This is a genomic window from Mesorhizobium sp. BR1-1-3, from assembly GCF_020165455.1.
Lineage (GTDB): Bacteria > Pseudomonadota > Alphaproteobacteria > Rhizobiales > Rhizobiaceae > Mesorhizobium > Mesorhizobium ciceri.
The window spans coordinates 1-56,134 of sequence record NZ_JAIUIC010000014.1 but is presented as its reverse complement, the minus strand read 5'-3'; the positions used below and the strand labels follow the sequence as shown (position 1 = coordinate 56,134).

Annotated in this window: 57 protein-coding genes, 1 tRNA gene and 1 pseudogene (1 of these 59 cut by a window edge); 38 read left to right on the top strand and 21 right to left on the bottom strand. The window is 62.6% G+C overall.

Going from position 1 to position 56,134, the window contains the following annotated elements; translation table 11 throughout:
• The 4 genes from LB559_RS26465 to LB559_RS26450 form a co-directional block, all read left to right on the top strand.
• Positions 1-846: the final stretch of a valine--tRNA ligase gene (locus LB559_RS26465; RefSeq protein ID WP_224675332.1), read on the top strand. Its footprint begins 1,938 nt before the window's first position; only the last 846 of its 2,784 coding nucleotides appear in the window; its start codon lies off the left edge, out of view; it ends in the stop codon at positions 844-846.
• Positions 847-1,204: 358 nt separating this feature from the next.
• Positions 1,205-2,467, top strand: a complete 1,263-nt coding sequence (locus LB559_RS26460) for an OmpP1/FadL family transporter (RefSeq protein WP_024503841.1) — start codon at positions 1,205-1,207, stop codon at positions 2,465-2,467.
• A gap of 306 nt (positions 2,468-2,773) precedes the next feature.
• Entirely contained in the window at positions 2,774-4,498 is a 1,725-nt protein-coding gene (gene ilvD / locus LB559_RS26455) for a dihydroxy-acid dehydratase (protein WP_024503842.1), read from the top strand.
• Positions 4,485-5,324, top strand: coding sequence for a tetratricopeptide repeat protein (locus LB559_RS26450; protein ID WP_013531284.1), 840 nt, complete (start codon positions 4,485-4,487; stop codon positions 5,322-5,324). The genes ilvD and LB559_RS26450 overlap by 14 nt, the downstream gene beginning before the upstream one ends.
• A gap of 50 nt (positions 5,325-5,374) precedes the next feature.
• On the opposite strand, the gene LB559_RS26445 is transcribed toward LB559_RS26450, so the two are convergent.
• The 4 genes from LB559_RS26445 to erpA form a co-directional block, all read right to left on the bottom strand.
• Positions 5,375-5,674 (bottom strand): hypothetical protein, encoded by a 300-nt coding sequence (locus tag LB559_RS26445; RefSeq protein ID WP_024503843.1) that lies wholly within the window; start codon positions 5,672-5,674, stop codon positions 5,375-5,377.
• Between the two features lie 89 nt (positions 5,675-5,763).
• Positions 5,764-6,558 carry an exodeoxyribonuclease III gene (xth, locus tag LB559_RS26440; protein WP_013531286.1) on the bottom strand — a complete coding sequence of 265 codons (795 nt, stop codon included), beginning with the start codon at positions 6,556-6,558 and terminating at the stop codon, positions 5,764-5,766.
• 17 nt (positions 6,559-6,575) lie between these two features.
• Complete coding sequence (locus LB559_RS26435; RefSeq protein WP_013531287.1) at positions 6,576-6,971, bottom strand: VOC family protein; 396 nt, start codon at positions 6,969-6,971, stop codon at positions 6,576-6,578.
• A 1-nt stretch (position 6,972) separates the two neighbouring features.
• Positions 6,973-7,320, bottom strand: coding sequence for an iron-sulfur cluster insertion protein ErpA (erpA, locus tag LB559_RS26430; protein ID WP_013531288.1), 348 nt, complete (start codon positions 7,318-7,320; stop codon positions 6,973-6,975).
• Between the two features lie 90 nt (positions 7,321-7,410).
• On the opposite strand from erpA, the gene LB559_RS26425 reads away from it, so the two are divergent.
• From LB559_RS26425 to LB559_RS26365, 13 genes are all read left to right on the top strand, one after another.
• Complete coding sequence (locus tag LB559_RS26425) at positions 7,411-8,625, top strand: deoxyguanosinetriphosphate triphosphohydrolase (RefSeq protein ID WP_024503844.1); 1,215 nt, start codon at positions 7,411-7,413, stop codon at positions 8,623-8,625.
• A gap of 75 nt (positions 8,626-8,700) precedes the next feature.
• Positions 8,701-10,458, top strand: coding sequence for an arginine--tRNA ligase (argS, locus tag LB559_RS26420; RefSeq protein ID WP_064993663.1), 1,758 nt, complete (start codon positions 8,701-8,703; stop codon positions 10,456-10,458).
• A gap of 103 nt (positions 10,459-10,561) precedes the next feature.
• Complete coding sequence (locus LB559_RS26415; protein ID WP_224675331.1) at positions 10,562-13,888, top strand: SPOR domain-containing protein; 3,327 nt, start codon at positions 10,562-10,564, stop codon at positions 13,886-13,888.
• 133 nt (positions 13,889-14,021) lie between these two features.
• Positions 14,022-15,041, top strand: coding sequence for a beta-N-acetylhexosaminidase (gene nagZ / locus LB559_RS26410; RefSeq protein WP_224675330.1), 1,020 nt, complete (start codon positions 14,022-14,024; stop codon positions 15,039-15,041).
• Between the two features lie 61 nt (positions 15,042-15,102).
• Entirely contained in the window at positions 15,103-15,903 is an 801-nt protein-coding gene (locus LB559_RS26405) for a segregation and condensation protein A (protein ID WP_013531293.1), read from the top strand.
• Positions 15,900-16,667: an SMC-Scp complex subunit ScpB gene (gene scpB, locus LB559_RS26400; RefSeq protein ID WP_013531294.1), complete on the top strand. Its 768-nt coding sequence runs from the start codon at positions 15,900-15,902 to the stop codon at positions 16,665-16,667. The genes LB559_RS26405 and scpB overlap by 4 nt, the downstream gene beginning before the upstream one ends.
• Before the next feature lie 170 nt (positions 16,668-16,837).
• Positions 16,838-17,059: a twin-arginine translocase TatA/TatE family subunit gene (locus LB559_RS26395; RefSeq protein ID WP_013531295.1), complete on the top strand. Its 222-nt coding sequence runs from the start codon at positions 16,838-16,840 to the stop codon at positions 17,057-17,059.
• A 30-nt stretch (positions 17,060-17,089) separates the two neighbouring features.
• Entirely contained in the window at positions 17,090-17,887 is a 798-nt protein-coding gene (gene tatB, locus LB559_RS26390; RefSeq protein ID WP_224675329.1) for a Sec-independent protein translocase protein TatB, read from the top strand.
• Positions 17,884-18,750 carry a twin-arginine translocase subunit TatC gene (tatC, locus tag LB559_RS26385; protein WP_013531297.1) on the top strand — a complete coding sequence of 289 codons (867 nt, stop codon included), beginning with the start codon at positions 17,884-17,886 and terminating at the stop codon, positions 18,748-18,750. Before tatB ends, tatC begins: the two co-directional genes overlap by 4 nt.
• 345 nt (positions 18,751-19,095) lie before the next feature.
• Positions 19,096-20,400, top strand: a complete 1,305-nt coding sequence (serS, locus tag LB559_RS26380; RefSeq protein ID WP_224675328.1) for a serine--tRNA ligase — start codon at positions 19,096-19,098, stop codon at positions 20,398-20,400.
• Positions 20,400-21,158 carry a 5'/3'-nucleotidase SurE gene (gene surE / locus LB559_RS26375; protein ID WP_024503850.1) on the top strand — a complete coding sequence of 253 codons (759 nt, stop codon included), beginning with the start codon at positions 20,400-20,402 and terminating at the stop codon, positions 21,156-21,158. The genes serS and surE overlap by 1 nt, the downstream gene beginning before the upstream one ends.
• Complete coding sequence (locus LB559_RS26370; RefSeq protein ID WP_013531300.1) at positions 21,155-21,814, top strand: protein-L-isoaspartate(D-aspartate) O-methyltransferase; 660 nt, start codon at positions 21,155-21,157, stop codon at positions 21,812-21,814. The genes surE and LB559_RS26370 overlap by 4 nt, the downstream gene beginning before the upstream one ends.
• Positions 21,815-22,005: 191 nt before the next feature.
• Complete coding sequence (locus LB559_RS26365; RefSeq protein ID WP_224675327.1) at positions 22,006-23,508, top strand: peptidoglycan DD-metalloendopeptidase family protein; 1,503 nt, start codon at positions 22,006-22,008, stop codon at positions 23,506-23,508.
• Between the two features lie 132 nt (positions 23,509-23,640).
• Here LB559_RS26365 and LB559_RS26360 read toward each other — a convergent pair whose 3' ends face one another.
• Positions 23,641-24,531 (bottom strand): NAD-dependent epimerase/dehydratase family protein, encoded by an 891-nt coding sequence (locus LB559_RS26360; protein ID WP_027160426.1) that lies wholly within the window; start codon positions 24,529-24,531, stop codon positions 23,641-23,643.
• A 113-nt stretch (positions 24,532-24,644) separates the two neighbouring features.
• Between LB559_RS26360 and LB559_RS26355 the strand changes: the two genes are divergently transcribed.
• A complete protein-coding gene (locus tag LB559_RS26355) occupies positions 24,645-25,466 on the top strand; it encodes an AraC family transcriptional regulator (RefSeq protein ID WP_127368525.1) in 822 nt (273 codons plus the stop codon).
• A 39-nt stretch (positions 25,467-25,505) separates the two neighbouring features.
• Here the strand turns inward: LB559_RS26355 and LB559_RS26350 are convergent, their stop codons facing one another.
• Positions 25,506-26,381, bottom strand: coding sequence for an ATP-binding protein (locus tag LB559_RS26350; protein ID WP_024503854.1), 876 nt, complete (start codon positions 26,379-26,381; stop codon positions 25,506-25,508).
• A gap of 277 nt (positions 26,382-26,658) precedes the next feature.
• Between LB559_RS26350 and yajC the strand changes: the two genes are divergently transcribed.
• From yajC to LB559_RS26320, 6 genes are all read left to right on the top strand, one after another.
• Positions 26,659-26,997, top strand: coding sequence for a preprotein translocase subunit YajC (gene yajC, locus LB559_RS26345; RefSeq protein ID WP_013531305.1), 339 nt, complete (start codon positions 26,659-26,661; stop codon positions 26,995-26,997).
• Between the two features lie 51 nt (positions 26,998-27,048).
• Complete coding sequence (gene secDF / locus LB559_RS26340) at positions 27,049-29,598, top strand: protein translocase subunit SecDF (RefSeq protein WP_063172318.1); 2,550 nt, start codon at positions 27,049-27,051, stop codon at positions 29,596-29,598.
• Between the two features lie 25 nt (positions 29,599-29,623).
• A complete protein-coding gene (locus LB559_RS26335) occupies positions 29,624-30,016 on the top strand; it encodes an Mth938-like domain-containing protein (RefSeq protein ID WP_027160422.1) in 393 nt (130 codons plus the stop codon).
• A 1-nt stretch (position 30,017) separates the two neighbouring features.
• Entirely contained in the window at positions 30,018-30,860 is an 843-nt protein-coding gene (locus tag LB559_RS26330; RefSeq protein WP_224675326.1) for a phytoene/squalene synthase family protein, read from the top strand.
• 83 nt (positions 30,861-30,943) lie between these two features.
• Complete coding sequence (locus tag LB559_RS26325; RefSeq protein WP_024503856.1) at positions 30,944-31,372, top strand: hypothetical protein; 429 nt, start codon at positions 30,944-30,946, stop codon at positions 31,370-31,372.
• A complete protein-coding gene (locus tag LB559_RS26320) occupies positions 31,369-32,322 on the top strand; it encodes a sterol desaturase family protein (protein WP_224675325.1) in 954 nt (317 codons plus the stop codon). Before LB559_RS26325 ends, LB559_RS26320 begins: the two co-directional genes overlap by 4 nt.
• Positions 32,323-32,430: 108 nt before the next feature.
• On the opposite strand, the pseudogene LB559_RS33195 reads toward LB559_RS26320, so the two are convergent.
• The 5 genes and pseudogenes from LB559_RS33195 to LB559_RS26295 form a co-directional block, all read right to left on the bottom strand.
• Positions 32,431-32,550 (bottom strand): annotated as a pseudogene (locus tag LB559_RS33195) (hypothetical protein); the annotation flags it as partial.
• 205 nt (positions 32,551-32,755) lie between these two features.
• The gene (locus LB559_RS26310; protein ID WP_224675324.1) at positions 32,756-32,881 is read right to left on the bottom strand and encodes a type II toxin-antitoxin system ParD family antitoxin; all 126 of its coding nucleotides are present in this window, start codon (positions 32,879-32,881) and stop codon (positions 32,756-32,758) included.
• Positions 32,882-32,907: 26 nt separating this feature from the next.
• Positions 32,908-34,326, bottom strand: a complete 1,419-nt coding sequence (gene trmFO, locus LB559_RS26305; protein WP_224675323.1) for a methylenetetrahydrofolate--tRNA-(uracil(54)-C(5))-methyltransferase (FADH(2)-oxidizing) TrmFO — start codon at positions 34,324-34,326, stop codon at positions 32,908-32,910.
• A gap of 566 nt (positions 34,327-34,892) precedes the next feature.
• Positions 34,893-35,033, bottom strand: coding sequence for a DUF1127 domain-containing protein (locus LB559_RS26300; protein WP_013531314.1), 141 nt, complete (start codon positions 35,031-35,033; stop codon positions 34,893-34,895).
• A gap of 49 nt (positions 35,034-35,082) precedes the next feature.
• Positions 35,083-35,223, bottom strand: a complete 141-nt coding sequence (locus LB559_RS26295; RefSeq protein WP_013531315.1) for a DUF1127 domain-containing protein — start codon at positions 35,221-35,223, stop codon at positions 35,083-35,085.
• Between the two features lie 237 nt (positions 35,224-35,460).
• Between LB559_RS26295 and LB559_RS26290 the strand changes: the two genes are divergently transcribed.
• The 3 genes from LB559_RS26290 to LB559_RS26280 are packed head-to-tail and all read left to right on the top strand — an operon-like array spanning position 35,461 to position 38,635.
• Positions 35,461-36,579 carry a DUF2157 domain-containing protein gene (locus tag LB559_RS26290; protein WP_224675322.1) on the top strand — a complete coding sequence of 373 codons (1,119 nt, stop codon included), beginning with the start codon at positions 35,461-35,463 and terminating at the stop codon, positions 36,577-36,579.
• The gene (locus tag LB559_RS26285; protein ID WP_063168109.1) at positions 36,576-37,160 is read left to right on the top strand and encodes a GDYXXLXY domain-containing protein; all 585 of its coding nucleotides are present in this window, start codon (positions 36,576-36,578) and stop codon (positions 37,158-37,160) included. Before LB559_RS26290 ends, LB559_RS26285 begins: the two co-directional genes overlap by 4 nt.
• Before the next feature lie 26 nt (positions 37,161-37,186).
• Positions 37,187-38,635, top strand: a complete 1,449-nt coding sequence (locus LB559_RS26280) for an aromatic amino acid lyase (protein WP_027160416.1) — start codon at positions 37,187-37,189, stop codon at positions 38,633-38,635.
• Positions 38,636-38,758: 123 nt separating this feature from the next.
• Here LB559_RS26280 and LB559_RS26275 read toward each other — a convergent pair.
• From LB559_RS26275 to LB559_RS26265, 3 genes are all read right to left on the bottom strand, one after another.
• A tRNA-Leu gene (locus LB559_RS26275) sits at positions 38,759-38,844 on the bottom strand.
• A gap of 284 nt (positions 38,845-39,128) precedes the next feature.
• Complete coding sequence (locus LB559_RS26270; protein WP_013531320.1) at positions 39,129-39,794, bottom strand: outer membrane protein; 666 nt, start codon at positions 39,792-39,794, stop codon at positions 39,129-39,131.
• Positions 39,795-39,888: 94 nt separating this feature from the next.
• Entirely contained in the window at positions 39,889-40,740 is an 852-nt protein-coding gene (locus LB559_RS26265) for an alpha/beta fold hydrolase (protein WP_224675321.1), read from the bottom strand.
• Between the two features lie 147 nt (positions 40,741-40,887).
• Between LB559_RS26265 and ade the strand changes: the two genes are divergently transcribed.
• On the top strand, positions 40,888-42,696 hold the full coding sequence (ade, locus tag LB559_RS26260) for an adenine deaminase (protein ID WP_127369396.1): 1,809 nt from the start codon (positions 40,888-40,890) through the stop codon (positions 42,694-42,696).
• Positions 42,697-42,857: 161 nt separating this feature from the next.
• Here ade and LB559_RS26255 read toward each other — a convergent pair whose 3' ends face one another.
• Positions 42,858-44,021 carry an alpha/beta hydrolase gene (locus LB559_RS26255; RefSeq protein ID WP_024503865.1) on the bottom strand — a complete coding sequence of 388 codons (1,164 nt, stop codon included), beginning with the start codon at positions 44,019-44,021 and terminating at the stop codon, positions 42,858-42,860.
• Between the two features lie 137 nt (positions 44,022-44,158).
• Positions 44,159-45,232 carry an alpha/beta hydrolase gene (locus tag LB559_RS26250; RefSeq protein WP_013531324.1) on the bottom strand — a complete coding sequence of 358 codons (1,074 nt, stop codon included), beginning with the start codon at positions 45,230-45,232 and terminating at the stop codon, positions 44,159-44,161.
• 467 nt (positions 45,233-45,699) lie between these two features.
• Here LB559_RS26250 and ilvA point away from each other — a divergent pair, with 467 nt between their 5' ends.
• Together ilvA and LB559_RS26240 are read left to right on the top strand one after the other, a co-directional pair.
• Positions 45,700-46,956, top strand: coding sequence for a threonine ammonia-lyase IlvA (gene ilvA, locus LB559_RS26245; RefSeq protein ID WP_024503866.1), 1,257 nt, complete (start codon positions 45,700-45,702; stop codon positions 46,954-46,956).
• 8 nt (positions 46,957-46,964) lie between these two features.
• The gene (locus LB559_RS26240) at positions 46,965-47,525 is read left to right on the top strand and encodes a DUF1697 domain-containing protein (RefSeq protein ID WP_024503867.1); all 561 of its coding nucleotides are present in this window, start codon (positions 46,965-46,967) and stop codon (positions 47,523-47,525) included.
• Positions 47,526-47,533: 8 nt separating this feature from the next.
• On the opposite strand, the gene LB559_RS26235 is transcribed toward LB559_RS26240, so the two are convergent.
• Together LB559_RS26235 and gloA are read right to left on the bottom strand one after the other, a co-directional pair.
• Positions 47,534-47,824 (bottom strand): DUF2218 domain-containing protein, encoded by a 291-nt coding sequence (locus LB559_RS26235; RefSeq protein WP_127366976.1) that lies wholly within the window; start codon positions 47,822-47,824, stop codon positions 47,534-47,536.
• 147 nt (positions 47,825-47,971) lie between these two features.
• A complete protein-coding gene (gene gloA / locus LB559_RS26230; protein WP_013531328.1) occupies positions 47,972-48,412 on the bottom strand; it encodes a lactoylglutathione lyase in 441 nt (146 codons plus the stop codon).
• 217 nt (positions 48,413-48,629) lie between these two features.
• Here gloA and LB559_RS26225 point away from each other — a divergent pair, with 217 nt between their 5' ends.
• Genes LB559_RS26225 through LB559_RS26215 form a run of 3 tightly spaced genes read left to right on the top strand, consistent with a single transcriptional unit; the run spans position 48,630 to position 50,599 of the window.
• Positions 48,630-49,226, top strand: coding sequence for a cold-shock protein (locus LB559_RS26225; protein ID WP_063168103.1), 597 nt, complete (start codon positions 48,630-48,632; stop codon positions 49,224-49,226).
• Between the two features lie 24 nt (positions 49,227-49,250).
• Positions 49,251-49,811 carry a DUF192 domain-containing protein gene (locus tag LB559_RS26220; RefSeq protein ID WP_027160409.1) on the top strand — a complete coding sequence of 187 codons (561 nt, stop codon included), beginning with the start codon at positions 49,251-49,253 and terminating at the stop codon, positions 49,809-49,811.
• Positions 49,812-49,831: 20 nt separating this feature from the next.
• Entirely contained in the window at positions 49,832-50,599 is a 768-nt protein-coding gene (locus LB559_RS26215; RefSeq protein WP_164753911.1) for an alpha/beta fold hydrolase, read from the top strand.
• Between the two features lie 85 nt (positions 50,600-50,684).
• Here the strand turns inward: LB559_RS26215 and LB559_RS26210 are convergent, their stop codons facing one another.
• Entirely contained in the window at positions 50,685-51,287 is a 603-nt protein-coding gene (locus tag LB559_RS26210; protein WP_224675320.1) for a hypothetical protein, read from the bottom strand.
• A gap of 147 nt (positions 51,288-51,434) precedes the next feature.
• On the opposite strand from LB559_RS26210, the gene cysE reads away from it, so the two are divergent.
• A complete protein-coding gene (gene cysE, locus LB559_RS26205) occupies positions 51,435-52,283 on the top strand; it encodes a serine O-acetyltransferase (RefSeq protein ID WP_013531333.1) in 849 nt (282 codons plus the stop codon).
• Positions 52,284-52,594: 311 nt separating this feature from the next.
• Positions 52,595-52,798: a DUF3126 family protein gene (locus LB559_RS26200; protein WP_013531334.1), complete on the top strand. Its 204-nt coding sequence runs from the start codon at positions 52,595-52,597 to the stop codon at positions 52,796-52,798.
• Positions 52,799-52,861: 63 nt separating this feature from the next.
• Here LB559_RS26200 and LB559_RS26195 read toward each other — a convergent pair whose 3' ends face one another.
• Positions 52,862-53,587 carry a hypothetical protein gene (locus tag LB559_RS26195; protein WP_224675319.1) on the bottom strand — a complete coding sequence of 242 codons (726 nt, stop codon included), beginning with the start codon at positions 53,585-53,587 and terminating at the stop codon, positions 52,862-52,864.
• 125 nt (positions 53,588-53,712) lie between these two features.
• Between LB559_RS26195 and LB559_RS26190 the strand changes: the two genes are divergently transcribed.
• Both LB559_RS26190 and LB559_RS26185 read left to right on the top strand, forming a co-directional pair.
• Complete coding sequence (locus LB559_RS26190) at positions 53,713-54,054, top strand: DUF6949 family protein (RefSeq protein ID WP_224675318.1); 342 nt, start codon at positions 53,713-53,715, stop codon at positions 54,052-54,054.
• 19 nt (positions 54,055-54,073) lie between these two features.
• Complete coding sequence (locus LB559_RS26185; protein ID WP_027160406.1) at positions 54,074-54,601, top strand: gamma carbonic anhydrase family protein; 528 nt, start codon at positions 54,074-54,076, stop codon at positions 54,599-54,601.
• Positions 54,602-54,649: 48 nt separating this feature from the next.
• Here the strand turns inward: LB559_RS26185 and LB559_RS26180 are convergent, their stop codons facing one another.
• Positions 54,650-55,198, bottom strand: coding sequence for an ankyrin repeat domain-containing protein (locus LB559_RS26180; RefSeq protein ID WP_164920046.1), 549 nt, complete (start codon positions 55,196-55,198; stop codon positions 54,650-54,652).
• Positions 55,199-55,370: 172 nt separating this feature from the next.
• On the opposite strand from LB559_RS26180, the gene LB559_RS26175 reads away from it, so the two are divergent.
• The gene (locus tag LB559_RS26175) at positions 55,371-56,030 is read left to right on the top strand and encodes a DUF2726 domain-containing protein (RefSeq protein ID WP_224675317.1); all 660 of its coding nucleotides are present in this window, start codon (positions 55,371-55,373) and stop codon (positions 56,028-56,030) included.
• Positions 56,031-56,134 lie beyond the last annotated feature (104 nt).

Sequence of the window (56,134 nt, the reverse complement as noted above, 5' to 3'; positions counted from 1 at the left end):
GACGCCAAACTGGCGGTCAACCGCTGGATCCTCACCGAACTGACGCGGGCGGCGCGCGAGATCACGGACGGCATCACCTCATACCGCTTCAACGAGGCGGCGGGTGCCGCCTACCGCTTCGTCTGGAACCTGTTCTGCGACTGGTACCTGGAACTGCTGAAGCCGGTGTTCATGGGAACCGACGAGGCGGCCAAAGCCGAAAGCCGAGCCTGCGTCGCCTTCGTGCTCGACGAGATCTACAAGCTGCTGCATCCGATGATGCCGTTCATGACCGAGGAACTGTGGGCGCAGACCGCTGGCGAAGGCAAGCAACGCCCCTCGCTGCTGTGCCATGCCACGTGGCCGTCACCGGACTTCGAAGACGCCGAGGCTGCAGCCGACATCAATTGGCTGGTCGACCTCGTCTCCGGCATCCGCTCCGTGCGTTCGGAGATGAACGTGCCGCCGGCAGCCATCGCACCGCTCGTCGTGGTCGGCGCCAACGATGTGACACGCGAGCGCCTCGTTCGCGAGGATTCGGCGATCAAGCGGCTGGCGCGGGTCGGCGACATCTCGCTTGCCGATGTCGCGCCCAAGGGTTCGGCGCAGATCGTGCTCAACGAGGCGACGATCTGCCTGCCGCTTGGCAGCCTGATCGACCTCGCCGCCGAGGCTGCACGGTTGCAGAAGGAACTGGCCAAGGTGACCGAGGAGATCGCACGCCTGCACAAGAAACTGTCGAACGAGAGGTTCGTGGCCAGCGCGCCGGCCGAGATCGTCGATGCCGAGCGTGAAAAGCTCGCCGAATACCGCGATGCGCAGGACAAGCTGTCGGTCGCGTTGGCCAGGGTTCGCGACGCCGGTTGAGGATAGATTCGCGAGACTTTAGACCCCTCTAAAATGCTGGTTTTCCGCCTCGAAAATCAGCATTCCGTTGCGTTAATATTGACGTAAACGGAAGTTTTAGCCCCATTGTTGCCATAATGTAACAATGGAGCTCCCGGACCCCAAAAAAGGCCTGTTTTCGAGCCTTTTGGATGGTTCTCTCTGTTTTTTGAGAGCCGCTCAGCCTTCACAGACCATTTTTCGGCCTTGCCGCACCCGGTTGCATTTCCTCGAAAATGCGGCTGGCCAGTGTGTACATGTACGCCCGCGAATTCGTTGTTGCACCGTTAACCTGAATTGGTTCTAGCTTGGTGCACTCGAATTCGGGGGAGGACATTTCATGACTATTCTGCGACTGAAGGCGCTGCTGGGGGCGGGCTGCTTTTCGCTGGCTTTGATCGGGACGGCGATGAATCCGGCACATGCCGGCGGCCTGGAGCGTGGCGGCTACGATATCGATCTGCTGTTCGATCCTGCCCAAGTCACGGGTGAGGTCTCCGGCACCTATGTGATGCCGCAGCGCGACCTCAAGAACGTGAAGGACACCGACCCGTCCGACGGCCCCCTTAACCTCATGGGTTTCTCCAACAGTGCTCGCGATACCGAAAGCTATTGGGTGCCGAGCGTCGGCATCAAGGCGGGTATGGGCCCCGTCGATTGCCTCGTGGACTATGGCCAGCCGATTGGTGCGTCCAGCAACCCGGGTCGGAATTGGGCCGGCGCGAACAGCAATGTTGAAACCCAGGTGAAGAGCGAGGCTGTGGGTGGAACCTGCTCCTACAAAATGGATCTCGGCAAAGGACAGTTTCGTTTTATCGGCGGCGTGTTCCACGAGAATGTTTCTGGCTTCAAAGAACAATTGGTGGCTCCCATTCCCGGTGCGGGCATAGGGCGGCTTGACCTTGAGGGTGACGGCTGGGGATGGCGAGCCGGCGTTGCGTATGAGATTCCGGATATCGCCCTGCGCGCCAGCTTGGTCTATAATTCGGCGGTCAAGCTCAACAATTTGGACGGAACGCTGGATCTGTCTCAGGTTCCCGCGGCCCTCAATCCTTTAAATCCGTTTTTGGGCAAAGTGACGAATGTTAGTGGTTCCTCGCAGGTTCCGGATTCTGTAGAGCTCAAGCTTCAGTCGGGCATAGCTCCTGGCTGGCTGGCATTCGGATCCATCAAGTGGATGAATTGGAGCGAGCTACAGAGCATTCCGTTTTGTCCCACCGGCACGGCATCCTGCACGACGACCAGCCCATTGCGGCTTACCTCGCTCGATCTACTCTATCGCGATGGCTGGACAGTTTCCGGCGGCGTCGGCCACAAATTCAATGATCAGTGGAGCGGTGCGGCGGTTATCACGTGGGATCGCGGAACGTCGACCGGCCTGAGCGCCCAGACCGATACCTGGACCCTCAGCGGTGGCGTGGCCTACACGCCAACTCAGAACATCGAGGTTCGACTTGGGGGCGCGGTGGGAGTGCTGACCAGTGGATCGATCCATACGGCCGTAAACCCAGATGATGGCCTAACATATGACAATGGCTATACCGCGGACTTCGGCAACGACCTTGTCACGGCACTTTCAACATCATTGAAGGTCAAGTGGTAACGAATTGAAATTGCGCATGAAAGGCCGGGCACTGCCCGGCTTTTTTCGTTTGAGATCGCATTGCCCGCGATTGTCTCATCCAAGCTGCATTGCACGTAATCCAAACCGCTTGCGCCTCGTGCGATTGTGGCGTTTTGGCAACACTTTCTGAACAACCCCTGCGCTGGAAGCCGGGCTGAGGAAATTGCCTATTTCCCGCCATAAACCCGGCGCACCTCGATCTTGTCTCGGGACACGCGCCAAAAGGCTCGGCGAGGGGGCAGGCCGCTCCGCCCCATTTGCAGGGAAGATGGGGCAAGGAAGAGTATGGACGCCAAAGTCATCTCCAAGGCTAAGCTCCCTAGCCGCTATGTGACCGTCGGTCCGGCGCGTGCGCCGCATCGTTCCTATCTCTATGCCATGGGTTTGTCGGCGGCCGAGATTGCGCAGCCGCTGGTCGGGGTCGCCTCCTGCTGGAACGAGGCGGCGCCCTGCAACATTTCGCTGATGCGCCAGGCGCAGGTGGTCAAGAAGGGCGTCGCGGCCGCCAGCGGCACGCCGCGCGAATTCTGCACCATCACCGTCACCGATGGCATCGCCATGGGTCACCAGGGCATGAAGTCGTCGCTGGTGTCGCGCGAGGTCATCGCCGATTCGGTCGAGCTCACCATGCGCGGCCATTGCTACGACGCGCTGGTTGGGCTCGCCGGCTGCGACAAGTCGCTGCCCGGCATGATGATGGCCATGGTGCGGCTCAACGTGCCGTCGATCTTCATCTATGGCGGTTCGATCCTGCCCGGCAGCTATCGCGGCCGCCAGATCACCGTGCAGGATGTTTTCGAGGCGGTCGGCCAGCACTCAGTCGGCACGATCAGCGATGACGAACTGCTTGAGATCGAGCAGGTCGCGTGTCCCTCGGCCGGTTCCTGCGGCGCCCAGTTCACTGCCAACACCATGGCGACCGTCGCCGAGGCGATCGGCCTGGCGCTGCCCTATTCCTGCGGCGCGCCGGCGCCCTATGAAATGCGCGACCGGTTCAATTTCGCCTCGGGCGAAAAGATCATGGAGCTGATCGCCAGAAATATCCGGCCGCGCGACATCGTCACGCTGAAGGCGCTGGAGAATGCGGCGACCGTGGTCTCGGCCACCGGCGGTTCGACCAACGCGGCACTGCATCTGCCGGCGATCGCGCACGAGGCCGGCATCAAGTTCGATCTGTTCGACGTGGCCAAGATCTTCGAGAAGACGCCTTACATCGCCGACCTCAAGCCGGGCGGCAAATATGTCGCCAAGGACATGTTCGAGGCCGGCGGCATTCCGCTGCTGATGAAGACCCTGCTCGACCACGGCTATCTGCATGGCGACTGCATGACGGTGACTGGCCGCACTTTGGCCGAAAACATGCAGCACGTTGTCTGGAATGAGCATCAGGATGTGGTCCGCCCGGCCAACAGACCCATTACCCAAACCGGCGGTGTCGTGGGCTTGAAGGGAAACCTGGCCCCCGAAGGCGCGATCGTGAAGGTCGCCGGCATGGCGGAGTTGAAATTCTCCGGGCCGGCACGCTGCTTCGATTCGGAAGAGGAATGTTTCGAGGCGGTGACGCATCGCAACTACAGGGAAGGCGAGGTTCTCGTCATTCGCTACGAAGGACCGCGCGGCGGCCCCGGCATGCGCGAAATGCTGTCGACGACGGCAGCACTTTACGGCCAGGGCATGGGCGGCAAGGTGGCGCTGATCACCGACGGGCGCTTCTCGGGCGCGACGCGCGGTTTCTGCATCGGCCATGTCGGCCCCGAAGCAGCCGTGGGTGGCCCGATCGGACTGCTCAGGGATGGTGACGTGATCTCGATCGACGCGGTGAACGGCACGATCGACGTGGCGTTGTCCGATAGCGAACTGGCGGCGAGGGCAAAGACATGGAAGGCGCGCGCGACCGATTATCAGTCGGGCGCGATATGGAAATATGCACAGACGGTAGGGCCGGCGCGCGATGGCGCGGTGACCCATCCGGGCGGTGCGAAAGAAACACACTGTTATGCGGACATCTGAGTTGTTGAGGTCATCTGTCTTTTCGGCACTGGTCGTGGCCGCCACGTTTGGCGCGACCTTTGGCGCCGTCGGCCAGGCCATGGCCTTCGACGACAAGGTGTTCGACGACAAGACCGGGGTGAAGCCGCAATCGAGCCCCTGGGCGGTCTTCCAGTTCGGCTTCTCCGCCTACAAGAACGGCCACAAGGAGCAGGCTGCCGAGGCCTACAAATACGCCGCCGAAAACGGCCAGATCGGCGCCACCTGGAAGCTTGCTCGCATGTATGCCGAGGGCGACGGCGTGGCGCGCGACGACTATGAGGCGTTCAAGTTCTTCTCCGAGATCGTCGACCAGGATGTCGAGCCCGGCTCGCCCGAGGAAAGCTATGTCTCCGATGCGCTGGTGGCGCTTGGCGACTATTTGCGCACGGGCATTCCCGGCAGCCCGGTCACCGAGAACGAGGTGGCGGCCCAGGAATACTACATGCGCGCGGCTGCCAACTACCGCAACCCGAACGCACAGTTCGAGATGGGGCAGATGTTCCTGAAGGGCGAGGGCGGGGTGAAGGCCAGCGTCAAGCAGGCCGGGCGCTGGTTCCAACTCGCCGCCGAGAAAGGCCATGCCGGCGCCCAGGCGACGCTGGGCCATCTGTTGTTCCAGAGCGGCAAGATCGTTCGCGGCCTGGCGATGATGACGGCAGCGCTCGAACGCGCTTCGCCGGCTGACCAGCCCTGGATCCGCGGCATGCAGGAAGAGGCATTTGCCACCGCCGGCGAGGCCGACCGCCGCACCGCGATCTCGCTGGCCGATGATATCCTCACCAAGGGCAACAACGCGGACCAGTAGTTTTGCTGGCGGCTGAACTGCCGATCTCCCCCACAAGGCGCGAGATTGGCTCAGTTCGCGATCGGCTCCGTCGGCACCATGCTGGGCGCCGGCGTCGAGATCGGCGTGACATGGGGGTGTGGCGCCAGCGTGTTTTCCGGGCAGCTATCCCCGATCTTCGTCCACGAGGTGTTGTTGAGCACCATATCGCAGCGGGCCAGATGGCTCTGCTCGGCCACCGTCAGGCAGGCGACCTGACCGATCTGGTAGGATTTTCCATTGGCCAGGCATTCCTGGTCGGCAAATGCCGTACCAGGAACGGCCATGGCAAATGCCAGGCCAATGGGACAAAGATGAAATCGTGCGCTCATGGAACCCAGCCGCCATGCTGGTCTGCAATGAACGGCGCGAAATGTGGCGATATGAGGGTTCAGCGCAGACGGGCCCGGCGAGGGTTCTCTCAAGCCGGCTGAAGCGCGAGATCGATCGCCACCGGGACATGGTCGGATGGTTTTTCCCAAGCGCGCACATGCTTTTCGATAGAGGCCGATGAGAATCGGTTGGCGGCTTCCGGCGACAAAAGCAGGTGGTCGATACGGATGCCGTTGTTCTTCTGCCAGGCGCCGGCCTGATAGTCCCAGAACGTATAGGTGTCGCGCGCGTCGGTGACCGCGCGCACCGCCTCGGTGAAACCAAGATTGAGCAGCCGGCGGAAGGCTTGTCGCGTCTGCGGCTGGAACAGGGCGTCGCCCAGCCAGTTCTCCGGAAACCGCGCGTCGATCGGCTCGGGAATGACGTTGTAGTCGCCGGCGAGCACCAGAGCCTCCTCAAGTCTCAGCCGTTCTTCGGCCCAGCGCTCAAGCCGCGCCATCCAGGACAGCTTGTAAGGAAACTTCTTCTCGTCATCGATCGGATTGCCGTTCGGCAGATAGAGCGAGGCGACACGCAAGGCGCCCTTGTCGGTTGAGAAAACGCCTTCGATGAAACGCGCCTGTTCATCGGCATCGTCGCCGGGCAGGCCCCTGATCACCTCGTCGAAGCGCAGCTTCGACAACAGCGCGACGCCGTTGAAACCCTTTTGGCCATGGGTTTCGACATTGTAGCCAAGCGCCTCGATCTCGGCGCGCGGGAACTGCTCGTCGACCGTCTTGATCTCCTGCAGGCAGACGATGTCGGGTGCGCTCTCGGTCAGCCAATGGGTCAGGTTGCCGATGCGGGCGCGGACACCGTTGATGTTCCAGGTGACGATTTTCATGACGGTCTCGATGCTGTTCAGTTGGGCTCTTGCGGCGGATGGCGTTCGACGAGGCCGATCGTATTGCCAGCCGGGTCCTTTAGGAAGGCCATCCATTCGCTTTCCCCCGCTGGACCGAACTGGCCGTCCGTGTCGCGATGGACAAGCGTTGGCGGCGCGGTGAAAGGCACGCCGGCGGCAGCAGCCGAGGCATGGAACTGATCAAGGCCCGATATGTCGAGATAGACGGTTCCGGCCGGTACGCCGTCGGTGAACAGCAGCCTGATTTCTCCGGCCATGATGAAGGCGATGCCCGGCGGATCGAAGCGTGCATGGACGGCCATGCCGAGCACGTCGCGCCAGAAAGCCAGCGTCACGTCGAGGTCACGGCCAGCCGACAGCGCGATCTGACGGACCGCACCGATGGCAGGCATTCTATATGGAGAAACTCGTGCCGCAGCCGCAGGAGGCGACGGCGTTCGGATTGCGGATCTGGAACGACTGGCCCATCAGATCGTCAACGAAATCGATCACAGAGCCGCCCATATAGACCAGCGACAAATCGTCGATCAGCACGGTGGCGCCGTCCTTCTCGATGGCTACGTCGTCGTCGTTGCGCGTATCGACCAGATCGAACTTGTAGGAAAAGCCCGAGCAGCCGCCGCCTTCGACCGAAACGCGCAGCGCCGTCTTGCCGGCTTCGTTCGAGACAATCCTGGCGATCCGCTTGGCGGCGGCCTCGGTCATATCGACTTTCATGGCAGTCTTGGCATCAGCGCCCATGGGCGTCACCTTGCTTTCGGTTTCACATGATAGGTATGAAGCGCGAGGGGCCAAGTCAACCTGGCTAAGTCAAACGCGGCAGCATCAGCCATGACCAGTGAGTTGGGCGACATCGGATTCGGCTATCGGCCACGCGCCGCCTATGCCTGCGATCCGGCAAACTCGCGCGGGCGGCTGTTCGACGAGGTGGAGAGCCCGACCCGCACGCCATTCCAGCGGGACCGTGACCGCATCATCCATTCGACGGCCTTCCGGCGGCTGAAGCACAAGACGCAGGTCTTCATCGCCCATGAAGGCGACCACTATCGCACCCGGCTGACCCATTCGATCGAAGTGGCGCAGATAGCGCGCGCCCTGGCACGGGCGCTGCGCGGCGACGAGGATCTGGCCGAGGCGGTGGCGCTGGTGCATGATTTCGGCCACACGCCCTTCGGCCACACCGGCGAGGACGCGCTCAACGAGAAGATGGCCGTCTGGGGCGGCTTCGACCACAACGCACAATCGCTGCGCATCGTGACAAGGCTGGAGGCGCGCTACGCCGAGTTCGACGGGCTCAACCTGACCTGGGAAACGCTGGAAGGCCTGGTCAAGCACAATGGGCCGCTGACGGATGCCAACGGCAAGGGTCTGAAAGGGCCGGTGCCACAGGCGATCCGTGATTATTCGCAACTGCACGATCTCGAACTCGACCGGTTCGCCGGCATCGAGGCGCAATGCGCGGCGATCGCCGACGATATCGCCTACAACACGCATGACATCGACGACGGGTTGAGGGCAGGGCTCTTGACGCTGGACATGCTGGAGACGGTTTCGCTGCCCGGAACGATCCTGAAAGGCGTGCGCGAACGCTATCCCTCCCTCGATGCCGTGCGCACCGGCCACGAACTGATGCGGCGGCAGATAACGGCCATGGTCGAGGACGTGATCAGGTCGACGACCGCCAATCTCGATCGCATCAGGCCGCCGAGCGCCGATGCAGTGAGGGCAGCTGGCGAGACGATGGTGGTTTTCTCGGCCGAAATGGCTGCCCTGGAGAAGGAACTGAAGGCCTTTCTGTACAAGCACCTCTACCGGCACGCGGAGGTTATGAGGGTGCGCGCGGATGCCGAGCAGATCGTCAAGGATCTGTTCGACGCCTATTTCGCCGATCCGCGCGCCATGCCGGATGGCTGGCGCGAGGGGCTGGATCGGGCCGATGATCGCATCAAGGCGCGCAGCGTCGCCGACTTCCTGGCGGGTATGACCGACACCTACGCGCTCAAGGAACACCGGCGTTTGTTTGACCATACGCCTGAATTGGGCTAGGGCGGGCTCGATTTTGCCGGCCAACGAGCCGGATTCGCTGCAAAGCCGCCAGAGCCAGACCCCAGAGTCACACAAATGAACATCTTCGCCGATTTCACCGCGCGAATCATAAAAGCCGTCGAAGCGCTTGATCTGAAAGACAAAGACGGCATTTCGCCTGACCTGTCGCGCATTGCCGTTGAGCCGCCGCGCGACGCCAGCCATGGCGACCTGGCGACCAATGCGGCAATGGTGCTGGCCAAGCCGACCGGCCAGAACCCGCGCGCGCTGGCCGAAAGACTGGCGCAGGCGCTGCGCGACGACAAGGATGTCGCGGCAACAGAGGTGGCCGGCCCCGGTTTCGTCAATCTCAGGCTGAAGGACGGCTTCTGGCAGACACATCTGACCGCACTGCTCGGCGAGGGCCGCAACTATGGCCGCTCGATGGTTGGCGGCGGCAGGAAGACCAATGTCGAATATGTCTCGGCCAATCCGACCGGACCGATGCATGTCGGCCATTGCCGGGGTGCTGTCGTCGGCGATGCACTTGCCAATCTGATGGCCTTCGCCGGTTACGACGTGACCAAGGAATACGTCATCAACGACGCCGGCTCGCAGATCGACGTGCTCGGCCGTTCCGCATTCCTGCGTTACCGCGAAGCGCTGGGTGACGACATCGGCGAGATTCCGGCCGGGCTTTATCCGGGCGATTACCTGGTGCCAGTTGGTCAGGCGCTGGTCGCGGAATTCGGCCGCTCGCTGCTGCAGATGCCCGATGACGAGGCGCTCGCCATCGTCAAGGATCGCACCATCGATGCGATGATGGCGATGATCCGCGAGGACCTGGCGATGCTCAACGTGCATCACGACGTGTTCTTCTCCGAGCGCACGCTGCACGCCGACAATGCCAGGAAGATCCGCTCCGCGATCAACGATCTGACGCTGAAGGGCCATATCTACAAGGGCAAGCTGCCGCCGCCCAAGGGCGAGAAACCCGACGATTGGGAGGACCGCGAGCAGACGCTGTTCCGCTCGACCGCGGTCGGCGACGACATGGACCGGGCGCTGGTCAAGTCGGACGGCTCATTCACCTATTTCGCCGCCGACGTTGCCTATCTCAAGGACAAGGTCGATCGCGGCTTCGTCGACCTGATCTATGTGCTCGGCGCCGACCATGGCGGCTACGTCAAGCGGCTGGAGGCTCTGGCGCGGGCGATTGCCGGCGAAGAGGTCAAGCTCACCGTGCTGCTGTGCAATCTGGTCAAGCTGTTTCGCGAGGGCGAACCGGTGCGCATGTCGAAGCGGTCTGGCGATTTCGTGACGCTGCGCGAAGTGGTGGAGGAGGTGGGCCGCGACGCGATCCGCTTCATGATGCTCTATCGCAAGAACGATGCGCCGCTGGATTTCGATTTCGCCAAGGTGACCGAGCAGTCCAAGGACAATCCGGTGTTCTATGTCCAGTACGCCTCGGCGCGCTGTCATTCGGTGTTCCGGCAGGCGAGCGAGCAACTGGGCGAAGCCAATTTCGACCGCAACAGCCTGGCGTCGGCCGCGGCATTGCTGACCGACGAGGGCGAGATCGGCCTGATCCGCAAGCTTGCCGAATACCCGCGGCTGATCGAGTCCGCCGCCCTTGCGCTCGAGCCGCATCGGCTGGCATTTTACCTCTATGATCTGGCTTCCAGCTTCCACGGGCACTGGAACCGTGGCACGGATAATCCGGACTTACGTTTTGTTAAGGTTAACGACCGACAATTGACGCATGCCAGACTAGGGCTGGTGCAGGCTGTTTCGGACGTTTTGACGTCCGGCCTGACGTTGATCGGGGCCGCCGCGCCCACTGAAATGCGTTAGGTTTGACTAAATAACCTGTCACCTTTTGCCCACATTGCGCTGGTAAGGGCCAACCCTACGCGACGTCCATGGCGTCCGAATGAGTGCGAGTTCGGGAACAATAATGGCAGACAGAACCCAGCTGAGAGTAGCCGACAACAACGACATCGCTGAGGATGATCCGTTCGCGGAACTGACCAGGATCATGGGATTCGACCCGCGCCAGCCGGTCAGGCCGCAATCGCCCGCCCAGCCGCAGGCCCCAGCCGCCGATCGCGGGCTCGAAGAGGGCGATTTCGATATCGATCTCGAGAAAGAAATGATGGGCGAGTTCGGCGCTGACGACAGCGACGTCGCTCCGGTTGTTCAGGCTCATGAGCCGACTTTCGTGCATGAGCCGGCATTCGAAGCGGCTGACGCCAGCGCGATGGACGACGAGCTTTCGGTGTCGCTCGACGACGATTTCGAACTGGACATGGCTGAGATCGACGACCACGTCGCCGGCGCCAGCCATGCGGTCGCCGCTGAAGCCGTGCCGTCCGTCGAGCCCGCTTTCGCGTCCGACATTGGCGATGCCGTCGCCGGTTCGCTCGAGGACGTGTCCCCCTTCGAGGACGATCAGTCGATGGCGGACGAGCTTGCCGCCTCGCTCGACCAGGACCTTCGGATCGATGAGGAAGCCGAAGAGGCCCTGTACAGCGTTGCCGATACGCCCGCTTCTGTCGAGCCGGTTGCCTCCGATGACGAATTCGACGATGCGGTGGCAATGTCGCTTGAAGACGAGCTGATGCTCGACGACCATTCGGCGGCGGAACAGTCATTCATGGCCGCCGATCCCGTCGAGCATGCCATGCCGGAGCAGGCGGCGGCGCTTGACGGCCAGGCAATCTCCGACGAGAGCTTTGCTGGCCTCGACGATGCCATGGCCGATGTCGACATGGATTTCGACGTTCGCGCGGATGAGCCGATCGCCTTCGACGAGCCGGAAGCGCATGAAGTGCTTGCCGATGCTGCGGACTCAACAAGCGAGATTTCCAACCCTGAAGGCCTGTCGGACGATGCCTTCGACCTGAACTTTGACGATTCGTTCGCCGAAACGGTCGAAGAGCCGGTCGCCGAAGTTGCTGCCGCTACGGTCCAGCCGGCGGCGCCAGAAGCCAATGTCGCGCCGGCGGTGCACGCCCCGATTGCGGACGAACGGAGCCTGGAAGACGAGTTGAATGCGCTGCTGGGCGCCATGACTTCCCGCACGGCGCCGGTGGCCAGCGAGTCGGTCACGGCTCAGCCCGCTGTCGCTGCCCCGGCGCCTGTTGCCCAGCCTGCCGAGGAACCGGCCGACCTTGTCGGCGACCTCGACTGGGATCTTGACGAAACCACGCCTGAGCAGAATCGACATGTTGGCACGGCCCAAGCGGCCGACGCGGATATTGACGATCTTATGCTTGATGAACTCCAGGATCCGAACTCGGACACCATTGGCGATGTCGATTTCGACGATGATGCGTTGGACGCGGCTTTGGCCCAGGGCCTTGATCCGCGTGACGAAGCCGCTCCCCGGGACAATTCGGCGGATTCTTTCGATTGGCTTGCGGAGCGTTCCCAACCGACAGAGCCGACGCGTTCGTGGAGCCGCGTGACGCCGGTTCCGCAGCAGCCGTCATTCAGCACGCAGCCTACGTTTAGCGCTCAGCCGGCCGCTTCGGTGGCATCATCCATGGCCGCAGCGCCGGCAGTCGCCGCCATGACGTCCTATGGTTCGTCCGAGCCGGTCGAAACCTTGGCTCCCGCTGCCCCAGTATCGGCGCCGCAATCGCGCCAGCCGGCGCGTTACGAAGACATGCCCGATGTCGAGACGGTCGATGTGCCCGAGCGTGTCGTGGCGCTGGCGGACGATCTCGATATCCCCGAACTGCACTTCGAGGAAGACCAGCCGGCGTCGCCTGGCTATGACGATCTCGATGCCGAGTTCTCCAGCCTTCTCTCCGAGATGAACGCGGTGGAGGTCGCTGCCGCCCCCGCAAGCAACGCGGCCGGCGCATCTTACGATGATGGCTCCTATGCCGCGGGCTTCAAGCCGGGCTATGACAGCCTCAAGCCGGGCTATGACGGGGTCAAGCCGGGCTATGAGCCGGAAGCGCGAACCTATGCGGCGCGGCCGATGGAAATGTCTGCCCGCGCGGCGGCGCCCACGGGTTATGCCGACGCCTCGGGCTACGACCTCGACAACCTGCCGGGGAGCCAGCCGGCTTCCCAAGCCGATGATTTCACCGTCGATGAACTCGACTACGATCCCGAACTCGACGAGGAGATGGCTGTTCCGGGTCTCGGCGAGCGTGAGGCCGCAAGGCCGTCGCGCGGACGCGGCCTGTTCATCGCCGCGATTGTCGGCGCGGTCGCGGTCGCGGGCGGTCTCGGTGCCTTTGCGCTGTCCTTTGGCGGCAAGGGCGGCAGCGAAGCGCCCGTCATCGTCAAGGCCGACAACGCGCCGATCAAGGTCAAGCCGGAGAATCCGGGCGGCGCCGTGGTGCCGAACCAGGACAACAAGGTCTACGACGCGGTCAGGGGCGCCAAGCCCGCCGAGCCGGTCCAGGAAAAGCTGGTCACCAACACCGAAGAGCCGGTGGACGTGCAGGCGAAGGACCCGGCCCGCGCCATCGATCTTTCGCCGGACCAGAATGCAGCCGGCGCTGGAACCGATGTCGGCAATGCCGCGCCGATGGCTGGCGCTGCTTTGGCCGACAATACGGCGCCAGCTCCCAAGTCCGAGGACCGCATCGCGCAGGTGCTGCAGGATGCAGACAAGGGCACAAATGCCGATGTCGTCGCCATTGCACCGCGCAAGGTGAGGACCATGGTGGTCAAGTCGGACGGTTCGCTGGTGCCGCGTGAAGATCCGGCGGCACCCGCCGCTCCGCAAGTGGCCGCTACCGAGCCGGTCGATCCGGCGCCGCAGCATGTCGCCCCGGCGGCGCAAGCCGATGCCGACCAGACCGGTACCGTGGCGCCTGCCGCCGCCCAGGCGGACGACGAGCCGGCCCTCAAGCCGGTGGCCAAGCCGAAGGCCGAGGCCAAGGCCCAATCGGCCAACACGCCGGCAAAGGTTCCGCTCGCGCCGCAGCGTCCGTCCGACCAGCCGGTCGATGTCGTCGGCGAGGTCAAGCCCGATCAGGTTGCGTCCATCGATCCGGCATCGACCGCGGCCGGCGGTGGCTCGTGGTCGATGCAGATCGCCTCGCAGCCGACCGTCGAAAGCGCCCAGTCCAGCTATCAGGATCTGCAGCGCCGCTATGGCAGCGTGCTTGCCGGGCGTACCGCCAACATCGTCAAGGCCGAAATCGCCGGCAAAGGCACGTTCTACCGCGTGCGCGTTCCGGCCCAGTCACGCAATGACGCGATCAATTTGTGCACCAGCTACAAGGCAGCCGGCGGCAACTGCTTCGTCTCGCGCTAAAGCCGGAGTCAACCGATTGAAAGCCGGCGCGGTCCACCGCGCCGGCTTTTTTCATGGGGAAAGCAGATCCGGCGTTGCCCTGGATGAATCCCTAGCGATTCCCTTTGATCGCACAAAGCCCTAAACTGCCGACATGACCGAATCAAAATCCATGATCCTCGGCTGCGCCGGGAAATCGCTCACCCGCGAAGAAATCAATTTCTATCGTAATGAATGCCCGTGGGCCTTCATCCTGTTTGCGCGCAACATCGGCGAGACCGAACAGATCCGCGATCTGGTCGCCGAGATGCGAGACTGCATAGCGCGTCCGGACGCGCTGGTGTTCATCGATCAGGAAGGCGGCCGTGTGCAGCGATTGCGGCCGCCGCTGGCGCCGAATTATCCCGCCGGCGGCGCGCTGGGCGCGCTGTGGCGCGACGATCATGATGCCGGCGCCCGCGCGGCATGGCTGATGGCGCGGCTGCATGCTTTCGACCTGTTACGCTACGGCATCACAGCCGATTGCCTGCCGGTGCTCGACGTGCCGATCGAAGGCGCCAGCGATGTCATCGGCGCGCGTGCCTACGGCAAGGACCCGCGACCGGTGATCGAGCTCGGCCGCGCAGCCGCGGAAGGGCTGATATCGGGCGGCGTGCTGCCGGTCATGAAGCATATTCCGGGCCATGGACGTGCCTTTGCCGACACGCATTTTGAACTGCCAGTGGTCAATGCCTCGCTCAGTGATCTGCAACGGCATGATTTCGCCCCGTTCAAGGAGCTTAGCCATCTGCCGATAGCGATGACTGCCCATGTCGTCTACAGCGCGATCGACCCTAACAATCCGGCGACCACCTCCGGCAAGGTCATCGACGAGATCATCCGGCGCGAAATCGGCTTCGACGGACTGCTGATGAGCGACGACACATCGATGAAGGCACTTTCTGGGGATTTCCCGACAAAGGCGGCCTCGATCCTTGCGGCGGGCTGCGATCTGGTCCTTCACTGCAACGGCGTTCTCGAGGAGATGGCCGGCATCGCATCGCGCACCACTGGGCTTGAGGGCACGTCGCTGGAGCGCGCCAAGCGGGCGCTGACCTATATAAAGGACCGTGACACGGTCGAAGAAACCGAAATACGCGCCGAATTCGCCACCTACTTCGATGCGGTGGCATAGCAAGGGAAAGTGACAGGCAGTGGCGGAGACATTGGAAAGCAAGGCCGCGAAGGCCGCACCGATGGACCGTCTGTGGGCCGAAAATGACGATTCACGCGTCACCGGCGACCCGTCGCTGGTCGTCGACGTGGCCGGCTTCGAAGGTCCGCTCGATCTTCTGCTGCATCTTGCCCGCACCCAGAAAGTCGATCTGGCGCGCATTTCGATCCTGGCGCTGGTCGAGCAATATCTGACCTTTGTCGAGACGGCGAGGGCGCTCAGGCTGGAGCTTGCCGCCGACTATCTGGTGATGGCGGCATGGCTGGCCTTCCTCAAGTCCAAGCTCCTGATCCCCAAGCAGCCCGGCGACGAGGGCGAAAGCGGCGAGGAACTGGCGGCGGTGCTGCAGTTCCGACTGAAGCGGCTGGAAGCCATGCGCGACGCCTCGGCGCGTCTGGTCAACCGCAACCGGCTCGGCCGCGACGTGTTCGCGCGCGGCATGCCGGAAATGGTCATCATCGAAAAGCGCAACGCCTATTCTGCCTCGCTCTACGATCTCTTGACCGCCTATGCCCAGCAGCGCCAGAAGCAGGCGATCAACAATGTGACCATCGCCAGGCGCGGTGTCTGGTCGCTCAAGGACGCGCGCGACATCCTGACCCGCCTTGTGGGAGCCGTGAGCGACTGGACGACGATGGAGAGTTTTCTGATCGCGTACATGACCAGTCCCGAGGAGCGGCGCACGGCGATCGCGAGCTCGTTCGCTGCCACGCTGGAACTGGTGCGCGAAGGCAAGATGGATGTGCGGCAGGATCAGACGTTCGCGCCGATCTACCTGCGCGGCCGAACGCAGACAATCAAGGCAGTCGAGGTGGCATCATGAGCGAACGCGCCAACGCTTCGGTTGTCCCGTTCAAAGTCGGCGATGAACCCGAAGAGGGCCCGCTTTCCCAGGATCCGGCCGAGCAGCAGCTACAAAACCCGGCCGAACGGCTGCATCTGGCCGAGGCTGTGCGCATGGCCGAGGCGATCGTGTTCGCCAGCGCCGAACCCGTCAGCGAAAAGCAGCTTGCGGCACGCCTGCCGGACGGCATCAACATCGCCCTGGCCATGGCCGAACTGCAGCAGATCTATGCGCGGCGCGGCGTCAATCTGGTGCGTGTCGGCGATGCCTGGGCGTTCCGCACCGCCGGCGACCTGGCTTTCCTGATGAGCAGGGATACCGTCCAGCAAAGGAAGCTCTCCCGCGCGGCTCTCGAAGTGCTGGCGATCATTGCCTATCACCAGCCGGTGACGCGTGCCGAGATCGAGGACATCCGCGGTGTCGAAACCTCGAAAGGCACGCTCGACACGCTGCTGGAAACGGAATGGGTGCGCATGCGCGGCCGGCGAAAGACACCCGGACGCCCGGTCACCTACGGCACGACGGAGACCTTCCTCGATCATTTCGCGCTGGAAGAGATCCGCGATCTGCCCGGCATGGAGGAACTGAAGGGGGCCGGCCTGCTTTCGGGCCGCATGCCGTCGAATTTCTCCATTCCGCAGCCGCCGGCCGATCCCGATGCATTGACCGACGACGAGGATGCGCTGACCGATATCGATCTCGAGGAACTCGGCCTGCTGACGCCGCGCGTCACGGAAGATTGACTGGCATTGGCGGCCGATCTGTCGAGGATGCGCGGATTCGTAGCGGGGCCGCCGCGTCGAAAATGCGTGACATCCGCCACCCTTTCATAAACTCTGTCGCAGTTGTGTTTGAATCCCAACGCGAAAACGCATAGATCATCGCCAGGGAAAACATTCGAGAGAGATTTGCTATGGGTTCATTTTCGATTTGGCACTGGATGATCGTGCTGGTGATCGTGCTTTTGGTGTTCGGCCGCGGCAAGATTCCCGAGCTGATGGGCGACATGGCCAAGGGCATCAAGAGCTTCAAGAAGGGCATGGCCGACGACGACGTTGCCGAAGACAAGCGCACCGTCGAACATCGTGCCGACGAGACCGTTGCGGCCGCGAAGGAAAAGGCCAGCAAGAGCTGAGCCCAAAGGTTCTAGTCGGAACAGAGTGTCATGTTTGAAGTCGGCTGGACCGAAATGCTGGTCATCGCGATCGTCATGATCGTGGTCGTCGGGCCCAAGGATTTGCCCAATATGCTGCGCACCTTCGGCCGCACGACGGCGAAGCTGCGCGCCATGGCATCCGATTTCCAGAAACAGTTCAACGAGGCGCTGAAGGAAGCCGAGCTCGACGACGTCAAGAAGTCCGTCGACGAGCTCAGGGGCATGAGCCCGATGGCCGAGATCAGGAAGCAGCTCAATCCGTTCGAACAGGCCGCGGCCGACGTTCGCTCCGGCGTCGACGCGGCGATGAAGCCGAAGCCGGCAGCCGATCCGGCAACGCCAGCCGCTTCGACCCCGCAGGCGGCCGAGCCGCTGAAGAACGGTGCAACGACCATGCCCGGCGTCAACGGACCGGAAGCAGCGCCGGCAGCGCCGATTTTCCCGGCGATGACCGACGAATCGGTGGTGACGTCATCAGTGCCGACGACACCCGTCGTGGCGCCGAAGGCGTCCACGGCGAAGAAGGCAGCCAAGCCTGCACCGTCAAGGGCGCCGGCTATAAAGGCTTCGGCAAATGGCGCTAAAGCTCCTGCAAAAACGGTCACCGCTAAGGCCACGCCTGCGGCCAAGGTGCCAGCGAAGCCCGCGACGGCGGCAATGCCTGAAACGCCCAGGGCCAAGACGCCCGCTGCGGCCAGGGTGATCGCGTCCAAGACCGTAGCGACCAAGACGGGGGCGAAAATCGAACCGAAACCTGCTGCGGCCAAGAAGCCGGCGGCCAAGAAGACGGCTGGAGCCGCCAAGTGAGCGTTTCGGACACCGAAAAGGACGAGATCGAGAAATCGTCGGCGCCGCTGATGGAGCATCTGATCGAGCTGCGCCGGCGGCTGATCTGGTCGCTGGGCGGTTTCTTCGTTGCCTTCCTGGTCTGTTTCTTCTTCGCCAAGAAGCTGTTCAACCTTCTGGTCGTCCCGTTCAAATGGGCGACGCAGTGGGCAGGCCTCGATCCGCACAAGGTCGAGCTGATCTACACGGCGCCGCAGGAATTCTTCTTCACGCAGGTCAAGCTCGCCATGTTCGGCGGCATGGTGATCGCCTTTCCGCTGATCGCCACGCAGATCTACAAATTCATCGCGCCAGGCCTCTACAAGAACGAGCGCAACGCCTTCCTGCCGTTCCTGATCGCGTCGCCAATCCTGTTCCTGATGGGTGCGTCGCTGGTCTATTTCTTCTTCACGCCGATGGTGATGTGGTTCTTCCTCGCCATGCAGCAGGCCGGCACCGACGATCAGGTGCAGATTTCGCTGCTGCCAAAGGTGTCGGAATATCTCAGCCTGATCATGACGCTGATCTTCTCCTTCGGCCTGGTGTTCCAACTGCCGGTGGTGACCAGCCTGATGACACGCGTCGGCATGCTGTCGTCCAAGGGGCTGGCCGAAAAGCGCAAATGGGCGATCGTCATCGCCTTCGTCGTCGCGGCGGTGCTGACGCCGCCCGATCCGATGAGCCAGATCGGCCTCGCCATTCCGACCATCCTTCTCTACGAGGTCTCCATCTGGGCTGCCCGGCTGATCGAGCGCGATCAGGAAAAGCAGCGCGTGGCACGCGAGAAGCAGGACGCGGCGGAAGAGGTCGCCGAGAAGAAGCCGGCGGACGCGTCCTCCACCTGAACGGCGCCGCCGCGTCTGGCCAGCCTCGATAGGAATTTTTTCTTGACCTGGTGAGGGCAGCTATGCTATGATTCTCGGTATGGTGCTGACTTGCGCCAGCGACCCGCCGTAGAGGCGGGTTTTTCATTTCAGGCTCTCCTCCGCCTTCAGCCGAAAGCGCGTCAAAGCGCGATCGCATGCTTGCGTTCCCCATGCCCCATCTTGCATCGATCGAGGATGCGGTTTACCCCCTCTGGCTGAAACGCATCGCACTGAAAGCGATGCGTTTCACTTTTGTTTGAAGCATGTCGTTGTCCCAAACCGCTGCGCACTTTGGGCGACATGCTACCCCGGAGCGTTCAAACCATGCTTGACATCAAATGGATTCGCGACAACCCGAAGGCCCTTGTCGAGGCGCTGGTGAAGCGCTCGTGGTCGGCTGACGAGGCGCAGTCCACGGTCGGCGGGCTGATCGCCTCGGACGAGGCGCGGCGCGAACACGTTACCGAGCTACAGACCAAGCAGGAGCGCCGCAATGCCGCGTCGAAGGAGATCGGCAACGCCATGCGTTCGGGCGATGCCGCCCTGGCCGAGACGCTGAAAGCCGAAGTCGGCGAGATCAAGGTCTTCATCCAGAACGGCGAGGCGCGCGAACGCGAGCTCGACAAGGCGCTGAACGACGCGCTGGCGGTGCTGCCCAACGTACCGTTCGACGACGTGCCTGTCGGCAAGGACGAGCACGACAATGTCGTCAAGCACATCGTCGGCAAGGTACCGACGCGGCCGAACTGGGTGAAGGAGCACTTCGAGATCGGCGAAGCGCTCGGCATGATGGATTTCGAGCGCGCGGCAAAGCTGTCGGGCTCGCGCTTTACGGTGCTGAAAAACGGACTGGCGCGGATGGAACGCGCGCTCGGCCAGTTCATGCTGGACCTGCATACGACCGAACACGGCTACGAAGAAGTGATACCGCCGTTGATGGTCAAGGACGATGTTTTGTTCGGCACCAACCAATTGCCGAAGTTCGAGGAAGATCTGTTCTTCACGCCGCACGGGGAGGGCAGGCTTGGCCTGATTCCCACTGCCGAAGTGCCGCTCACCAACCTTGTGCGTGAGGAGATCACCGCGCATGAAAAACTGCCGCTGCGCTACACCGCGCTGACACCGTGCTTCCGTTCGGAAGCGGGCTCGGCCGGGCGCGACACGCGCGGCATGCTGCGCCAGCATCAGTTCTACAAGGTCGAGCTGGTGTCGATCACCGATCAGGAATCGTCACTTGCCGAGCATGAGCGGATGACGCAATGCGCCGAGGAAGTGCTGAAACGGCTCGGCCTGCCGTTCCGCACCATGACGCTCTGCACCGGCGACATGGGTTTTGGCGCACGCAAGACCTACGACATCGAGGTCTGGCTGCCCGGCCAGAACGCCTATCGCGAGATCTCGTCCTGCTCGGTGTGCGGCGATTTCCAGGCACGCCGCATGGACGCCCGCTACAAGGACAGGGACGGCAAGGGCAACCGCTTCGTCCACACGCTCAACGGCTCGGGCACAGCCGTTGGCCGCGCGCTCATCGCCGTCATCGAAAACTACCAGAACGAGGATGGCAGCGTAACCATTCCTGAAGTGCTGCGGCCTTACATGGGCGGTCTGGAAAAGATCGAAGCGAAATAATGCGTATCCTCCTGACCAATGACGACGGCATTCATGCCGAGGGCCTGGCGTCGCTCGAACGCGTCGCACGTACGCTGTCCGACGATGTCTGGGTGGTGGCGCCCGAGCAGGACCAGTCCGGCTATGCGCATTCGCTGTCGATCTCGGAGCCGCTGCGGCTGCGCAAGATTGGCGAGAAGCATTTTGCCGTGCGCGGCACGCCGACCGATTGCGTCATCATGGGCGTCAAGAAGATCCTACCTGGCGCACCCGACCTGATCCTGTCCGGCATCAATTCGGGCGCCAACATCGCCGACGATGTCACCTATTCCGGCACCGTTGCAGGCGCCATGGAGGGCGCGCTGCTCGGCATTCGCTCGATCGCGCTCAGCCAGGGCTACAGCTATGTCGGCGAAGATCGCGTCGTGCCCTACGAGACGACGGAGGCGCTGGCGCCGGCGCTGCTGAAGAAACTTGTCGCGACGCCATTGCCCGACGGCGTGCTGCTCAACGTCAATTTTCCCAACTGCACGCCCGAGGAAGTCGCAGGCACGGTGGTCACCTCGCAGGGCAAGCTTGTGCACTCCCTGTGGGTCGACGAGCGCCGTGACGGGCGCGGCCTGCCTTACTACTGGCTGCGTTTCGGCCGCGAGCCGGTCGAAGGCAAGCAAGGCACCGACCTCTACGCCTTGCGCAACCGGCTGGTGTCGGTGACGCCGCTGCAGCTCGACCTTACCGCCCATGAAATCCGTGACCAACTGAGCAAGGCGCTCGCATGAACCAGGGCCTCCCGATCGACGACCGCGAAGGTTTTGCCGCCTTTCTGCTGCGTCTGCGCGGCCGGGGGACTGTGCCGAAGGCGCTGATCGCGGCCTTCGAGGCGACGCCGCGGCGCGGCTTCCTGGCGGCCCAGTTCCATCAGATCGCCTGGTCGGACCGCATGCTGCCGATCGAATGCGGCGAGGCGATCGAAGGCGCCGACATGCAGGCGGCGGTGATCGCCGCACTCACCATCGAGCAGGGCAACCGCGTGCTCGAGATCGGCACCGGCTCGGGCTACACCTCGGCGGTGATGTCGCGGCTGGCCGCGCGGGTCATCACCACCGATCGCTACAAGACGCTCGCCGAGCAGGCGCGGCAACGCTTCGAGGCGCTCGGCATCGGCAATGTGATCGTGCGCCACGCCGATGGTTCCGGCGGGCTGCCGAATGAAGGGCCATTTGACCGCATCGTCGCCTGGGCTGCCTTCGACAGCCTGCCGCGTTTCCTGCTCGACCAGTTGTCGAGCGGCGGTATCGTCATCGCTCCGATCGGCCCCGAAGAGGGCGAACAGGTGCTGGCCAAGCTGACCAAGGTCGGCAGCCGCTTCGAGCGTGAAGACATCGGCCTCGTTCGCCTGCAGCCGATCCTGCGCGGTGTCGCCGCTGTTATCTAGCGCGGATGTCGATGTTCGGCCGCGTCGTGCGCCCGTCTTCGACCCCGGCTGGCCTGACCCGAAATCTCGGCACGGCTCGCTCTCTAATATTTTAAGAAAAATTGCGTCGGATTCCATGAGGTTAACCGTCGAGTAACATTAACGCGCTTTAATCATGCCTAGTTTGTACCGGGTATGTGCGGGTTAGTGCGATGCAACTCAGTGTTTTGAAGACAAACGGTCGCAATCTGGCGCGAGGCTGCGCCATTCTGATGGTCGCGGGTGCTGCTGCGGGGTGCAGTTCCCAGGTTTCGCGGTTCAATGGCGTCGACGACGTCTTTACATCCTCGACCAACAATCAGCGCGCCATCATCAACAAGCAGGATGCCGTACAGCAGCCCTATCCGGGCGATGTCGCCGCCGCTCCGATCGATGGCAGCCATACACAATCGGTCAGCCGCTCCAGCCTCAAGCCGGTCTCGACGCGGCCGCTGCCGCCGCCCGTTGCCCAAGCGCAGCAGGCGCCGGCATCGAAGCCGGTGCGCACCGCATTGGCCCCGGCACCGCATGTCGACAGGACCACGACCGGCACCGTCGCTCCGGCGGCGTCGCCTTTCAAGGTTTCGCAACCTGACGAACCCCGCGTGGCTGCTTCCGGCACTCCGCATGCAACCGAGATCGTCGTCAGGGACGGCGAAACGATCGGCGGCCTGGCGCAGCGCTACAAGGTGCCGTCCGACGTGATCATGAAGGTCAACGGGCTGAGCGCGACCAAGGGGCTGAAGACCGGCCAGAAGCTGGTCATCCCGGCCTATGCCTATTCCAGCAAAGGCGAGGCGAAGGTCGCGGATGCCAAGCCGGCGAAAGACGGCAAGCACAACCTGCCGGCCACTGCGCCGGACAAGGTCGCCGTTCTGCCGCAGCAGCCGAAGCCTAAGGAAGGCAAGTCCGCCGCTCAGGTCGACGCGTCGGCCGCAGCAAACCAGCCCAAGGAGCCCAAGCCGCAGGTTGCCAAGACGACCGGCGCTGCCGGGACCTACACGGTCCAGTCGGGCGACACGATGTCTTCGATTGCCAGGAAGACCGGCGTCGGCGTCGTTGCTCTAAAGCAGGCCAACGGGATGAAGGACGGACTGCTCAAGATCGGCCAGACCCTGAAGGTGCCGGCCGGCGGAACCGCGACCGTCGCCGCTGCCAAGCCGGCCAAGGTCGATCCGGTGACGACGGCCACCACGCAGCCCGCGGCAAAGACCACGCCGTCTGAAACGCTGGCGTCCTACACGCCGCCGAAAAAGGATTCGAAGGTCATCCAGCAGGCCGAGGCCGACGATGCCGTCGCGCCAGACGCCACCGGCATCGGCAAGATGCGCTGGCCGGTGCGCGGCCGCGTGATTTCCGGTTTCGGCTCGGGCAAGGACGGCGTCGATATCGCCGTGCCGACGGGCACGCCGGTCAAGGCGGCCGAGAACGGCGTCGTCATCTATGCCGGCGACGGCCTCAAGGAATTCGGCAACACGGTGCTGGTGCGCCACGAAAACGGCCTGGTCACCGTCTACGGCCACGCCAGCTCGATCGAGGTGCAGCGCGGCCAGAAGGTCAAGCGCGGCCAGGAGATCGCGCTGTCGGGCATGAGCGGCACGACGGACTCGCCGAAGCTGCACTTCGAAGTGCGCAAGAATTCGGCGCCAGTCGATCCCTCCGGTTATCTCGAATAGTCGGGGCTGTTTCGAATAGAAGAAAAAAAGCAATTTGCGGGCCGTCTGACCTCCAGTCCGGCCCGCCGGCTCAGCCCGTTCCGAAAGGAGCGGGCTTTTTCAGTTCCGGTGCGACGCGCCAGTCTTCAAGCTTCAAAGATGGTCGCGCAGAGTGTCGGCGATCATGACGCCAAGGCTGCTGGCCTTGACGCCGAGAAGCGTCTCCGCGTCGGAGGAATCGACCAGCAAGGGTTTGTCGAAGAGGTAGCTCATCTCGATAAGCTCATGCATGCCCAATGCTTCCATTTCGGAGATGGAATAGGAGCGTGTTCCTGGAATTTCACGGTGAAGCATTGCCGCGGTCGCCCGGATGAGTTCCCGGGATGGGGCGTGTTGCGATGGAACATGGAACGCCCGTCCCCATTCGCCCGTGTAGCGCGAGGCAGCGACCAGTGTCCTGGCCACGTCCTTCGTGAAGGACCAGGCGTGAGTTGCGTCGAGGTTTCCGATGAAAGCCGTCGGTTTCCCTTCGATTATGGAGGGCAGCGCGACCAGTGAGAAAGAGCTGATCGCGCCATGTCCAAGATAATCGCTGGACCGCACTTCGACGGCCGGCACGTCCGCACGGACCGCCCGCTGCCACATGATCGTCCGGGCGGTTCCTTTCTTCGAAGTCGGATCCAGAGACAGGTCGGAGTGAAGCGGGCTTTCGGCATCTTTGCCATAGCCATAGAGATTTCCGAGCACCACAAGCTTCGCGCCGACCGCTTCGGCAGCCCGCACGGTGCCGTCGATGATTGGGAAGAAGTCGGTCGGCCAGCGGTGATAGGCGGCCATGGCGCACATGAAGATCGCGTCGGCGTTTCGGCTGATACGCGCCAGTTCCGCGGCATTGGTGGCGTCGGAGTGCACGGTCCGGACGTTTTGCAGCGCGTTCGAACCGACACTCCGGCTCGTCAAGACAACATCATGGCCTTCTTCGCCCAGAAGCCGCGCGGTCTCGCGACCAACCGGGCCTGCTCCCACAACAACATAGAAACTCATGGCATAACCTCTCATCCAAGTTTTATGGAGAGGCGTAGGTACATAGCCACGGCATTGAAAATCGCGCGGGAATTGCCAAGTCTTGAACAGGTTTTGCCATGAATCGAGAAAGCATGCTCTCGCAAGTCGCCCCGGCCCGATCCCCGTCCGACGTAACATTGGCCTCCCGGCATGTCGAAGCCGGGGTCCATCGTCTGCTCCGGGCGCCACACCATCGCATCATGGTGCATGCAAGTGCCGCGACGCGCTCCTACTGCCATGAGGTTCGACGATATTTCGTCAGGCGCGCCGGCGATATCGACCTGGTGCCCGCCGGTCAGGAGGGTGGGTTCGAGGCTGAGACCCCGTTCGACACGATCGAGATCGCGTTACAGCCGGCCTTGATGGAAAGGGTGGCAGCCGAACTTGGCGGCAAGGCGCGCGCATTGCCGCTCGGCACACGTCACCTGCTTCGTGACCAGCGCATCGAACACCTCGCGCGAGCACTGGAGAGCGATCTCAATGCGAAGTCGCCGAGCGGGTCGTTGTTTGCCGACAGCATCGGCGCCGCGCTCGCTGTGAGGCTGCTTGGCCTCGGTGAACCTGATATCGATCGCGCGAGCCGGCTGTCGGATACTCAGCTCAAGCGCGTGCTGGAGCATATCGAGGTTGCGCTGCACGAACCCCTGTCGATCCATCGACTGAGCCGGGTTGCCGGCGCCAGCAGTTCGCACTTGCGGACATGGTTCAAGGCGGCGACGGGCTTCACCCTGCACCGCTACGTGCTACGGCGTCGCGTCGAACGCGCACGCGTCCTGCTGCAGCAAGGCGATCTCAGCACAAGCGAGGTGGCGGAATTGACGGGCTTCGCGCACCAGTCACATCTGGCGCATTGGATGCGGCGTGAGATCGGCCAAACGCCGCGTGATTTGCGGCGGTCGCAGCCGCCCAAATGATCTTGTCATCGGATGGCGTTGGCGACGCTATCCAACGCATCAGTCCTTCAGCGGTTTGCCGAGCCGGCCAGCCAGATCCTGGGTGAACTGCCAGGCGACGCGGCCCGAGCGGCTGCCGCGCGTCGTCGCCCATTCCAACGCTTCGGCGCGCAGCGTGTCGGGATCGATTGTCAGCCCATGATGGCGGACATAGCCGTCGATCATGTCGAGATACTCGTCCTGCGAGCATTTGTGGAAGCCGAGCCACAGCCCGAACCGGTCGGACAGCGACACTTTTTCCTCGACCGCTTCGGACGGGTTGATCGCGGTCGAGCGTTCATTGTCGATCATGTCGCGGGGCAACAGATGGCGGCGGTTCGAGGTGGCGTAGAAGATGACATTGGCTGGACGGCCCTCGACGCCGCCTTCGAGCGCTGCCTTGAGCGATTTGTAGGAGGTGTCGTCATGGTCGAAGGAGAGGTCGTCGCAAAACAGGATGAAGCGGAAGGGCGCCGCCTTCAGCAGACCCATCAGCTTCGGCAGCGTGTCGATGTCCTCGCGGTGGATCTCGATCAGCTTCAACGGCAGGTCGGACCTGGCCTTGGCGTTGATCTCCGCATGCACGGCCTTGACCAGCGACGATTTGCCCATGCCGCGCGCGCCCCACAACAACACATTGTTGGCCGGGTAGCCGGCAGCGAAGCGTTCGGTGTTGTCGACAAGGATGTCGCGGACGCGGTCGACGCCACGGATCAGTCCGATGTCGACGCGGTTAACCCTGTGCACCGGTTCCAGATAGCCCGGATCGGCCTGCCAAACGAAGCAATCGGCCTCGCGGAGGTCGGTTTGGGGCACCGGCGGCGGGGCAAGGCGGCTCACCGCTTCGATCAGCCGGTCGAGTTTCTGGTTCAGGGCCTCAATGCTGCTGTCGGTCATGTCTGTCTTTTGTTTTCGCGTTTTTGATGTCTTGGGGCGTGAAGCTGCCCGATTTCGCCTGATACAAAACCGGTTGCAACCTTTTGTTCGAGCATAATTTTTTGCGGAAACCGGCTCGCGCTTTTTGCGATCCTGCTCTAACACGGCTCAACAGGCCGGAAAAGCAGCCGATTTGGCCGGCCGCGCAGTTGCATTGACAACTTTACCGACTATATTCCGGCCAAATTTCAAGGGGCCGCCAGATTGGCGGCTGTTTTCAAAATTCAGGAGTACCTCGATGTTCGTGACACCGGCATACGCCCAAGGCGTCGGCGCTTCTCCCGACATGTTCATCAGCATTTTGCCGTTTGTCCTGATTTTCGTGATCATGTACTTTCTGATCATCCGGCCGCAGCGCACGCAGCTGAAGAAGCGCGGCGAGATGCTGGCCGCGGTCCGTCGCGGCGACACGGTCGTCACCGGCGGCGGCTTCGTCGGCAAGGTGACCAAGGTGATCGACGACAACGAGCTCGAGGTCGACCTCGGCAATGGCTTGAAGGTGACGGCGCTGCGCTCGACGATCGCCGATGTGCGCGTCAAGGGCGAGCCGGTGGCCAACCAGAACGCCAAGAAATAATCCAATTTTAGGCGGAGCGATCCGCGGACACGCTCTGACGGACGACGCCATATGTTGTATTTCTCGCGCTTCAAGATGATCCTGATCTGGGTGGCCGTGGCCATCACGGTGATCCTCGCCGCGCCCAACCTGTTCTCCGCCAGCACGCTGGCGCAGCTGCCCAACTGGGTGCCGAAGCGGCAGATGACGCTCGGCCTCGACCTGCAGGGTGGTTCGCACATCTTGCTGGAAATGAACCAGAACGATCTGATCAAGGACCGGCTGGAGACGACGCGCGACGAAATCCGCACGCTGCTGCGCGACGCCAAGATTGGCTATACCGGCCTTGCCGGCACCGGGCGGACCCTGCAGGTTCGCATTACCGATCCCGCCCAGATCGATGCCGCCAAGACGGCGCTGAAGACGCTGACCGATCCGGTCGCCGCCGGCCTGTTCACCGGCGGTTCCGTGCAGGAAATGACGCTCGACGATTCCGAGCCCGGCCTGCTCAAGTTCAACGTCACCGATGCCGGCATCAAATACCGCACGTCGACCGCGCTGACGCAGTCGATCGAGGTGGTCGAACGCCGCGTCAACGAACTCGGCACGACCGAACCCATCGTGCAGCGGCAGGGCGACGACCGTATCCTTGTCCAGGTGCCGGGTCTTCAGGACCCGCAAAGGCTGAAGGAAATCCTCGGCCAGACCGCCAAGCTGACCTTCCAGATGGTCGACCAGTCGATGCCGGTGCAGGACGCGCTCAACGGCCGTCCGCCTGCCGGCTCGTCGGTGCTGTATTCGCAGGACGATCCGCCGGTTCCGTATCTGATCGAGAACCGCGTCATCGTCTCGGGCGAAAACCTCGTCGATGCGCAGGCGACCTACAATTCGCAGAACAACGAGCCGGTGGTGTCGTTCCGCTTCGATTCGAAGGGGGCGGCGCGCTTCGGCCAGGCCACGGCGCAAAATGTCGGCAAGCTGTTCGCCATCATCCTCGACAACCAGGTGATTTCGGCGCCGCAGATCCGCGAGCCGATCCTCGGCGGCACCGGCCAAATCTCCGGCAATTTCACCGCCCAGAGCGCCAACGATCTCGCCGTGCTGCTGCGCGCCGGCGCACTGCCGGCGACGTTGACGGTGATCGAAGAACGTACAGTGGGTCCGGGCCTTGGCCAGGATTCGATCCATGCCGGCAAGGTCGCCGGCATCATCGGTTCTATCCTCGTCGTTGCCTTCATGTTCGTCGCCTACGGCTTCCTCGGCTTCCTCGCCAACATCGCGCTGGCGGTGCACGTGGCGATGATCGTCGGCGTGCTCTCGCTGCTTGGCGCGACGCTGACCTTGCCTGGTATCGCCGGTATCGTGCTGACCATCGGCATGGCGGTCGATTCCAACGTGCTGATCTACGAGCGCATCCGCGAGGAGCGGCGCGCCGGCCGCTCGGTCATCCAGGCGATCGATACCGGTTTCACCAAGGCGCTGGCGACCATCGTCGATTCCAACATCACCTCCCTGATCGCCACCGTGGTCCTGTTCTATCTTGGTACCGGTCCGGTGAAGGGCTTTGCCATCACCTATGCCATCGGCATCCTGACGACCGTCTTCACCGCCTTCACCTTCACCCGTCTGCTGGTCTCGATCTGGCTGCGCCGGGCTCGCCCGAAGGAATTGCCGAAGGCGCCGGTGACCTTCGTTCCGCCCGGCACCAAGATCCCCTTCATGGGCATCCGTCGCTGGACGTTCACGCTGTCCAGCGCACTTTCGATCCTGTCGGTGGTGCTGTTCATGACCGTCGGCATCAACTACGGCATCGATTTCAAGGGCGGTTCGCTGATCGAAGTGCAGGCCAAGAGCGGCAATGCCGATCTCGCCGACCTCCGCGCGCGGCTGACCGAACTCAACATCGGTGAAGTCCAGGTGCAGCAGTTCGGTACGCCGAACGACGTGCTGATCCGCGTCGGGACGCAGGATGGTGGCGAAAATGCCGAGCAGACCGTCATCGACAAGGTGCGCGGCGAGCTGCAGGATAATTATGACTTCCGCCGCGTCGAAGTGGTGGGACCGACCGTGTCCGGCGAGCTCGCCAAGCAAGGCACGATCGCCATGCTGATCGCGCTGCTCGGCATCCTGATCTATGTCTGGTTCCGCTTCGAATGGCAGTTCGCGGTCGGCGCCATTGTGGCGACGGTGCACGATGTGGTCATGACGCTCGGCTTCTTCGTCATCTCCGGGCTGGAGTTCAACCAGTCGTCACTGGCGGCGATCCTGACGATCATCGGCTATTCGCTGAACGATACGATCGTGGTCTATGACCGTGTCCGAGAGGATCTGCGAAAATACAAGCGCATGCCGCTGCCGCAACTCCTGAACAACGCCATCAACGAGACGCTGTCGAGAACGACGCTGACCTCGGTGACGACGATCCTGGCGCTGCTGGCGCTGGTTCTGTTCGGTGGCGAGGTGATCCGCTCGTTCACCATGGCCATGCTGTTCGGCGTGATCTTCGGCACCTATTCGTCGATCTTCATCGCCGCACCGCTGCTGATCCTGTTCAAGCTGCGGCCGCAGGCTTCAGCCGACGAGGAGAAGCCGGTCAATGGCGGCAAGGCGGTCGCGACCTGACGCGCCCCCCCGAAGAGGTTTAACGGTGACCAGCAAAGGCATCGTCATCCGCGAGGCGCATTTCCCGGGCCGCGCGCCGATCGAAGCCTACGGCAATGGCGGATTCCGCTTTGCCGACATGTCGCATCGCGGTTCGCTGCTCTGTCTGCCATCCGGCATCCATGGCTGGGAGCCGGTGGATCCCTTGGCGCTGACGGTGGCGGATTTTGACAGGCTGCTGTCCGAGGCCGACAAGATCGAGATCCTGCTGGTCGGCATGGGCAGGGATCTTCGGCCGTTGCCCGCTGCATTGCGGGCCGCGCTGAAGGCCGCCGGCATTGCATCCGACCCGATGTCGACGGGTGCCGCGGTGCGGACCTACAATGTCCTTCTGGCGGAAGAGCGCGCCGTGGCCGCCGCGCTCATTGCCGTCGATTGATATGCCTCGAAGCGCTGAAATCGTCATGGACGCGGTGCGTGCCGCCGACCATGATCGCTATCTGACCGCGCTCTACGCGCCGGACGGCAAGCGCTACGCGCTGTTTTCGCTCTACGCCTTCAACGCGGAGATATCAGGTATTCGCGATCGCATCCATGAGGCGCTACCGGGCGAGGTGCGGCTGCAATGGTGGCGCGATGTCATTGCCGCCGGCGGCGAGGCCGGCGCCGGCCATCCCACTGCCGAAGCCGTGAACGCTACGATAGCGACATTCGGCCTGCCGAAGCCGGCCTTCGAGAACATGCTCGATGCGCGCATCTTCGACCTCTACGACGACCCGATGCCGTCGCGCACCGATCTGGAAGGCTATTGCGGCGAGACGGCCGCAGCACTCATCCAGCTTGCGGCGATGGTGCTCGACCCCGGCGAGGCGCCGCGCTTTGCCGAACTGGCGGGCAGGGCAGGCTGCGCACAGGCGATGACCGGCCTGCTGCTGCTGTTGCCGCTGCACCGCCAGCGCGGACAATGTTTTGTCCCGGCCGACATTCTGGCGGCAGCGGGATCGTCGCCGGAAGAATTCGTCACCGGCGACGGCGGACCCGGCGCCAAACGCGCGGTGGCGGCGATGATGGCGCTGGCACGGGAACATCTTTCCGCCTTCGAGCAAGGCGCACCGGCTCTCCCGGTCTCGCTGCGCCCGGCATTCCTGCCACTTGCCCTGTCACGCGCCTATCTCGGCAAGATGGAGAATGGCTCGCCGCTCGAAGGCGTGGCGCGGCTCTCGGCCTTGCGCCGGCATTGGCTGTTGCTGCGCCGCGCGAGCAAGGGTTGGCCAGCACTTTGACGTAAACGTCAACCGTGCTAAGAAGTCTCCGCGCCAAAACTGTCGCCATAGACGACAGGCCGGCCGGAGGAGATACCCATTCAATGAGCTTGCCTTTGCTGGTTGCGATCGTCGCCCTTGGCATCGCGCTGTCGGTTGCCGCGGTGCATTTCACTGGCGGCAGCAAGACGGCGACGCTCAGTGGCGCAGATCATGCGAAGAGCCGATTCGCCGAGGATTTTCCCGACGAGATCGTGGCGGCGGTCCGCCTGACAGCAGATGCCGGGACCGCGTTCCTGGATATCGGGCGAGGGCGCTTCGGGATCGTTCACAGCGTAGGCGACTGCTTCTTGACCCGCATCGTCACGCCTCAAGATGTCACGATTTTGGACACTGGAGACGGGAATACGGTCTCGCTGCGGCTCGCCGATTTCACCTGGAAGGGCGGCCGCTTCCGCTTTGCCAGCGCAACGGATGCGCAAGGCTTGCTGAAGGCGCTTGAGCCGCAGAGTTTCGGCGGAGAGGCGGCATGATGGACGACTACAATTTTCCGCAGGTCACTCAACTGGCCATCCCGTTCTTCGTTGTCGCGATCCTGATCGAGCTTTGGTTGGTGCGCACCGGCCGTGCCAAGGGTTCGTTCGAAACGCGCGACACATTGACCAGCCTGATGATGGGTACCGGCAATGTCGTTGCCGGGCTGCTGCTTGGCGTCGTGTCCTACTGGGCGTTGCTGTGGCTCTGGCAGTTCCGCGTCTTCAATCTCGGCCTGTCGATCTGGATCTTTCTGGTGGCCTTCCTGCTCGATGATCTGCGCTACTATTTCTATCACCGCATCGCGCACCGGGTGCGCTGGGTTTGGGCCGAACACGTCAACCACCATTCCAGCCAGCACTACAATCTGTCGACGGCGCTGCGGCAGAGCTGGACGGGCCTGTTCACCTTCATGTTCGTGCTGCAGGCGCCGCTGGTGCTGCTCGGCTTCCACCCGGCGGTGATTGCCTTCACCTTCGGCTTCAATTTGGTCTGGCAATTCTGGATCCACACCGAGACCATCGGCAAGATGTGGGGCTGGTTCGAGTTCGTCTTCAACACGCCCTCACACCACCGCGTCCACCACGCCACCAATCCGCGCTATCTCGACGCCAACTATGCCGGCACGCTGATCATCTGGGACCGGATGTTCGGCACGTTCGTCGGGGAACTGGAGGAGGACAGGCCGCGCTACGGCATCGTCAGGAATCTCGGCACCTTCAATCCGCTGAAGGTGGCTTTTCACGAGTGGATCGGCATGTTCCGGGATGCCTTTGCGCCGGGTCTTTCGCTCAGCGATCGCCTGAACTATCTGATCAAGCCGCCCGGCTGGAGCCATGACGGCTCGCGCGAAACCTCGGAGAGTTTGAAGGCGGCCTATGTCAGGCGAAATCCGGGTGAGGCGGGAAAGCCGGGATTGCCGATGGCTGGTGTCGAGCCGGCTGAATAATATCGCCTCAGGATGGTTCGTTCGACCCGCCGTCGCGCATCCCGTCTCATAGTCGCGACCGCCATAGAAGATGTTGACGATGCGGATGACATCGTTCTCGGTCAGGTGGTGATGACGGCGGAATGCTCGGAATGGGACGGGTCGTAATCCCCGAACGATATCGTCGCGCGAGCGACCGCCACGAGGCGCATTGCCGATACTCTGGCAGCGCTCTTCTATCCGATCCACGAAACCGTTTGGCGATGTTTTCGCTGCCGCTGCTCTCAAGGATGTAGGCGCCAATTGCTTCAAGATCGGAGATCGCGCTTTCGCTAAGAACGACGGCGGGACGCTGGATCATCGCTCTCTCTCGCCAGTTGCGAAATCCGGCTCTTTACCCGGTCGATCGCCTCATCGAGCGGAACAGCGGGGCTTTTGTCTTCGATCGACGCCTTCACCCGCGCCCTGATGGACGCCATGCGTTCAGCGTGCTCTTCCTCCTCGCGCTGGAAGGCAGGGCGGCGCGGATTACTTCACTGGCCGAACCGAAGGAGCCGTCTTCGACTTTGTCCCGGATCATGGGGTCCAATCAGAACGCGAAGCTGTTTATTCCGCCGCTTCGGCCGTTTCCGGTTGCGCCGGAAGTCCCAGCCAGTGCCGGCAATCGGCGCGTGCGCGCGATGTGATGGCGTGCCGCTTGGCAACGGTCTTGTCCTTGCCGCGCATGCGTTTGCCCTCGGCCTTCGGAGCTTCGACAGGTGGGAACAGGCCGAAATTGACATTCATCGGCTGGAATGAACGCTTTCCCGGCTCGTCATCGGAGACAATATGACCGCCGGTGATGTGGTTGAGCAGAGCGCCGAAGGCCGTGGTCAGCGGCGGCAGCGACGGTGCCTGGCCGAGCCGTTCAGCGGCGGCGAAGCGGCCGGCGAGCAGGCCGATCGCAGCGCTCTCGACATAGCCTTCGCAGCCGGTGATCTGGCCGGCGAAACGCAGGCCGGGCCGCGACTTCAGTTGCAGCGAAGCGTCGAGCAAGGTCGGCGAGTTGATGTAGGTGTTGCGGTGCAGGCCGCCGAGACGGGCGAAATCGGCGTTTTCGAGACCCGGTATGGTGCGGAAGATGCGCACCTGCTCGGCATGCTTCAACTTGGTCTGGAAACCGACCATGTTGTAGAGCGTGCCCAGCGCATTGTCCTGCCGCAACTGGACGACGGCATAGGCCTTTACCGTCGGATTGTGGGCATTGGTCAGCCCCATCGGCTTCATAGGCCCGTAGCGCAGCGTCTCGACACCGCGCTCGGCCATGATTTCGATCGGCAGGCAGCCGTCGAAATAGGGCGTGCCTTCCCATTGCTTGAATTCGGTTTTCTGGCCGTCGACCAGCGCTTGCACGAAGGCAAGGTACTGGTCCTTGTCCATCGGACAATTGATGTAGTCCTTGCCGGTGCCGCCTGGCCCGACCTTGTCGTAGCGCGACTGGAACCAGCAGGTATTCATGTCGATCGTGTCGAAATGGATGATCGGCGCAATGGCGTCGAAGAAGGCGAGCGCATCGGCGCCGGTCGCTTCCGCGATCGACTGGGCAAGCCCGGGGGCGGTCAACGGACCCGTGGCAACGATCGCCTGGTCCCAATCCGTCGGCGGCAGACCTGGCACTTCCTCGCGCCGGATGGTGATCAGCGGGTGTGCTTCGAGTTTTTTCGTCACGGCATCGGCGAATCCGTCGCGATCGACGGCCAGCGCGCCGCCGGCCGGAACCTGGTTGGCGTCGCCGGCGCTCATGATCAACGAGCCGGCCAGCCGCATTTCGGCGTGCAACAGGCCGACCGCGTTGTTGTCGGCGTCGTCGGAGCGGAAGGAATTGGAACAGACGAGCTCGGCCAGGCTATCGGTCTTGTGCGCATCGGTGCCACGAACGGGCCGCATTTCATGCAGGAGGACGGGCACGCCGGCTTGCGCTGCCTGCCAGGCGGCTTCGGAACCGGCGAGGCCGCCGCCGATGATGTGGATTGGGTTTTTGCTCATGAGCGCCGGAATAATCGCTTGGTGCGGCGATTGCAATTGCCGTGCGCGGTGCGGGGCAAACAGCTGCTGATGGGAGCGCCTCCTGAAAACAACAACACCCGCCGGGGGAGGAGGTCCGGCGGGTGTCGTTTTTGGGGTCGACCTTCGGGAGGAGGTGAAGGCCGGCCATATTCGTCATCGCCGGGGAGGAGGTCGGCTTTGACGAAATTCCTTTCGCCATTTTTAGAAGGGGCGAAACCTCTGGAGCAAAATTCGTCTTGCCCCTGGGAAACAGCGCCCGCCGCGGGAGGAGGTGCGGCGGGCGCCGTTTTTGTGGCCAACCCTCGGGAGGAGGTGAAGGTCGGGCCGATTCGTCATCGCCGGGGAGGAGGTCGGCTTTGACGAAAACTCTTTCGCTGTTTGAAAAGGAGCGAAACCTTTGGGCAAAATTCGATTTGCCGGGAAACAACGCCCGCCGCGGGAGGAGGTGCGGCGGGCGCCGTTTTGGTGGTCAACCCTTGGGAGGAGGTAAGGGGTGACCGTATTCGTCAAGGTCGGGGAGGAGGTCGACCCTGGCGAAATTCTGTCTAGATCGCCTGGCGGGCGATGATCTTGATTTCGTCGCGGACGATACCGAGATCATGCAGCTGGCGGTTCGAAAGGCGACCCAGCTCGGTAACCGTCTCGCGATAAACGCGCCAGTTACGATAGTTGCGGATCAGGTTCATTGTCGTTCTCTTTTTCAAAACTGGTTCGGACCATTCGCGGTCCGAAGAATTAGACCGCCTTGCGAGCGACGTAAGGAATGTCGCTGCGGCTGATGCCGAGGTCGGTCAGTTCACGGTTGCTCAGGCGGCTCAGCTCGGACACGGTGTCCCTGTAGCGGCGCCAGTTGCGATAGTTGCGGATCAGGTTCATGGTAGTTCTCGTTTCGTCTTTCTTGCGGATCATTCCGTTTGTGTACGAACTATAAATAGGCGGACCCATATCGATTTAAAAGCGCTATGGCTGCATGGCAGCAATGCAAATTGTGCAATGCAGCATTAACGCGCGTTCACGGACCTGACACAAAGAAACCCGAATCGGAAAATGCCTTAGCGCCAACGGCTTGACCGGATCGGCTGCAAAAAAGACCAAACTGGGGGGAGAAGCAGCATGGCGAGCTATTCGTCGCGGGTCAGGGCGGATATCGCGCGCTGGCAGCAGGCCGGCATGATCGACGCCGCGACGGCCGATTCGCTGGCGCGCGATGTCGAGGCCAACGAGCGCAAGTCGCTGAGCTTCGGCTCGATCCTGGCTATGATGGCCGCCTTGCTGTTCGGCGCCGCCATCCTGATTTTCGTCGCCGCCAATTGGGACGCGATCCCGAGGCTGGCGCGCGTGGCGGCGCTGTTTGCCGTCATCCTTGGCGGCTATGTCGGCGGCGCGGTGCTGAAGGCCCGCGACCATGCGGCAATCGGGGAAGCGCTGTGGATCGTGGCGGCCGCGGCTTTCGGCGGCTCGATCGCGCTGATCGGCCAGATGTATCATCTCTCGGGCGACGAGGCCTCGGCTCTGGTGACCTGGGGCGCCGGCACGGCGCTGGCGGCGGTTGCGCTGCGATCGAACCCGCTGACGGTGGCTTCGGTCGGCATCGCCGATGCCCGGCTGTTCCTCAAAGGCTTCGACTATTACAGCCGCAGCGATTTTCCGCACGGCTTCGTCGTGATGGCGATCGTGCTGTTTGCCGTCTCGTTCTGGACCCGCAGCCAGGCGGCGCGCCACCTGATTATCCTGTCGGTGCTGTTCTATCTTATGCTGCTGGTCACCAACCACGACACGCTGCAGGTGGCGATCCCGCTGGTCGTCGCCTCGGCGCTGCTGTTCGCGGCCTCGGTCTTCGCGCCTGGCCCGGTCGACCGGGTCGTGCAACTCGGCGGCCGCTTGCCCTTGCACGCGCTGCTCGGCTTCCTCACCGGCCTCGCAATGATCCAGTTCGAACTCGCCGACGAGAGCACCTACAACAGCGGTTTTGCCCTCGCTTCGGCGATCGCGCTGGCCGGTGTTGTCGCCGCGATCGTGCTGGCAGGACGGGAGAGCCGTGGGCTACGCTGGCTTGCCTATCTCGGCTTCGCCTTCGAACTCGCCATCATCTATGTCGTGACCCTGCAATCGATGCTCGATACGGCCGGTTTCTTCCTGGCCGCCGCGGTGCTGCTCGGCATCCTCGCGATCGTCATCATCCGCGTGGAAAAACGCATGAAGGGCCCAGACGCCAAGGGAGCCACGGCATGATCACCGGGAAAAGGCTTGTCATCTCGGCGCTGGTGCTGGCGCTCGTCCAGATAGGCTTCCTGAGCTGGATCATCGCCGGCCGGGCGGCGATCCTGCGCAACGGCAAGGAAGTGCTGCTGAAGATCGAACCCGTCGATCCGCGCGACCTCCTGCGCGGCGACTATATTATCCTGGGCTACGAGATTTCACGCATACCGGTGAAAATGATCGCCAACATTCCGCCCGACAAATTTTCAAGCGACGATACGTCGATTGTGGTGCGCCTGAAGAAGGGCGCCGACGGCTATTGGCAGCCGACGGCCGCCTGGTTCGGCAAGGCGCCAACGATGGCAACCGCCGACGAGGCCGATATTCTAGGCCACATCGCCGAAGGCTGGGACCTTCGCGGCGAAGAGGCGACCATCGCGCCGGACTATGGCATCGAGCGCTTCTATCTGCCGGAAGGCGAGGGGATGGCGATCCAGAACGACATGCGGGTGCGGCCATTCGGCATCCGTCTTGCGCTTGCCGGCGACGGCACCGCACAGATCAAGGCGCTGGTCGACGGCGACAAGACGCTGTTCGAGGAACCACTCTACTAGGTCCCTTATTTCCGATGGTGTGAAGCATGCCAGTTAGCCTGTCGACGCGTGACGACATCAACCTCGACACTGTCTTCCGCGTCGCCTGGAAGAAGGACACGGTGGAGATCAGCGAGAAGGCCTTGCAGCGCATCGCCGAATGCCGCGCCTCGTTTCTGAAGCTGATCGAATCCGATCCGCCACCGGTCATCTATGGCGTCACAACCGCCATGGGGGAATTGGCAAGCCGAAAGCTCGAACCTGACGAGCGTGATCGCCATGCGCGCATCAAGGCGTTTGCCGCCGCCACCTCGTTCGGCGATCCCTTGCCGGATCGCGTGGTCAGGGCGATCGTGCTTGCCCGTCTGACAAACTTCATCGAGGGCAACGCCGCCACCACGCCGCGCATCGCGCTAGCCGTGGCCGCGATGCTCGACGGTGAGCCGATGCCTGTCGTGCCGGCCTCCGGCCAGGGCGGCGCCGGTGAGATCCTGGCGCTCTATCCCTTGTTTGCAGAACTTTCGACGCGCTTCGACCTCGAGGTCAAGGAACGCGGCTCGCTCATCAACGGCTCGCCCTGCGCCGCCGCTTTGGTGGCCGACGCAGCGCTCGCGGGGCGCCGCCGCATCCGCATGGCGCAAAAAGTGTTCGCGCTGTCGATCGAAGCGTTTCGCGCGCCGCTCGAGCACTATGACGCGGCGCTCGACACGCTCTGGGGCGATGAGCATGAGACGGCTGCCCTGCAGGGATTGCGGGAGTTTCTGGTTGGCGCCGGCGATGGGCGACGCAACTATCAGGCGCCGGTCAGCTACCGCATCGTGCCGCGCGTCCTCGGCCAGGCGCATCGTGCGCTGGCGACGGCCGAGCGGGCGGCCAATGTGTCGCTGGCCTCGGTATCGGACAATCCCGTCTACATCCCGCCCGACGATGCACATCGGCTCGGCCGCTGCATCTCGACCGGCGGCTATCACAATGCGATGGCAACGCCGGCGCTGGACGATCTGGCGGCGATATGGGCCGACATCTGCCTGCTCTGCGACCGCCACGCCTCGAAGCTTCTGAACGGCAAGGTGTCGCTGCTGCCGGATCTGCTGATGACCGGACGTCACTCAGCCGACAGCGATGGCCATGGCAATGTCGGCTATGTGCCGATGGCGATCACCGGTTATCTTGAGCAGGCCAAGCTGGCCGCACAGCGCACCTTCATTCCGGGCACGGAATCGGCTGGCGCGGGGCAGGACGACGTCGCCACGACGGCGTTCTTCGCATGGACCAAGGAAGCAACCGCCGGCCGCTGCGTCGATGCCGCCATGGCGATGCTGGCAATGATCGCCTCGCAGGCGCTGCACGTCACCGAACGGACGCCGCCGCCGGCACTGCGTTCCTTCGTCGATCAAATCAGAGCTATCGTGCCGCCTGTCGGCGCCGATCGCGTGCTGGGACCGGAGCTTGCCAGGTTGGCGGAATGGTTCACTGAGAAAGTGTTCGAGGCGTAGAGATGCCGACAAGCTGTAGCCGGTGAAATTGGTGCGCCTGAACGGATGAAGTACGAACCTGAGAACACTCCTTCATCTAACGAACTTAGGGTGGCACGCCACCGAAGCTCGAAGAGCGAAGGGTGGTGCGGACGACGGGAATCGAACCCGTACGATCAGAGATCGAGGGATTTTAAGTCCCTTGCGTCTACCAATTCCGCCACGTCCGCAGGCCAGCCCTTTTCAGACGCCAGACACAGGCCGTCAAGTCGTGTTGTTGAGCGTTCGCCGAACGTGCAAACAGACCGGGCGGCTTGATGATACTGGCGCGATCACGGAATTATCGGCGCGGCGGGTAGTGGTAGGATGCCTTGTGGTGGATTTGATCCGCCAAGGCCGGCGCCTCTCAGGCCCAACCCATTCCCCCCGCCCACTGGGAGCGTCGGCCACCCTTCCATGAAGAGAGCCCCTCAAGTGGTCGCCTGGGCCGGCAGCGTCGCGATTTTGGGCCTGGTCAGAACTTGTAGCTCAAATTGATCCCGACCGTATTCAGCTTCACGTTCTGATCGCGATCGTTAAAGGGTTCTGCCACCTCGTAGTGCTCGGAGCCGAAGTCATAGTAGCGATACTGCGCGCCGACGACGAACTTGTCGGTCAGCGCGTAGTCGACGCCGGCACCCACGGTCCAGCCGACATTCGTGCGCGTGCTGTCGAACGCCGGACCCGCGACTTGCGATGTTTCGATGCCGGCAAAGGCGACGCCCCCAATGCCGTAGACCAGCAGGCGGTCCATGGCGTAACCCGCCTTGGCGTTGACCGACCCGAACCACTTGATGTCGGTGCCGAATGTGCTTCCCAGCGCCGATACCGTCGTGCCGCCGACCGAGGAATAGTTGAGGTCCGCCTCGGCGCCGAGCACCGCCTGGTCGAATTGCCACAGGCCGGCGACGTGGCCGCCGACAAAACCGCCGTCAATGTCGGGCGCGATGGAAAACGGCGCACCTTCTGTCACCGATATATCGGATTGGCCCCAGCCATAGCCGGCCTGCAGACCAGCGTAATAGCCCGTCCAGTCGAATCCGGGCGCGGTCATCGGCACGTCGACCGCCGGGTCGGCTGCAAAAGCCGGCACGGCCAGAACGGCAAGGAAACCGGCACTAGCGACCATCAGTCGACGCATCGAACTCCCCGAAATGACGGTTCAGAAAGATCCTCGTCAGAAGGATAACCGCATTCGCCGCAATCGCAATCCCCCTGTCGCCGTACAGAATCCTCTATTTGGCATCGATGAAGTCCAGCACAGCCCGGCTATATTCATCCGGCGCTTGCAGCATGGCGAAATGACTGGCGTTGGGCAGGATGAACAGCTTCGCACCTGGGATGGCGGAGGCGATATATTCGGTGTGTTCGCGCTTGATCGCCTCATCGTGGTCGCCGGCAACGATCGCCGTCGGCGTGGTTATCTGGGCAAGCTGTTCCTTGCTCCACGCCGGCTCGCTCTCCCACATGTGGCTCATCTGCGCCACGAAGGCGTCATACTGGTCCGGTGTTTTCGACATCTTCTTGTAGTCGCGGCCGGAGCGGTCGATGTAGGCGGCAAAGGTCTTGTTGGTCATCACGCCCGGATCAAGGCCGTCGGCGGTTACGTTGGCGGCTTGCGCGAACAGCCTTGTCAGCCGCTCCGGATGATGCAGTGCGATGTCGATACCAATGATGCCGCCATCGCTCCAGCCGACAAGCGCGGTCTTGTCGATCTTCAGGTGGTCGAGCAGCGCCAGATAGTCCGATGCCATCAAGTCGTAGCCATAGGGCTGCTCGGTGCGGGTGGAGCGGCCGTGGCCACGGCTGTCGGCGACGATTACCTTGTGCGTCTTGGAAAGCGTGGCCACCTGGCTGGCCCAGATGTCGCCGTGGCCGAGGCCGCCGTGGATGAGCAGCACCGGATCGCCCGCGCCGAAAACGGCGTAGTACATCTGGATGCCGTTCACCGGCGCATATCCGCTCTGATCGGGTTTGGGCATGGCCGCTGGTTCCGGCAAGGTCTGCCAACGTTCCTCGGCCACGGCAGAAGTGGTCGACGCTGCGAACAGGATAACGATGGCGAACGCTTTCCAAAAACGGGTCATGTCTTCCCTCATATGGTTCGGTTCGCGGTCAGCATCGCCTTCCAGCCGGATTAGTCAACAAGCTCGCCCTGACGCGGTATGTCGGACCGACGGCTCTGGCGGCGCCCGCCGACATTTGCGAGACTGGCGGCAACCGAGGAATCGCCAATGACGAAAGCAACGCCCGCAAAACCCAGACCGTGGACCGAGATGGCGACACATCTGGTCGATGTCGCCGTGGGGCGCAAACCCGCTGACCTGGTCGTGCGCAACGGCCGCTGGGTGAACGTTCATTCGGGCGAGATCATCGCCGGCACCGACATCGCCATTGCCGGCGGGCGCTTTGCCTATTGCGGGCCGAATGCCAGCCATGCAATCGGCCAGGGCACCAAGGTGGTCGATGCCGGCGGGCGTTATCTGGTGCCCGGCCTCTGCGACGCGCATATGCATGTCGAGAGCGGCATGGTGACGGTGACCGAGTTCTGCCGGGCCGTCATTCCGCACGGCACCACCTCGATGTTCATCGACCCGCACGAAATCGCCAATGTTCTGGGTCTGCCCGGCGTGCGGCTGATGCATGACGAAGCGGTCGCCATGCCCATCAACGTGCATGTGCAGATGCCGTCCTGCGTGCCTTCGGCGCCGGGGCTGGAACATGCCGGCGCCGAGCTGACGGTCGCCGATGTCGCGGAAGCGATGACCTGGGAGAACATTATCGGCCTGGGCGAAGTGATGAACTTTCCCGGCGTCGTCGCCAATGATCCGGTGATGTCGGGCGAGATCGCGGCGACGGTTCATGCAGGCAAGACGGTCGGCGGCCACTATGCCTCGCGCGATCTCGGCCTGCCGTTCCACGGCTACGTCGCCGGCGGCCCCGAGGACGATCATGAGGGCACGCGCGCCGAGGACGCCATCGCCCGCGTGCGCCAGGGCATGAAGGCGATGCTGCGGCTGGGCTCGGCCTGGTACGACGTTGCCTCGCAGATCAAGGCGGTGACGGAGAGCGGAATCGACCCGCGCAACTTCATCCTGTGCACCGACGACAGCCATTCCGGCACGCTGGTCCAGGAGGGCCATATGGACCGCGTGGTGCGCCACGCCATCCAACAGGGATTGAAGCCGGTGACGGCGATCCAGATGGCGACGCTCAACACCGCCCAGCATTTCAAACTGGAGCGCGAGATCGGCTCGATCGCGCCGGGCCGGCTGGCCGACCTGCTGATCGTCTCGGATCTCGCCGCAATGACCATCGACGAGGTCTATGCACGCGGCGTCAGGGTGGCCAAGGGCGGCAAGCTCGAAATCGACATTCCGGCCTATGATTACCCCCGGACGGCGAAGAACACCGTCAAGCTCGGCAAGAAGTTGAAGGGCGACGACTTCGATATCGCCGCCCCCAAGGGCGCCAACGAGGTTCGGGTGCGTGTCATCGGCGTCATCGAGAACCAGGCGCCGACGCGCGCGCTGGAGGCCGATCTGCCGGTCGAGGACGGGCTGGTCGCAATGGACCGCCGCAACGACATCTGCCAGATCGCGCTGGTCGAGCGTCACAGGGGCACGGGCGGCGTCACCAACGCCTTCGTTTCGGGCTTCGGCTATATGGGCGACTGCGCCATGGCGTCCAGCGTGGCGCATGACGCCCACCACATCATCTGCGTCGGCACCAACAAGCAGGACATGGCGCTGGCGGTAAACCGTCTGGGCGCGGTCGGTGGCGGCGTCGTGCTGTTCTCCAAGGGCAAGGAACTGGCGCTGGTCGAAATGCCGATCGCAGGCCTGATGTCGGACGAACGGGCGGAAATCGTCGCGGCCAAGGCCGAGAAGCTCACCGAGGCGATGCGCAAGATGGGCTGTTCGCTGAACAACGCCTACATGCAGCACTCGCTGCTGGCGCTGGTCGTCATTCCGGAGCTCAGGATCTCCGACGTCGGCCTGATCGATGTGACGACATTCCAGAAGGTCGATCTGTTCGTCTAGGATTGTTGATATTCAGGCCATGCCGGCCTGCAACTAGCGATTTTCTGCGCTTCCGGTGCTCACGTACTTAAGTACGCTCCGCTCCGGTTCTCGAAAACCACCACTTTCGGCTCGGCCTGACCCGAATCTCAACAATCCTATGGCCAATGCCGCCCGCTGGCTCACCCGCCGGTGGCGATGGTCAGCACCTTGAACGGCGTGGTAATGACGATTTCCGCGACCGAGCCGACGGCCTTGCCGAGGCCCTGGCCGAGATTGTTGAGCTGTGTCGGGTCGGGTTCGTCCGAGGCGAGGCCCGCCGGCGCCCGCAGCCGGTCGCCGAGCAGTTGCACCAGCATCGGGTTGTCGGCGAATTTGGCGTGGTTGAGGCGGTCGCCGCCCTTGGCCTGGGAAAGATCGACCACCGACACGCCATAGCTGGCGAGGTCTGCAGCGTTGCCGTAGTCGCCGACGCGCGGCTTGTCGCCCGAGATCAGGGACGAGAGCTTGAGAGCCCGGTCATCCGCAGAGAGCAGGATGGCGAACGGCTTGTCGGGTTTGCCGTAGCGGATCATCTGCTTCTTGAAGACGTCGACATCGATGTCGGGCGAGGCCAGGATGACATAGCCCAGCTTGCCGCCGAGATCCCGGTCGCCGGTGATGGCAAGCTGGCGCAGCGCCTCCATGGTCACCCAGGTTCCCATCGAATGGGCGATGATGTCGATGCTCTTGACCTTTGTCTTGGCCAGCATCCGGAGCGTCGCCTCGAGGTCGTCGCGCGCTGCGTTGGCGCTTTCCTTGTCGTAGATATAACCCGTGGTCTTGCCGCTCGAAGCCCAGGAGAACAGCACCGGGGTGCCGGGATATTTGGTGTCGTGGGCGATCTGCGTCAGCCGGTAGATGCCGTCGTCAAAACCGTTGTTGAAGCCGTGCACGAAAACCAGCGCACGGTCGCCGCGCATGGAAATGTCGGCGCCGACCGCTTTGGCGAACTGGGGCGCGCCCTCATAGAAAGTGACGTCCTTGGCGGTAAAATCCTTGGCAGGATTGCTGTTTGCCGATCCCTTGGCCCGCTCGATGGCGCCGACCTGATGGCTTTTGGGAACGGTGACGTCGACACGGGCAAAGCTGGTGGTCAGCGAGCGATCGCCGTCGTAAACCTGTCGCGGCTCTTTTGTTGCCCTCTGGCGGGTGGTGGCGACGAAGATTTCATGCGTGGCCGCGATGTCGGATGCGGGCACCGAGACCGTCGTCCTGTTGAGCAGGTCGTGCGTTTTTCCGCCAGCGCAGCCGGTGACAGCGAGCGCCAATGCAACGACGAGGTAGCTCTTCGAACGCACGGTCACACGCAGGCTCCCGCAAAAGGGGACGTCAAACGCGTGACGTCGCTGGCTATTCCGATAAGGCCAGAGACCGGCGCGGTCCAGTTCAAAGTGAATCCATACGTCCGCGATGCCGGGCAGGCATGGCCGCGAGACCGCACCTATTGGCCAAGCAGGCTGATGCGGTCGGTGACATCACGGTCGCTGGCAAAGCCGTCATCCTCGCGCAGCCGCTGGCCGATCATCTTCACCAGCGTCGGATTGTCGGCGAACTTCGTATGGTTGAAGCTGTCCGATCCCTTGACCTTGGACAGGTCGACGACCGTCACGCCATAAGAGGCAAGATCGGCGGCATCCTTGTAGTCGCCGACACGCGGCCGTGAACCGGCGATCAGGCCGGAGAGCCGCAGCGCACGGTCGTCGTCCGATAACAGCAGGATGAACGGCTTGTCGGGCTTGCCATAGCGCCGCATCTGGCTCTTGAACACGTCGACATCGATGTCGGGCGAGGCCAGCACCACGTCGCCGAGCTTGCCGCCGAGATCGCGATCGCCGGTGATGGCCATCTGGCGCAGCGTTTCCATGGTGACCCAGGTTCCGAGCGAATGTGCGACGATGTCGATGCGCCGCGCGCCGGACTGCTCCAGCATCCTGAGCGTCACCTCCAACTGGTCGCGGGCAGCGCTGGCGCTTTCCTTGTCGTAGACATAGTCGGTGGTCCTGGCGCCCGATGCCCAGGAAAACAGCACTGGCGTGCCGGGATAGCCGGAATCATGGACGATCTGGGTCAGGCGATAGACGGCGGCATCGAAGCCGGTGTTGTAGCCATGCACGAAGACCATGACGCGGCCGCCGCGCGCCGCGATGTCGGCGTTGAGCGCGCTGGAGAATTTCGGCTGCGTGTCGTAGCCGACGACCTCGGAAGCCATGAAATACTTGGCCGGGTCGTCCGACTTGCCGCGCGAGCGGCGCTCGATCTGGCCGGTCTTGTGAAGCCCCGGAACGGTGACGTTGACGCGGGCATAGTTCAGCGTCGCCGACCGTTCGCCGTCGAAAACCTTGTTGGGATCGTCGGATTTCTTGCGCGTCGTGGCGATGAAGATCGAGTGGTTGCCGGCGATCTCCGTCACCGGCGCGGACACCATGGCGCTGCCAAGCAATTCCTGTGTTTGCTGGCCGGCGCAGCCGGCGACGAACAAGGCCAGGACAACGGTAAAAATCTTCTTCAAAGGCACGCCTGAATTTCCAACTCCGGCCGAAAGGCCTGTCTATCCTCACGATACCTCCCGGACAGGCAGAGTGCGGCAGAACTAAGTCCTGTCGAGTCGAAATGTGATCGGCGCCCCGCTGCGGCCATCGCAGTGTTGCGCGAAAGCCAAAATGGCGGGAAACGCCTGCGTGATGTGCGCAATGAGCGGCGTCGCCGCCGGCCCTCCAATCCCCGCGGAGATAGCGATTTCATACCGCCCGATGCGAGGGGGCATGAGAATGCACCCGCAAGTAGCTGAAAATATTTCGCAAAATTTCCGCCCGGAAGGACGTAAATGATGGACGATGGCGCTGGGGAGCCGGATATGTGATAGGCGGGCTCGCGCCGCACCTGGTCATGGCGCTCAACAACCGAACGTTCGCGACCCGATTAATGATAGAGATCCGCGGACAGCATGCAACGCAAGGTGATTTTCCCCAGGGGTGGTTTCCGATGAACAGTTTCTCTTCCCGCGTTGCTGCCGCTGCCGCCGCGATCCGCCAGATCTTCCCTGAAACGCCGCTACAGGAAAACGACTATCTGTCGAAAAAGACCGGTGCGCGGGTGCTGTTGAAGCGCGAGGATCTGTCGCCGGTCCGCTCCTACAAGATCCGCGGCGCCTTCAATTTCTTCCGCAAGACACTGGCGGCCGGCAACGAGGCCGAACTGTTCGTCTGCGCGTCCGCCGGCAACCACGCGCAGGGCTTTGCTTTCGTCTGCCGCCATTTCGGCAGGCGAGGCGTCGTGTTCATGCCGGTGACGACGCCGCAGCAGAAGATCGACAAGACCAGGCTGTTCGGCGGCGATTTCATCGAGATCAGACTGGTCGGCGATTTCTTCGACGATTGCTATCGCGCTGCCCTGGAATTCACCGACAGTTCCGGCGCCCATATGGTGCCGCCTTTCGATCACAAGGACATCATCGAGGGCCAGGCAACCGTCGCCTACGAGATCGCGGACCAGATGCCGGGGGCCCGCATGCCCGATATCGTCATGCTGCCGGTCGGCGGTGGCGGACTTGCCGCGGGCGTCACCCACTATTTCGCCGATCAGGGCAGGGAAGCACGCTTCGTCTTCTGCGAACCGGCAGGCGCGCCGAGCCTGCGCGAGAGCCTCGCGGCGGGGAAACGGCTCAAGCTCGCCAAGGTCGACAATTTCGTCGATGGCGCCGCGGTGGCCGAGATCGGCCGCGAGCCGTTGCGTCATCTCAAGGATTTTCCGGCCGACACGGTGCGGCTGATCCCGGAAAACCGGCTCTGCGCCACCATGATCGAGATGCTCAACGTCGAAGGCGTCGTGCTGGAGCCGGCCGGCGCGCTGGCGATCGATGCGCTCAAGGATTTCTCCAAGAAGGAGATCAGGGGCAAGACGATCGTTGCCGTGGTTTCGGGCGGCAATTTCGATTTCGAGCGGCTGCCGGACGTCAAGGAACGGGCGTTGCGCTTCGAGGGTCTGAAGAAATACTTCATCATCCGTTTTCCGCAGCGGCCGGGCGCGCTGCGCGATTTCCTCGAACTGCTCGGACCCGACGACGACATCGCCCGTTTCGAATATCTGAAGAAATCGGCGCGCAATTTTGGTTCGGTGCTGATCGGCATCGAAACCAGGGACCGTCGCAATTTCGATCTGCTCAAGGCGAAGTTCGAGGCCGAGGGCGTTCAGTATCAGGACATCACCGACAACGAGACACTGGCCGGGTTCATCATATGAGCGATCGAATGGTTGATCCGGGAAAAATCTTCGTCGCGCTGTTTTCCGGCATCAATGTCGGCGGCAACCGCATCGTCAAGATGGCGGAGCTGCGGTCGTTCTTCGAGGGCCTCGGCTTTTCCGACGTCGCCACCTACGTGCAGAGCGGCAATGCCGTGTTCCGGGCGAAGAAAGGCGACGCGGCGGCACTGGCGAACCTGCTCGAAGCAGCCTTCGAGACGAAATGGGGGTTCCATTCGCGCATCATGGTGCGCGATCTCTCCTGGTTCGAGAAGCTGGTGCGCGAAAATCCCTATCCGGAAATTGCCGCGGACCACACGAAGCTGCACGCCTATGTGCTGGAACGCGAGCCGACCGCCGATGAGGTGGCGCGGCTGACCGAAAAGTGCACCGGCCCCGAACGCTTCGAGATCAAGGGCGATGTGCTCTACCTCAGCGCACCGAATGGGCTGGGCAAATCGGTGTTTGCCGGGCTGATCCCGCGCACGCTGAAAGTGCCGGGTACCGCGCGCAATTGGCGCTCGGTGCAGGCGCTGCTGGAGATGGCTGCACACGCCGGTGAGAAGTAGTTGGCTGGCTAGGCGGAAGTTGGTTTCCAGTCGAAGGTCAGTTCTTCGCGGAAAGCAAAGCGCTTGATGTGATCGGCGACAACGCTTTCCAGGCGCTCGATCGATCCTGCTTCGTCAGTCGACACCGTGATATGCAGCGCTGCGGCATCGGCAGCCATGACGGTACGGCCCATTGAGAGATCGATGGTGCCATGGGTGGGATCGAACTCGACCGGGAATTTGTGTGCCCAGTGCTTGCACAACTGCTGCAGGTAGCGGCTGGCATGTTCGGTGGCGACGTCGGCATGGCTGGTCGGCATGAATTCTCCTGGGCAAGCGCCCTTTTGCATGGCTGGGCGCCGGCCCAAGCCTGGCGCCTCAGCCAGACAGATAGGCGCCGCCCCTGAAAAACCAAACGGTAGCGGGGCCGTCAGCCTGGCATTGTCCGCTCAAGACAGCGTGATCGGCTACCAGCTTCCGGTGTTCGCCATCGAAGCCCAAGGCTCGGCCTTGGCCTTGGCCGGGCCTTTCTGCAAAAGCTCGATCGAGATGCCGTCCGGCGACTTGACGAAAGCCATGTTGCCGTCGCGCGGCGGCCGGTTGATGATGACGCCATTGTCCATCAGATGCTGGCAGGTGGCGTAGATGTCGTCGACCTCATAAGCGAGGTGGCCGAAATTGCGCCCGCCCTTGTAGTCTTCGGGATCCCAATTGTAGGTCAGTTCGACCAGCGGTGCCTTTTCATTGATGCCGCTCTCCTCGTCTTCCGGTGCGGCGAGGAAGATCAGCGTGAAGCGGCCCTGCTCGTTTTCGTAGCGGCGCACTTCCTTGAGGCCGAGCTTATTGCAGTAGAAGTCGAGCGAGGCATCGACGTCGGCGACACGGATCATGGTGTGCAGATAGCGCATGTGATTTCCTCGATAAATTGCGTTGCGGCGCAACATAGGGTCGGCCCTGTCAAAGGGCAATCGTGCGGCGGTGCGCAATGCCGGCAAAGAACAAATCCGGTATTGCCCCAATGAACCGTGAAAAAAGGCACGGCAGGTCTTGCACACACCGGAAGCCGCAGTGTTAATCTGTTGGCAAGAATCAGTTGCGGTGTTCTTGAAAAGAGGGGGCATTCTTATGGGGGAAAAGGCCTCTTTCATGGGGCGGGACGGAACCCTTGGCGACGCCTTGCAGCGTGACGAAGGCGGCGACGCTTCTGATCTGCTCGAAGTAGCCGGCGCCATCAAGTGGTTCGATGTGGCCAAGGGTTATGGTTTCATCCTCCCGGATGACGGCATCTCGGGCGACATCCTCCTCCATGTGACATGTCTTCGAAGAGACGGCTTTCAGACGGCCCTGGAAGGCGCGCGTGTGGTCTGCCTCGTCAAGCATGGCGAGCGCGGATTGCAGGCCTTCCGTGTGCTCTCCATGGATGTCACCACCGCGGTCCACCCGGCCGAGATGCAGGAGCAGCGCACCCATGTCGCGGTGACGCCGGAGAGCGGTCTCGAACGCGCCTTGGTGAAATGGTTCAACCGCACCAAGGGGTTTGGTTTTCTCACCCGCGGCGAGGGTACCGAGGATATCTTCGTCCATATGGAGACCTTGCGCCGTTACGGTATCACCGAGCTTCGGCCCGGACAGGTCGTGCTGGTTCGTTTCGGGCGCGGCGACAAAGGCCTTATGGCCGCCGAAATTCACCCCGATATGGGGACCTTGCCGGTCTCGCACTAAGGCGTTTCCGGCCGAGGATCTCGAATGGCTTACAGGAACTGGCTGACCGCGGGCGCGATGTGCGCGATTGCCTTCATCGCCGCCGCCGGTGGTTACTTCTATTCCGAAAAGCCGACCTCGGCGGACAGCCGGGCAATGATCCTTCCGGCCGATCCGGCGCCATTGGTCGTGGTGACGAAAGGCGGTGATCGCTCTTTCTCCATCGAAGTCGCCGACACCGCCGCGGAGCGCGAGGCTGGCTTGATGTATCGCCAGGATATGGCGGACAACCACGGCATGCTGTTCGTCTTCGAGGTCCAGCAGCAGGTTGGCTTCTGGATGCACAACACCCCGATGCCGCTTGATCTGATTTTTGTCGGCCAGGATGGCAAGATCCGGGCGGTCAAGCACGGCGAGCCGCAATCAGACGCCGTCATTTCGCCTGGTGTACCGGTGCGTTTCGTGCTTGAGCTCAAGGCAGGCACTGCCGCCAGGAACGGCATCGAGTATGGCGACCTTTTGCGCCATCCGGCGGTGGGCACGGTGTCCGGCCCCGGCATGCCACCAGCCGACAATGGCGATGCACCCAATGGCGGTGGCGGTTGAGCACACAGGCGGGATCGCAGATGCAGTCTTTCACCCATGACGGCTTCGACCTTGCCTTCCTCGACCGCCAGCCGGAATCGGGCGAGGGCGATCCGGTGCTGATGATCCACGGCTTCGCTTCGAGCCACTATGTCAACTGGGTGTCGCCCGGCTGGTTCAAGACGCTGAACGATGCCGGTTACCGCGCCATCGCCTTTGACAATCGCGGCCACGGCGCGTCGTCCAAGAGCTATGATGAGGCGGACTATACGCCGGTCAAGATGGCCTCCGATGCCACTGCCTTGCTCGACCATCTCGGCATCGAGCGCGCCCACGTCATGGGTTATTCGATGGGCGCGCGCATCGCGGCGTTCATGGCGCTGTCCGATCCGGACAAGGTGGCGACGCTGGTCTTCGGCGGCCTCGGCATCGGCATGATCGACGGTGTCGGCGATTGGGATCCGATTGCCGACGCGCTGCTTGCCGAAGATCCGGCCGCGACCAGCCATCCGCGCGGCCGGTCGTTTCGCGCCTTCGCCGACCAGACCCGCAGCGATCGCCGTGCCTTGGCGGCTTGCATCGCCAAATCGCGCGAATTGCTGAGCGAGCAGGATGTTGCCCGCATCGCCCAGCCGACGCTGGTCGCCGTCGGAACCACCGACGACATAGGCGGCTCGCCCGATGAGCTTGCAGCGTTGATGCCGAACGCCAGCGCTTTTCATATCGAGGGCCGGGACCATATGCTGGCCGTCGGGGACAAGACCTTCAAGCAGCGCGTGCTGGAGTTCTATGCCGAAAATCCGCTCTGAGCGGAGGGCCAGGGCAGCGAGAAGCAGTGCCGTAGTCGGGGACGAGGCTGCTTGGCATCGTGATAGGCGCCTATCCTGATTGTCCTTAGCCGTTTGCAAGGGCCGCCAGCGATCGCGCGATGTTTTCCCGGGCCTGCGGTTCGAAGCGCTGGCGAAACTCTTGCGTGTGGAAGATATGCGGGCGGGCGAGGAAACTCTTCAAGACCGCACTGCGTCCGGCTCGCCACATCGGCTCCTCCACCCAGTGGTACTCGCGCCGCACGGCGCGCTCATAGGCGTCGAAGGCGTCCGGTGCGGCACCCAGGATCGACAGGTCCATATCCAGGAAAAGACTTGCGTCCCGTGTGGCCGTCGCGTCGTCGAACGGCGGGACCTGGTGCGTGGCGGTGGCGACGATCATTGCCGAGATGCGGTTGATACGTGAAGGATCTGCGCGGCCCGCCAGCTTTTTTTCGGCAAGGGCGGCACTTTGCGCCTCATTGTCCTTGGCCTTGCTGTCATAGACGGCATCGTGGAACCAGATCGCCGCTTCGATCGCCTCGGGATCGGCCAGCAACCTTCGATAGTCGCCAGCCAGCGCCAGCATCGCCTCGATATGGGCAAGGTTGTGGTAGTGGCGGCCCTGTGCCCGGTAGAGTGCTGAGAGCTCGCTTTTCAGCGCGTCGTCGATCAAGGGTTCGTTTTCCATGGCTGCTTGAATTCCCGCGAACCAAATCCATTTGACAAAGCACTAAGGAAAATTGAGTTCAATCGTGCTATGATCTGGCTTATATGTGCGGCCGGGCAGCAGGCAAGCACAACAGGCAAGCCAGGCAGGACGCAGGACGAGACGGCGATGAACAGCATCAGCATTTCCCGACACAGCGCATTGAAGCCGGTCGATCCGATCTGGCGTTCGATCCGCGACGAGGCCATGGAGGCTGTCAACCGCGACCCGCTGCTCGCTGCATTCCTCTATTCGACCATCCTCAACCAGGACAGCCTGGAAGAAGCAGTCATTCATCGGCTGGCCGAGCGGCTGGCGCACCAGGACATCGGCTCCGATCTCATCCGCCAGACCTTCAAGTCCATGCTGGCCGACGACAAGGAGTGGCCGACGACGGTACGTGTCGACATCCAGGCCTATTACGATCGCGATCCTGCCTGCGACCGCTTCATCATGCCGGTGCTCTATTTCAAGGGGTTCCACGCCATCCAGACCCATCGGCTGGCGCATTGGCTGTGGAACCAGGGGCGCAAGGATTTCGCGCTCTATCTGCAGAGCCGCTCGTCCTCGGTCTTCCAGACCGACATCAACCCGGCCGCCCGCATCGGCAAGGGCATCTTCATCGACCACGCAACCGGCCTCGTGGTCGGCGAGACCGCGGTCATCGAGGATGACGTGTCGATCCTGCATGGCGTGACGCTGGGCGGCACCGGCAAGGCCGGCGGCGACCGCCACCCCAAGATCCGCTACGGCGTGCTGATCGGCGCCGGCGCCAAGATACTCGGCAACATCGAAATCGGCCATTGCTCGAAGATAGCGGCCGGCTCGGTGGTGCTGTCGCCTGTGCCGCACAACAAGACGGTTGCCGGCGTGCCGGCCCGCGTCGTCGGCGAGACCGGCTGCGATCAGCCGTCGCGCCAGATGGACCAGCTTTTGCCGTCGCAGACGATGGATCAGGTCGTCAGTTTCGACATCTGATCGTCATATGTCCGCTGCCTGAGGCCGTGGGCAGACATGGGCGATTGTTCTCGCCCAAGGTCTTTTGAGATTCAGGTCAGGCCGAGCCGAAAATGGTGGGTTCCGAGAACCGGAGCGGAGCGTACGTTTGGGTACGTGAGCACAGTTCTACCGCGACGCGGTAGAACTGGGAAGCGCAGGAAACCGCCATTTGCAGGCCGGCCTCACGTGAATATCAACAGACCTTAATCAGGCCGCTTGCCTTTACATCGCCATTGTCGACGTGCCAGAAGCGCGTTCGAACGAGCAAGCCCGATGATCGGAGAAGACTGTTGAAGCCGGACGAAATCAGAAAGCTGGACGCCTATTTCAAGCGCGTCTTCCAAAACCCCAAGCTTGAGGTCAAGGCGCGGCCGCGCAAGGACGATTCGGCCGAGGTCTATGTCGGCGACGAATTCCTCGGCATCGTCTTCAAGGACGAGGACGACGGCGACTACAATTTTTCGATGGCGATTCTCGACATCGATCTGGCCTGAGCCAGCAAATCTTGCGGTCGGCCGGCTTCATGCAGCCGGCCAGCCGGTTCCCTTGAAGCGTTCTTAACGTCCCGCCTTCAGAACGCGCCCGGCTTCGGTGGCGATTGCCGCGTCGAGCGCCTGCCAATCGCCCAGAAACTCCCTTGGGAAGCGATAGGTGAGGCTGAGTTCGTCGCCGACCTGGATGTCGCGCTCGCAGGGCGCCAGCGATTGGTCGGCACTCGGCCCGCTCAGGCAACGGGCCACGAACGGCTCCTTGCCGGGGCGATTGCCGACAACCAGCACCTCGTTCAGATAGCCTGATTTCTCGTTGAAACCATAAATCATCGTGCCGCCAGGCCCGGCAGTGCCGGGTCGGATGATCAGCGCGCTGTAGATCGGCGCGAAGCGGCCGCTCATGTCACGCGACATCATCTGCTGTTCGAAGGACAGGAAGACGATGCTTTTGGCTGTCCCCGTATGGTTGAAATCATCCCGCGCGGCCTCGCTGTAGCCGTCCATCTGGGGATAGCGCAGATAGAGGTCGAGCCGCGAGGCGATGCCGTCGCGCCGGGCCTGGGCGAAACGGATGGCATTGGCCAGGACCGTGATGACATTGTTGCCGATCACCACCTGGTGGGCTGTTGCGTCGTCGGTGTATCCGGCCATGGCGATCGAATGGCCGAACCATTTGCCGGCAAGGCTGATCGCCACCGACAACAGGGCGAGCACCGCGAACCCGTAGAGCACCCGCTTCATCAGCCTGGAATCGACCACGGTGAGTTCGTTGGCGAGCGCTGCCTGCTTCATCTCAGTCCTCGGATCTCGGGCCGCCCGTCCGCCTGCAGTGTCCCCGGGCGGCACACATCGCACGGCATGGCTCTTGCAGCCTGCATGGAACGACTGTGCAATTTCATGGTAAACGGAAAGTTAAGATGGGACCGCTGGAATTCACACTCTTTGCTTTTGCCGTCGGGTTGACGGCCTGCGGGCTGGCCGGATCGGCCATGGAACTGGTGTCGGGCCGCAAGGTCGCCTTCACCGAACCCTATGTGTCGCCGTCACATGTCTTGCGCTCGCTGCTCGCCACGGCCTGTGCGGGACCGTTCATGCTGGTCAACGACGCCATCGATGCCCGGCGTCAGCGCCGCATTTCAACGTTGGCGCTGATGTCCTGCGGCTGCACGGCAATTGCGTGGACCTTGGCGCTGGGCGTCGTCGTGCTTGCCATTGCCTCATGGTCGGTCCGTCTCCTAGGGTCCGAGCTGCCAGCTTGAGACGATTCGGAGACCAGGAATGCCGCTTTATGCGATCGATGGAACAGAGCCCAGCTTCGCCGATGCGGACTCGAACTGGATCGCACCCGATGCGACGCTGATCGGCGACGTCAGGGTCGGACGCAATGCCGGCTTCTGGTTCGGCGCCGTCATCCGCGGCGACAATGAGCCCATCGTCATCGGTGCCGACACCAACGTGCAGGAACATACGGTCATGCACACCGATCCCGGTTTTCCGCTGACGATCGGCGAAGGCTGCACGATCGGCCACCGCGCCTTGCTGCATGGCTGCACGATCGGCGACAACAGCCTGATCGGCATGGGCGCCATCGTGCTGAACGGCGCGAAAATCGGCAGGAATTGCCTGGTCGGCGCCGGTGCGCTGGTTACCGAGGGCAAGGAATTCCCGGACAATTCGCTGATCGTCGGCTCGCCCGCCAAGGCGATCAGGGTGCTGGACGACGCGGCCGTGGCAAGGTTGCGCGGCTCGGCGGCGCATTATGTCGCCAACGGCAAGCGCTTCAAGGCGGGGTTGAAGAAGGTTTGAGGCTAGCCTGGCATTTGCTGGTTTCTTAGCGCCTCAACTCACTGTCCGTCAGTTGCGCCCAGCCATCGCATCGCGCAGCAAGGAAGCACCGCCTTCAAAGCCGGCAATCTCGGCTTCCTCGATCGCGGTCCTGTAGTCATCGATGCGGGTTTCGAGCGCCGGGTCGGCGCCCGCCGCCAAAAGCAGGCGGATCGCATCGACACTGCGGATGGCCACCGAATAGTGCAGCGGAGTCCAGTCGTTGACGCCCCGCATGTTGGGGTCGGCGCCAGCTTCGATCAGCACCCGCACGATGTCCAGCCTATTGGCGCGATCGGTGGACAGCGCCGCAATGATGGACGGAAACCCGCCATGATCCTGATAATTCGGATCCGAGCCCGCCTCCAGCAAGATCGAGATGAAGCTGACGGGGCTCCAATAGATCGCATATTCCAGCGGATGCCCAAGGCCGAACTCAAACGGCATGCGCTCGTCGAACCATCGGGAAGAGCCGCCCAAGGCTAGACCGAGGCCGTCGAAGTCGCCGGCCTTGAAGGCATCGTCGATCGCCTTGAAGAGGCGATGACGCTCGCATCGATCTTCCGGGATTTCCAACATCGCCGTGTTCCAGAAGGCGAAAACCAACGGCCTATATTGCCCCGATCCCCTGCGCGTGGAAAGGCGGTCGTCCGATGCGTCCAGTAGGTCGACGATGCGCATACCATTTCACGGATTGCTGATATAAGTCATCGCTGAATAATAATCTGCATCGCGGAGGTAGCTTTCCGGCATGCCATTCCAGCTCAGTGAGCAAACGCAGCAAATTCTTTCGCTAATTTGCATTCTGTTAGCTGGCGTCTTCATTGGTATGGCCTTGGAACGTCTCCTATCGAGGAAACGGAGGCAGGCATGGAGGGAGAGCAATAGCAGGCGCTGGGCGAGAGAGCGCAGAGGGGGCGACATTCTTAGCGGCCCATGGGTTGCCCCGAAGCCTGTTTCCGCGCCACCGAAACCGACTGATCCTGCTGACCAGTTGCGGATCGTCATGGGTGCGAGCTTCACTATTCAACCGCTCCTCAACAGGAGTGAAGTGCGCGTCTTCAAGGAACTTGATCGCATGGTGATCAGCTGCAATCCGGGATGGCAGGTGATGGCCCAAGTGTCACTGGGCGAAATTTTGCGCAGCGCGAACGCTGACGCCTACAGCTGCATCAACTCGAAACGAGTGGACCTTCTTCTTGTGGACGAGACTTGTCTGCCTCGACATGCGCTCGAATACCAAGGCCATGCGCATCACCAAGGCACAGCAGCAGCACGTGATGCGGTCAAAAAGGAAGCGCTGCGACGTGCTGGCATCAGTTACCATGAGATCGTCGGCGGTCACACGACACCTTCGGAACTCAGGCGACTGGTTGAGAGGCTGGTGGATAAGCCCACCGCACCGCAATAGCTGACCTTTTGCAACGCAGATTTCTCGGAACCTGATTGGTTTTCGAACGGCCATAGCCAGAAATGGCGGAGCCGGCCCGGGGACGGGGCCGGCTCCTTTCACCC

Coding starts and splice junctions, on each gene's coding strand:
- LB559_RS26460 (WP_024503841.1), top strand. CDS start 1,205: ATGACTATTCTGCGACTGAAGGCGCTGCTGGGGGCGGGCTGCTTTTCG.
- ilvD (WP_024503842.1), top strand. CDS start 2,774: ATGGACGCCAAAGTCATCTCCAAGGCTAAGCTCCCTAGCCGCTATGTG.
- LB559_RS26450 (WP_013531284.1), top strand. CDS start 4,485: ATGCGGACATCTGAGTTGTTGAGGTCATCTGTCTTTTCGGCACTGGTC.
- LB559_RS26445 (WP_024503843.1), bottom strand. CDS start 5,674: ATGAGCGCACGATTTCATCTTTGTCCCATTGGCCTGGCATTTGCCATG.
- xth (WP_013531286.1), bottom strand. CDS start 6,558: ATGAAAATCGTCACCTGGAACATCAACGGTGTCCGCGCCCGCATCGGC.
- LB559_RS26435 (WP_013531287.1), bottom strand. CDS start 6,971: ATGCCTGCCATCGGTGCGGTCCGTCAGATCGCGCTGTCGGCTGGCCGT.
- erpA (WP_013531288.1), bottom strand. CDS start 7,320: ATGGGCGCTGATGCCAAGACTGCCATGAAAGTCGATATGACCGAGGCC.
- LB559_RS26425 (WP_024503844.1), top strand. CDS start 7,411: ATGACCAGTGAGTTGGGCGACATCGGATTCGGCTATCGGCCACGCGCC.
- argS (WP_064993663.1), top strand. CDS start 8,701: ATGAACATCTTCGCCGATTTCACCGCGCGAATCATAAAAGCCGTCGAA.
- LB559_RS26415 (WP_224675331.1), top strand. CDS start 10,562: ATGGCAGACAGAACCCAGCTGAGAGTAGCCGACAACAACGACATCGCT.
- nagZ (WP_224675330.1), top strand. CDS start 14,022: ATGACCGAATCAAAATCCATGATCCTCGGCTGCGCCGGGAAATCGCTC.
- LB559_RS26405 (WP_013531293.1), top strand. CDS start 15,103: ATGGACCGTCTGTGGGCCGAAAATGACGATTCACGCGTCACCGGCGAC.
- scpB (WP_013531294.1), top strand. CDS start 15,900: ATGAGCGAACGCGCCAACGCTTCGGTTGTCCCGTTCAAAGTCGGCGAT.
- LB559_RS26395 (WP_013531295.1), top strand. CDS start 16,838: ATGGGTTCATTTTCGATTTGGCACTGGATGATCGTGCTGGTGATCGTG.
- tatB (WP_224675329.1), top strand. CDS start 17,090: ATGTTTGAAGTCGGCTGGACCGAAATGCTGGTCATCGCGATCGTCATG.
- serS (WP_224675328.1), top strand. CDS start 19,096: ATGCTTGACATCAAATGGATTCGCGACAACCCGAAGGCCCTTGTCGAG.
- surE (WP_024503850.1), top strand. CDS start 20,400: ATGCGTATCCTCCTGACCAATGACGACGGCATTCATGCCGAGGGCCTG.
- LB559_RS26370 (WP_013531300.1), top strand. CDS start 21,155: ATGAACCAGGGCCTCCCGATCGACGACCGCGAAGGTTTTGCCGCCTTT.
- LB559_RS26365 (WP_224675327.1), top strand. CDS start 22,006: ATGCAACTCAGTGTTTTGAAGACAAACGGTCGCAATCTGGCGCGAGGC.
- LB559_RS26360 (WP_027160426.1), bottom strand. CDS start 24,531: ATGAGTTTCTATGTTGTTGTGGGAGCAGGCCCGGTTGGTCGCGAGACC.
- LB559_RS26355 (WP_127368525.1), top strand. CDS start 24,645: ATGCTCTCGCAAGTCGCCCCGGCCCGATCCCCGTCCGACGTAACATTG.
- LB559_RS26350 (WP_024503854.1), bottom strand. CDS start 26,381: ATGACCGACAGCAGCATTGAGGCCCTGAACCAGAAACTCGACCGGCTG.
- yajC (WP_013531305.1), top strand. CDS start 26,659: ATGTTCGTGACACCGGCATACGCCCAAGGCGTCGGCGCTTCTCCCGAC.
- secDF (WP_063172318.1), top strand. CDS start 27,049: ATGTTGTATTTCTCGCGCTTCAAGATGATCCTGATCTGGGTGGCCGTG.
- LB559_RS26330 (WP_224675326.1), top strand. CDS start 30,018: ATGCCTCGAAGCGCTGAAATCGTCATGGACGCGGTGCGTGCCGCCGAC.
- LB559_RS26325 (WP_024503856.1), top strand. CDS start 30,944: ATGAGCTTGCCTTTGCTGGTTGCGATCGTCGCCCTTGGCATCGCGCTG.
- LB559_RS26320 (WP_224675325.1), top strand. CDS start 31,369: ATGATGGACGACTACAATTTTCCGCAGGTCACTCAACTGGCCATCCCG.
- LB559_RS26310 (WP_224675324.1), bottom strand. CDS start 32,881: ATGATCCGGGACAAAGTCGAAGACGGCTCCTTCGGTTCGGCCAGTGAA.
- trmFO (WP_224675323.1), bottom strand. CDS start 34,326: ATGAGCAAAAACCCAATCCACATCATCGGCGGCGGCCTCGCCGGTTCC.
- LB559_RS26300 (WP_013531314.1), bottom strand. CDS start 35,033: ATGAACCTGATCCGCAACTATCGTAACTGGCGCGTTTATCGCGAGACG.
- LB559_RS26295 (WP_013531315.1), bottom strand. CDS start 35,223: ATGAACCTGATCCGCAACTATCGCAACTGGCGCCGCTACAGGGACACC.
- LB559_RS26290 (WP_224675322.1), top strand. CDS start 35,461: ATGGCGAGCTATTCGTCGCGGGTCAGGGCGGATATCGCGCGCTGGCAG.
- LB559_RS26285 (WP_063168109.1), top strand. CDS start 36,576: ATGATCACCGGGAAAAGGCTTGTCATCTCGGCGCTGGTGCTGGCGCTC.
- LB559_RS26280 (WP_027160416.1), top strand. CDS start 37,187: ATGCCAGTTAGCCTGTCGACGCGTGACGACATCAACCTCGACACTGTC.
- LB559_RS26270 (WP_013531320.1), bottom strand. CDS start 39,794: ATGCGTCGACTGATGGTCGCTAGTGCCGGTTTCCTTGCCGTTCTGGCC.
- LB559_RS26265 (WP_224675321.1), bottom strand. CDS start 40,740: ATGACCCGTTTTTGGAAAGCGTTCGCCATCGTTATCCTGTTCGCAGCG.
- ade (WP_127369396.1), top strand. CDS start 40,888: ATGACGAAAGCAACGCCCGCAAAACCCAGACCGTGGACCGAGATGGCG.
- ilvA (WP_024503866.1), top strand. CDS start 45,700: ATGAACAGTTTCTCTTCCCGCGTTGCTGCCGCTGCCGCCGCGATCCGC.
- LB559_RS26240 (WP_024503867.1), top strand. CDS start 46,965: ATGGTTGATCCGGGAAAAATCTTCGTCGCGCTGTTTTCCGGCATCAAT.
- LB559_RS26235 (WP_127366976.1), bottom strand. CDS start 47,824: ATGCCGACCAGCCATGCCGACGTCGCCACCGAACATGCCAGCCGCTAC.
- gloA (WP_013531328.1), bottom strand. CDS start 48,412: ATGCGCTATCTGCACACCATGATCCGTGTCGCCGACGTCGATGCCTCG.
- LB559_RS26225 (WP_063168103.1), top strand. CDS start 48,630: ATGGGGGAAAAGGCCTCTTTCATGGGGCGGGACGGAACCCTTGGCGAC.
- LB559_RS26220 (WP_027160409.1), top strand. CDS start 49,251: ATGGCTTACAGGAACTGGCTGACCGCGGGCGCGATGTGCGCGATTGCC.
- LB559_RS26215 (WP_164753911.1), top strand. CDS start 49,832: ATGCAGTCTTTCACCCATGACGGCTTCGACCTTGCCTTCCTCGACCGC.
- LB559_RS26210 (WP_224675320.1), bottom strand. CDS start 51,287: ATGGAAAACGAACCCTTGATCGACGACGCGCTGAAAAGCGAGCTCTCA.
- cysE (WP_013531333.1), top strand. CDS start 51,435: ATGAACAGCATCAGCATTTCCCGACACAGCGCATTGAAGCCGGTCGAT.
- LB559_RS26195 (WP_224675319.1), bottom strand. CDS start 53,587: ATGAAGCAGGCAGCGCTCGCCAACGAACTCACCGTGGTCGATTCCAGG.
- LB559_RS26190 (WP_224675318.1), top strand. CDS start 53,713: ATGGGACCGCTGGAATTCACACTCTTTGCTTTTGCCGTCGGGTTGACG.
- LB559_RS26185 (WP_027160406.1), top strand. CDS start 54,074: ATGCCGCTTTATGCGATCGATGGAACAGAGCCCAGCTTCGCCGATGCG.
- LB559_RS26180 (WP_164920046.1), bottom strand. CDS start 55,198: ATGTTGGAAATCCCGGAAGATCGATGCGAGCGTCATCGCCTCTTCAAG.
- LB559_RS26175 (WP_224675317.1), top strand. CDS start 55,371: ATGCCATTCCAGCTCAGTGAGCAAACGCAGCAAATTCTTTCGCTAATT.